Raw genomic sequence first — 57,671 nt, forward strand, 5'->3', positions numbered from 1 at the left:
CAATGCTATCAGTACTTTTCTGGATCTTTTTATGTATTCAAAATATAAAATATCCCTCAGTTTCAGTTTGATCGACAGATACCCTTTTCCATTGCTATCAGTCACTTTATAAAAATTCTTTTCTACTATGGCGTCCGGCAGTTGATTCAGAAGTTCCAATATCTGCAATTCCAATTTATCATATTCCAGTGGTTTACATAGAAATGAAAATGCATGAACTTCGTTAATGACCTGCATACAATATTCTTCATAACTCGTAATATACACTAATTTCACATCTGGAAATTTTTCTTTCAATTTTCTCCCCAGTTTAATACCATTCAGTTCTTCCATCGAAATATCTAAAATTCCGATATCAATACGACTGATATTTTCAAGCATTTGATTTGCAGACATAAATTTCTCTATATGATAAGCAATCTTTTGACTTGTAAAAATCTTATGCAGCATATTCACTGCACACTCAAGATCTGCTATATCGTCATCACAAACAGCAATTTCCAGCATATTATTCACCTTCTTCCTATCTTCCTACTATATCGGTAATTTTTATCTTTCCATTAAATAAATATAAAGCACTCCGCATATTATCTAAATAAATATCATATATATAGAAAATGTGCCATCATCTTGACGGCACATTTTTCATTGTTGATTTTGCTGTCAAAAAATCAATTATACAGACGATTACAAATACTATTGATAACTTTTTTACTACTTCACCATAACCATATCATTTTTCCTACTTTTTTCAATATATCTTGCACGAAGTACGATTTTTTCAACACAAAATACGACAAAACGTAAATTTCTCCCCATCTTAGCCAATCTTATGTAAAAGCAGTCACAAATTTAATATATCATTTTAAGAGGATTTTCTATTGCACATATCGTTTCACTGCAATCTTTCCCATAACCATAAATACTGCTACCAGGACTATACTTACATACCCAGCATAAAAATAATCTTGCAGATCCAGACAAAACAAAATGATAAGAACACATACCTGCAATGCCGTTATGCAATGTGTTACCCTTGCATAATACTTTCTTTCTTCCTCATCAAGAGGTTTATTGATACTTTCCACTGGGGCAAGGACAATAATAATTACCACTGCAAGAACTCCGATCAATAAAATCACGGCATTAGGAACATTTTTCATTACAGGCTCATATGTATAAACCGGAATAAATAAAATTGCCATTGATATCAAAAAACAGCCGATTCTACTCTTACAGTGGCTGCCCCCACTATAGCTTCTCAACGAGGCATAAAATAACAGGAAGACCAGAACAAGTCCCGGTCTCCCCGTCACAATGCCAAATATTCCAGAAGCCAAAAGGTTTCCTGCAACAACAATGCCATTTTCTATCCCATATTGGTACAGTTCTGCATCCTCTTTTTGCACAATCTCCTTTTGTATCAATATTTCATTTATCTTCTTTGCAAATTTAGCAATCATACCCTGTTACCACCTTAAAATTTTCTAAGTTTTTTCGCATTATCCGGTAACTTGTCCTGTCCGAAAATAAACCAGCAGCAACGGTTCATATTGGTTGCAGTTACCGTAAGGGCAAGTGCTGCCACGCTGGTTAATGCTCCATGACTGAGTCGGTTCATCAATCTTCTTAATTTTGACATATATGTATGTCCTCCTTTGCATTTGATGAATGCACTATATCATACTTTACAGGAAAATGCGGCAAAGTGTAACAGATTGACATTTAAGTGTAACGCTTTGCATTTATTCCTTCACTTCAATTCCATAGAGCATTGCTGAAACCTCAAATATATCCCCTTTATCTGTAAAACTTACCGTTCCATTGTATTTTTCTACCACTTTGCGGACACTCTGAACACCATGCCCATGTCGGATATTATCTTTCTTGGTTGTTTTCAGGCTTTTATTTTTCTTTCCTGTTTTGCTGTTTGTTATTACAAGAAGCAAAATCCCCGACTGGTACTTATTTTCAATCTTTACAAAACGCTGTTCCTCCGGCACCTTGCTACAGGCTTCTACCGCATTATCCACAAGATTTCCATACAATACACCTATATCCCCATGATCAAGCTGCATCTTCTTTGGAATACGAATAGATGTTTCTACTTTTATCCCCCTTGCCTTTGCCCTGCCAAATTTAATGCGGAGCACAGAATCTACGATTGGATTATCAGAATACTGCTTTTCATCTATCTGCTCAAATTCTATGCACATCGCACCGATTTTCTCTGAAAGTTCATGCCCATCACTATTTTCCAACAGATGATACAGTTCATGCAATTTATGTTTCATATCGTGCTTTAACTTCTGCACTTCCTTATTCTGTTTTTCTGCTTCTTCATAATAGATGTCTTTATAGTGCATTTCTTCCCTGTACATTGCATCCTCATACTGTTTTTGCACAAGATAATTAAAACGTTCCATCATATACAGCATAAAATAATCTGTCAGGACAATGGAAATTACAATACTGGCACACATAAGCAGGCTTTTTTCACTGCCAGCTTCCAATGACAAAAGAATAACAAAGCAGCAGTTCAACACCGTAAAGGCAAATACCATAACAAGCACACCCAAAATTTCTTTCGGAAAATCAGCAATCTGCATCCCTTTCTTTGAAATCAATTTTGACAGAATATACATCACATTTCCACGAACAAAGCTGCATATTACCATTACAAAATAATATTTATAACTTTCTCCCATATGAAAATTCATAGCATGGAGTAACAGCAAGGCTACAGGTTCAAACAGCATTCCAATACCCATGAATGTCACAATATTTATAATTCTCGTCCACATTCCTGATTCATAATAAAATGATAACAGTATAAGCACAATCAAAAGAGTCGCAAGATTCAGATACGGATTTTTTATGCTACTGACAAATGTCCATATAATTGCAGCAATGGTAAATCCAGCCCATATCCATACCTTTGATACTGGTTTCATTTTCTTATTGGAATGAAAATAATACATAAACACTGCCAGATCAAACAGGCTGATGGCAAAGCGTATCACATATTCCATCCTTAAACCATCCTCCTTACAAACTCCATATGTTTTTCTTTTAAATTCTGCTTATGGGAGCGGGCAATCAGAAGTCTTTCTTCATTGTCCATCACTACTTCATCTCCATCAATCGCCCTGATATGCCCAAGATTGATGATATATGATACATGAATATGGGCAAAGACCTTATCATCAAGCTGTTTCCATATTTCTTCAGTTGTCATATTTGCCTTGAAATTTTCTGAGATCGTATGTATCACTGCCTGACGACCTTTCTTCTCAAAATACACAATATCATCGCAGCTAATACGAAACTGATTTTTTCGGAACTGAAAGACAAAGTCACGCTTTATCATATGAAGATACTGCATGGCTTTTAAAAGGACGGACTCCAGCTTTTCCACTGTAATCGGTTTAGAAATATAGTCAAAGGTAATAACCTCAAAAACATCCATAACATACTGCGTATATCCAGTCAGGAATACAAACAATGCTTTGGCATCTATTTTCCGGATTTCTTTTGCAAGCTGCAAACCATTCATCTCCGGCATTTCAATGTCAAATATATACAGATGATAGACACTAGATAAAACATAAGGTATTATCTCTTAGGATAGGACAAAGAATGTTCACCTCCTTGGGAAGTCACTTCTGTGACTGATACCTGCAATAAAGTCAATTAGTCCATTCGACAGGGTTTTATGTTTTAGCTGGTTGGGAGCCTGAAGGCCATACCCGAATAACACGCTAGGTTGTGTACCTGCCAGATTGGAAATGGATTCCTATCAGAAAGGGGCTATCGCTCATGTCAAACAAAGTTATTTTTAATCTTGATGAACTATTCATCTCTGTTGGTATTGATGTCGGTGCTGATTTCTCATGGATGTCTATAGCACTTCCAAACCAACAATTCGTAGGAAAACCTTACAAAATCCTACATAACAGTATTGATTCCCTTACAACCGCTGTTTCTAAAATAAAAGAAGCAGAAGAGTTGTATTCTTTGGAAAGTCGCATTTTCCTCGAATCCACGGGAATTTATCATTACCCACTCTTCTGCTATCTTCGTGATAAGGGTTTTAACTGCTCGGTTATTAATCCTATCATCACTAAGAATAGCACAAATATCAACATACGAAAAGTACATAATGATCGTTTTGATTCTAAAAAAGCTGCTTTGGTTGGTTTGAAACCTGATTTAAAGGTTTCACTTATGCCTTCAGATCTTGCTCTAAACTGCCGTAACCTATGCCGTGAATACTACGATTTAATGGATAATCGCAGTGCCTATGTGAATAAGCTTCAGGGTGAATTACGCATGGCGTTTCCACAGTATCTTGGCATCTTTTCCAAGGTTACTATCAACACTTCTCTTACATTATTGGAGACTTATACCTCTCCATCAGCTTTTCTTAAAGCAGACAAACAAGAGATTATTGATATCATCAAATCCACAGCTCGATTTGGGCTTACATATGCTCAAAATAAGTATAATGCCATAATTCAGGCGGCAACTGATGCAAATCAGTTTGGTTACATCATAGACAGCAACATCAAGCGTATTCGCCTTTATATCAGCTTCATACGTAAATATGATGAAGAAATCAACAGCATTCTTGAATCACTCCACGAGCTTGTTGATGCTAATGAAGATTCTGACTTTGTCAAGCAGATTCATTTGATTGAAACTTTCAAAGGTGCTGGTTTCTTGTCTGCTGTATCCATTATGGGTGAGATCGGTGACTTTTCAGCATTTTCAAAGCCCAAACAACTTTTCGCTTATTTTGGTCTTGATCCATCAGTAAAGCAATCCGGTAAATTTGAAGGCACCAAGGTTCAAATGTCTAAGCGTGGTTCTGCCATAGCTAGACGTGTTATTCACACGTTAACATTACAAAGCATCAGTATCTCCCGTAATAGAGAAGCTAAAAATCCAGTTCTTCGTGAGTACTACCTCAAAAAATGTGACTCAAAACCAAAGCTCGTAGCAATGGGAGCTGTTTCACATAAGGTATGCAATATGATATTTGCAATACTCAGAGATAACAAACCATTCAAAATCATTGCTCCTCAGGAGCATATCAAACAATACAATTCTGCTAAATGCGACATAGCTGCATAAAATACTATGAACCCAATGAATCAATATCTTTCAAAAAACGATATTTTCACCAAGGGGAAAGTCCGCCCTTTTTTAGTCAGAAAATAAAATAGATTTTTTCTCATTTAACTATTGACATTTATTAGCTGGACTTTCAGCGCATAATATTATATATCGATTATTATAAGTTGATATAGTCAGTAAAGTCCTCAATTATCAATTGTACTTTTTATTATGTTTTCATTAAAAGTATTGGCAATATTTTCATAAGCAGCTATGGCAACCGCCCTATCTACTTCCGATAATACATTAACAGCCGATATATTATCATTAAAAGCCGCATCTTTTTTACTCTTTTGCATATTAATCTCTTCTATCTGTCTGCGCTTTTCTGCCGCCTCCTCACTGCGCTCTAAATATTGTCTACGCCGTTTAGCCTTCTCTTCATCTTCAGCTTTCATTTGCGCCTCTATCTTTGCTTTTTTTTCTGGTGAAACATCTCCACAAACATAATAGTGTGCAGTTCCATCCGGGTGAATAACCATACCATAAGATTGAATCTCAAACCCCCCGACTGCCATCTGCGCCTTCACAGTTGACTGCGAAGCAAAAAAATCCTGTATCATCTTTTCGTAATAAGCTGCTTTTTTGGGATCATTTGCCATTGTTTCCAAAACATTGGGTGCAATCACAATATTATTCATCCCATATGTCCCCGTCCCCAATGAATCCATACTCTTTTGATCACTTCCAACATTTTGGATCATTATATTCCCATACTTAGCCTTTAAATATTCAGTGTAGGTATCTACTTTTGAAACACTATTTTCATTTGGCTTCTGTACTTTCTCTGTATTATCACCCTCTTTAGCAGATAAAATCTTATTGAAATCTAAATGATTGGCTTGCCCTGTCGTCTTATTCTGTTGATACCTATAATTCTGATTATAAGCATTAACTGAATTTTCAATGCCTAATCCCATATTAACTCCTTTCCACGGTTCTTCTGTCAGTCAGAACCGTACCTGCTCTCTCCATCCGAAGCCCAAGCAGTAACCTTTAATTGATTTATTGGAATAACAGCTCTTTTACATTCTATGGCATTTTAGGCTGATAACCAATAAACAAACATGCTGAGTCTGCTTCCTTTTTGGCATTAACATATGCTGCTTTTGCAAGTAATCTCAGTGCTACATCATTAAGCTTTTTCATATTTGAAAACCTCCTTATTTTTCTTTTTTATCGACAAGTATCTTACAACATTTCACCTTTTCTGCACGAAGTAAGATTTTTTTGCACGAAGTAAGACTTTTTTATTCAAAAAAGCATAAAGTTATTCTTATTATAAAAAACTCATGACCTATATTTCAGCTCAAGAAAACTCAACATATACTTCATATTTCATCTATTAAACGACGCATTGTTTCTATATTTTTATTATAAATAACCATATAACCGAACTAAAAGTAAAAAACATTTTCTTGCCCAAAACAGAAAAGTGGACGATTATTCTTTAACTGTGTAAAAAACAACCATCCACTAAAAACTCTGTCTATTCTTATTGTCTTAATTTGAATACCGAAACCATACCGCTAAGTGTTGTAGCCTGAGCTGTAAGTTCTTCACTCGTCGCTGATGTTTCCTGTGCCGCAGCCGAATTATTCTGAACAACTTCAGCAATTCTTTCTGCGGTTACCTCTACCTGTTCCATACTGTCTGCCTGTTCAATGGAAATTTCTTTTATTTTTTTCGCACTGTCTGCAATCGCCTGTATACCATCCACAACTTCTCTCAATGAAGTTGAGGCTTTCTCTGCATACATATTTCCATCTCCAACCTCATGAATAGCTGCTTCAATAAGTGCTTTTGAATCCACCGCTGATTTTGCACTCTGTTCTGCAAGGTTTCTGATCTGATCCGCAACAACAGCAAAACCTTTACCACAATGTCAAGTGGTAAATTCAAAAAGGTCAAACACCATCAAAGAAAGCTATCTTTCGTAGTGCTTGCCCTATTTTCACCTTATTTTTATTCATGTTTTCTGTCTTGTATTGTTCGAGCGAGAGAATTGTAATATATTTTGTGAAGGTGCGAAATGGACTATATGACATTGAAAGTGGGTGCCGAGAAATAGGGCATGACATCTCACATGGTGTGTCGGCGGGCGTATTCCCGGCGCTGTGAAGATGGCTGGTGCTTGGCTGATTCCAAAAACTGCGGAGAATCCAACAGATCGGCGCTATAAGCCATTAGGAAAACCTTAATAATCTCATGTAAATCATAGAGAATGAAAACTTTATATCGGTTATACTTAATCAAATAGAGACTCAAAAAGTCCAGCTAATAAATGTCAATAGATAAATGAAAAATATTTTTCCTCTAAAAAAGGGTAGACTTTCCCCTTGGTGAAAATATTATTTTTCAAAAAGATATTGATTCGTTGGATTTGCAGTATTTTATGCGGCTATGTCGCATTTAGCAGCATTGTATTGTTTGATGTGCTCCTGTGGCGTAATGATTTCAAAAGACTTGCTATCTCTGAGTATTGCATAGATTATGTTGCGTACTTTATGGGAAACGGCACCCATTGCTACAAGCTTTGGTTTTGAACTGCATTTTTTGAGGTAATAATCGCGAAGCACCGGATTCTTGGCAGCTCCTGTACGGGATGTACTGATACTTTGTAAAGTCAGTGTATGAATTACCCGTGCCGTAGATTTAATCGTATCAATAATCTCTAGTGAAAATATATATGCCCTCTTACGAACAATAACAAATTCTCTAGTGAAACTCAACAGGTACAAGGTAATACTTTACAGAGTGGTTTTAAACTTCGGGACAATCTGCCCCGAAGTCCAAAGAAAAATGTGTATCGTGCATATTGAATCTCTACATAGGAAGTTGTAAAATACATATATCGACAGCTACTTACTATTTTTTTGTGTATTTTGGGTAATAAGGGGGAATTTTTATGTTTGATAGTTCTGATGTTCAATCTGTATTTTCAGGTAATATAGCCGAAGAATGGGAGAAAAAGTCACGCTATATTAACAGCCTTAACGGTAATGATAATATGATGATTCCTACAATCAAGAAATATATAACCTCAACATCAAAGATTTTGGAAGTTGGTTGTGGGACTGGAAAATTGTTAAGTCAGATTGACGCACTAACTTTTGGCATTGAATTAACTGGAGTTGAAATGAGTAGCGATATGCTCCAGCAAATAGATACATTAAGATTTAAAAATCCTGTTCGGTTAATAAATGATAGTGTAGAAAATTTTATTGATGACAATAAATATGACATTATCGTAATGAAACAGGTATTACATCATATTGTATCAAGAGAGCAAGTTTTGAAAAAATTAGCTGGTTACTTAAATCCAAATGGAGTCATTATTATAATGACACCAAATGACGGTTATCAGAAAAGCATTTTGCCGTTTAATCCTATGATGAGTTAGCAAAGACAATACTTTCATATTATGACAAGTCTATGGATAAAAAATCTATCTTAGAATTAGGTGTAGGAACAGGAGTATTAGGAGAACGTGTAAAAAGTCTTGTGCCAAGCACAGAAATTGACGGCTTAGATATATCTTCGGAAATGTTGAAAAGATCAAAAGAAAAGGCAGTATATAATCATTTGTATTTAGGGAGTGCAGATGAACATTTATATACCGAACAATATGCTTTTGTATATTCAGCATTTATGTTCCATAGCGTAAAAGGGCAGGACATTCTTCTCTCAAAAATTGCAGAGTGTTTAGTCAACGGTGGAATGTTTATACTTGTGGATTTGATTCCAAATATGAAGATATTAGCTAATAACGCAGATTTTAATGCACATAGTATAAAGTATGAACATGGCGCCCCTGCTATGTATAAGACTTGTGCGGAAATGGTTGACTTAATCGAAAGTTCTCCTTTTGAACTTGTCGAATTGAAAAAATTAGGAATTAGTAAAGACTATAATCATTATTTATTCGCATTGAGAAAGGGGAAGTAAAAATGGAGCAGCTTTTAGAAAAAGTAAGATTATTACACATACAAAATGATTTTAAGAATAACGGTGGGGAAGATAAGTATTTTAGAATGGCGTTGCTTATGGAAGAATTAGGCGAGATTTGTGACGCTCTCACAAAGCAAAAACCTAATTTTAAAGAAGAACACGCCGATTTACTGATTTTGTTATTAGGAAATTGTGTGGCATACGATATTGATATTATTAAATTAACATCAGAAAAGTTAGATAGGCTTTTGAAAATGAAAGCGAGAACAGACGGAAACGGTCATAGCCGTTTGATTACTGAGTTGGAGGAGAAAGAATGAAAATTATGATAGCCGGAGCATGGGACGAAACAAATGAAAACTTGTTGTCCTCAGCGTTTCAAATTGCTAAAGTTGCCGCCGAAAAAAAACATATAATAATTACTGGCGGAGGAACAGGAATCCCTAATTCTGCTACGCATGGAGCATTAGCTGTAAACGGAATAAGTATTGCATATAGTAATGAGGGGCATTGTGAAGGCGGACATGAACCAGCTACTTTTCGCGTGGCGACTGAAATGGGTTGGGACGGGCGAAGTGTATTGGCTGTAAAGTCCAGCGACCTTCTTATTGTTATAGGTGGGTGTAATGGCACATTAAACGAAATAACCCTTGCATACCTTAATAATATACCTATATGGGTTTTGGAAGATAGCAGCGAAATGATTTGTCGTTTAAAAAATTTTCTATATGAGGGAAAATATATTGATAAACGGAAAAATGTTGAAATCGAGTTTTTTAATTCAGCGCAAAGTATGATTGAAAAACTCAATTCCAAAAATATTTTACAAAACTAGAGGAGAAAGAAATGATATTATCCGTGTCAAGGAGAACGGATATTCCGGGCTGCTATCCAGAATGGTTTATGAATCGGTTGCGTGACAAATATGTTATGACTAGGAATCCGATGAATTTTCATCAGGTTAGCCAGATAAATCTTTCGCCAGATTTTATTGAGTGTATTGTTTTTTGGACTAAAAATGCAGTACCATTTATGGACTATTTAGAGGAATTAAATCGTATGGGATATATGTATATGTTCCAGTACACCATTACCCCATACGATAATACTCTTGAAAAGAATATATCTGATAAAAGCGACATTATAAAAAATGTATTGGAATTATCCGAAAAAATCGAAAAAAAACGAATCGTATGGAGATATGATCCTATTTTACTTAATGATACTTATACTGTAAATCGGCATATTGAACTATTTGAAGAAATGTGTAGTTTGTTATATACGGCAGTAAATCATGTTGTTATTAGCTTTATTGATTTATACCAGAAAAATAGAGGATATAGGTTATACGAATTAAGTACAGATGAAATAACACATCTTGCACAAGCGTTTGGAGAAATAGGCGCAAAGTATAAACTTCCGATAAAGACTTGTTGCGAAAATTATGATTTGACGAAATTTGGAATAACTAAAGGTGCTTGTATTGACAGTGTTCTATTAGAAGAAATCTGTAATCGCCCATTACTATTAAAAAAGGCGACTGGACAAAGAAAAAACTGTCTTTGTGCAGAAAGTGTTGATATAGGTGCTTATCATACCTGTTTGAATGGGTGCATATATTGCTATGCTACCGATTATAAACGACTGAAAACTAAACAAAAGTGTTATGATAAAAATAGTCAAATTCTATGCGACAAATTGGATTTTGGCAAAGATATTATAAAAGTACGCAAAATGAAAAAGTTATAAATTTAGAGGGAGAGGTGGAAAATGAAAGATAAAAGTTTAACGCGTGTTTCAGTCTTTCTTACCAGTCAAATAATCTCCTTATTTGGCTCTGCCATAGTGTCTTATTCTATTGTTTGGTATATAACACTAAAAACATCATCAACAATGGCTCTTGCAATATCTATAGTTTGTACTTATATGCCGCAGATTGTTATTTCTATGTTTTCAGGAACGTGGGGGGATAAATTCAACAAAAAAAATCTAATTATAATAGGCGATACGATTACTGGTATTTCTACATTGATACTAGCAATTTTATTTATAAATGGTTTTGATTCATTATACCTACTATACGGTGCTTGTGCGTTGAGATCGGTTGGTTCAGGAATACAAACACCATTAGAACACGCCTTTTTACCGCTGATTTGCCCTGAAGAAAAATTAACAAAAATAAATGGAATCTATGCTACTGCTTCATCAGCAATCAATATTTTATCTCCTGCTATGGCAGGTGTTTTATTAAATGTAATGGATTTTGGACATACCCTCTTTATTGACTGTATCACAGCACTATTGGCGATTATTGTACTATTAAAGCTAAAATATAAGAACACAATAAGTTCTAACAAGGATACAAGTACACTGTCTGATTTTTTGGAGGGAGTAAAATATTTCAAGCAGCACATTTTCTTAGGAAGATTGATTTTATTTTATTTGCTTTTTTATTTCTTTATGTCAGCACCAGCTTTTTTAACGCCAGTATTGGTAAATCTTAAATTTAGCAGTAGTGTTAATGCTTTGGCAATCAATGAATTTGTATGGTCATTAGGAACTATGTTAGGCGGGATTTTGATTTGTTCTTTTAAAGAGTTTAATAAACTAAAATTCATGGCAATATCAGCATTGCTTTTTGGAGGTTTTATTTGTCTTTTAGGGGCGTCAAATATTTTTAGTATATATATTCTTTTTATGCTATGCTCAGGAATATCTCTTCCTTTGTTCAATACATCAAATACTGTTTTAATACAAGAAAATGTAAAAAAAGAGATGTTAGGACGCGTTTTTGCTAACTTAAATATATTATCTACAATTTCTACGACAATAGGAATTACTGTTTTCGGAATAATAGGTAATACAATTTCCGTTGATATTCTTTTGATTTTAGTTGGAGCATTTATAGCAATATTGTCTATTTGGATATGGAAAATTTATCGTGAAAACAAAGTGTAGCACAAAAAACACTTCGAGCCATCCTGCCCCGAAGTGTTTTTTGTTACGAAATAAATTAGAAATTCAAGAAAAGAGATAGTCTACTATTTATCATGCAAAAAAGGTACTCGCTATAGAGCGTTTACGTTTTCCAAGCAAGTGTTCCGTAAATAAAAATCCCCATCCCTCGTTAATTGAGAGATGGGGATTCACTATTATACAATAATTTCCGGTATTTCTCCGACAAAGTTATAAATGATTCTGACTTCCTGTACTTTCTGTCCGTCAATTTTCTTGACTTCACTCACCAGAATCTTGCTGATGAGTCGGTTCAACACCGCTTCGTCCAGTTCCTCAATGGTTGCATAGCGCCGGATTTCTTTGATGAAGGTGCGGACCTCATTTTCCTGTTCGTCAGAGTGGCGCATCATCAACATCAGGTCTTGCAGGCGCTTCTGGTTGGCTTCCTGCTCCTGTTCCAGCGTTGCTGTCAGCTTCATAAAACGCTGCTCAGTCAGGATTCCTTTCGCCTTATCGGTATATAGGCTCAGGAACATCCCGTCAATTTCCTGATTCCTGCTTTCCAGCCGCTGACATTCCTTCTGTGTCTGGGAAGCATCTAGCAGATACCGCCGTTCCATCCGACTGCTCAGCCGCTGATAAAAAGCATCGGCATCTTTGAATGCAGTCTTTGCCAGTTCCTGAATATCTTTCAGCACAAGGTTATATAAATCTCTGGCTTCAATCTTGTGGCTGGTGCAGGCATTCTTGCCCAGCCGGTTGTAGGTCTAGCAAATATAATACGCCTTATCAATCGGCTCCCGAATCTCGCCGGTAAAACGGTTCTTTCCGGTTCTTCCAACCTTTTCATACCGCACCTGCATGGATTTTCCACAGGTCGCACAGTAAATGATGCCGTGGAACAGATTGTAAAAAGGACAGGAATTGCCTTTCATAATAGTTGGTCTACGGTCAATGATTTCCCGTACCTGCTCCCATTCTTCCGGGGATATGATTGCTTCATGGCAATCCTCGATAATTTCCCAATCCTCACGAGGGATAATGTCATAGGTGTTGGAGCGAATCCCTTTCTGATGTGTCCGGCAGACCAGATGTGCGCCCTTATAAAAAGGGTTTCGCAGGATATGGCTGATTCTTGCACTTCCCCATGAATAGTAATTCACGTCACATTCTGTGTTGCTCTTTACTCTGGTAATCGGGACTTTATCATCCATAAGCTGCTTTGCGATCCGCATACAGCCCCATCCATCCAGCGCCATATCATAGATTTTGCGAATCACCGGCGCAGTTTCCGGGTCAAGGATCAAATGCCCCTTATCCTCCGGGTCACGCATCAAGCCGAGAGGCGGTTGTCCGCCGCAAAATTTTCCCTGTCTGGAACGGGTCATACGCCCTGCCAGCACCTTTTTGGAAATATCCCGGCTGTACATATCGTTCAGGATATTCTTAAAAGGTGTAATGTCCATTTCCTGACGGGTCAGACTGTCCACTCCGTCTGTAATGGCAATATATCGTACATTGTGCTTTGGAAAAAAGATTTCAATATAGCTGCCAGCTTCAATATAATTTCTGCCCAGTCTGGACAGATCTTTGGTGATGACGCAGCCGATCTTTCCCGCCTCAATATCAGCAATCATGCGCTGAAAAGAAGGACGGTTGAAGTTACGGCCTGTATAACCGTCATCTACATAATACTCATACTGGAACATCCCGTTTTTTTCGGCAAAGTCCCGGAGCATAAGTTTCTGGTTGCTGATGCTCATGCTTTCATTATCGCCGCCATCCTCCAGAGAGATACGGCAGTAAAGAGCTGTGATTTTCTGATTAACTTGTTTTTTCCTGCTCATAGTGTTCTTCCATTCATTTCAAAAAATAAGTTCGATTGGAATATTATAACATATACATCCAAATTTTTCTACTTTAACAAGGCGTACCACCATTTCTGATGATACGCCTTTATTATTTATCTAACTTTATCTTCACTAACCTTTGGCAGAGCCTTTCCTGCCTTTTCCTGCTTTCCCTCTGATGTCTTTCTAGCCTCAAATGCATCTGCATTATACTGATACTCCTGTGGTTCAGCGACCATCGGTGCGTATACAATCTCTGCTTCCACTCTCTCAGCTTCTGCCATCTCCGGCTCTGTCTGTTCCTGTGCTTTCGCATTCTCCATATGCTTTTCCTTATCAAGTTGCACATTCATAGCGAGATTATCCAGCTTATCAATAGATGCATCCAAATGAAGTTTCATTGATACAAGCATCTTTTTCACTGCTTTCATCGGAGCAAGTACTGCCTTTGTAATTGGATGTTTCTGCTCTTTCTGAGAATAATCTACCTCCGGTTTGTCAGCAAAAGTACGGAATGCATTAGCTGCTGTCTGCCCGGCTTCACGAAATTCTTTTGCAAGAAGTGCTGTCTTTGCTATATCCTTATCCGTGGTCTTAATTGCGCCCCTTACATTTTCCCGGATATCAAGAAGCCTTTTCTTAATTCCTAAGAACTCCGACACCCTGTATAATGCAGTTCTTCCCTTTGCCTTTCCTTCATCAACTACGCTCTTTGCTGTAGATTTGACCTGTGCTTTCACTTCCAATACCTGCGACTTTATCTGCTCACGTCTGGTATTAAGTCGCTCCTGTGCTTCCGACAATGCCTTTTTAGCATTATTGACAAGTGTATCTTCCTGCATTTCTTTGATCTGGTTCTGCATATTGGTTAGTTCTTCCGTCATGGAATCAATCTTTTTCTCCAGTCCATCCACATAGCTGCATATCTCAAATACATCATTTGCCTGCTCTTTCATGGCATTTTTCTTTAATAATTCGAGAAGTTCCCTTATGACCTCCTCATTGGTAAGTGTTTTTCCTGCTTCCATATCCATTCTGTTTCCTCCATTCTGTAAATGGGGCAGCCTTGGCCGCCCCTGTTCTCCGATTGCTAATTATCGAAAGGGTGTTGCCTCTTTGTCCTTCTCTTTATCGGGATTGCCATGATGTTTCTCAGCACTCTCCCTAGCTTTTTCATTGCTCTTATCCTTTGCTTTCTCATATTCCGAGATAATCTCATTATAGAGTTTTTCCCTGAAATCCTTTGTGACCGGATAGCAAACATCCTGGTAAATAGGCTTACCCTGCTCATCCACCTGCTTTGTTTTATAAGAAGGCATTGATACAAAGATTTTCTCTTTGCCTTGCACGATATTGATGTTATTTACGATGAAACTGTTTTCAAAATAAATGCGTGCAAGTCCCTTGATGTTACTGCCTTCCCTCTCATAAGGTGTCACAGTTACGGAAAACTCAGGCATTTCCTGTATTCTGTCCCGCTTCTGTGTCTCCTCTTTCTCCGGTTCCCTGATTCTTGCATAGGCATCAAGGATATTGGTATAGAGTTCCTCACGAAACTCTGCTGTGATAGGATTGCACACATCCTTATAAATCACACCATTGCTTTCATCACGCTCATTGGAGCGGTATCTAGGCATTGATACAAAAAGCTCTCCCTTGTCCTTATTCTCAAGGATTGCAATATTGGTAATCTTAAATGAATCACCAAATACTACTGTTGCAAATCCCTTGATATTGCTGCCCTCTTTTGCCCTTACTTCGTTTACTTTAATTGAATACTTCATATGCTATTCCTCGCTCTCTTTTTGTTCTTTGTTTTGCTTTGGTATGATAAGCTCACACCAAAGCTGTTCTATCTGTTCACAAGACAATCTGCCATTTAACCAGTTGCCAAGTGTAACGACCATTCCGTCCTGCTCATAGTATAATGAGTCAGCAGGAAAGGATGCTTGCATACTTTCACCTGACTCATTAACGACAGAAGCATCGCTTCTGGAGTAGCCCGTTTCAATGTTCCCCTCATACACGATAGTCACATCAAAATCAGGCATAAATAATCCTTCCTCTGCATCCCATACACAGGCTATTCCCTGTCTGAGTGTCAGATTCAGGCTTTCGACATACACAGACCAGCCGCTTACGACTATCTGAAAGTCATCATCAATCTCTGCAATATCATCCTCGATGTCGATTAGCTCTTCCATTTCTGATACTGCCTCTTCTATATCACCAAGTCGGTATCTCTTATTCATCCATCACCGCCTCCTTATAAATGCACCTGACCACAAAACGCATGGTCCCTTTCTGGGAACAGGTAAAAAGAGTTAATTCTTTTTCTGTACCCTGTGTCTTGATGCTGTTATCATACGGATTTACTACCTCTGTCTCTGTTACCTCATAGATGTGCCTCAGTCCATTTTTGTCGGTTATCATCACTTCATCGCCTATGGATATCTGACTTAGTGGTGTAAAAAATGTGCCATATCTGCTGCCATTGTGACCGCATAACACACAGTTGCCACTCTCACCGATTCCTGCAGTCTCTTCTATATGACCAATCCCTGCATTAAGCACTTTACTTGTGGTTCCTTCCATTACCGGATACCTGATATCTAACCCCGGTATCTCAATGATGCCGATAACACCGCCTTCTTTAAGAATGGCTTCATCCTCTTCACTAATGGAGGTTTGCTCTTCCTCCACATCTGTTTCTTCATCGTAATCATCCTCCAATGTCTGCTCAAATTCACTTATGAGCTGTTCTGTCTGTTTTTCTCCGGTTGCCCGCCAGAAAAAAGGGACTGCCATAATGGCAATCCCTGCTGTAATCAGTAGTCCTGCGACCACTTTTCTTATGCTCATATTACTCACTCTCCTATCGTGTTCTGCCCTCTCTGTCGGATGGATAAGCACCTTTATCCTCTGCTACAATTGCTGCAGATTCCATCCTTTCATCTGCTTCTCTTTCTTCCTCCGGTCCGCTCAGGTCTGCATCCACAGCCTTTGCATTTTCAAGGTCAAGCTGGGCATTCAGTTCACACTGCCTTGCCAGTTTTTCATTCAGTTCCTCACTGTACGCAAATGGCTTATCATACTCTGCCTTTGATGCTTCAAGGTCATTCTGATACTGCTCAATCTTCTTTTCTAAGAAATCAATGTTCTCATGGAGTCCATTGAACAGATTTTCCAGCTTCACCATACTGCCGACCGGACTGGTGGAAAGCTCTGCTTTATACTCTGTCTTTCCACGAAGCACCATATAATTGATGCCAAGGAAGTTCTTTTCCACAAGCAGCTCAAATCCGTGGAATTTGCCGATTGCAGTTGTCTCTCCGGTCTTACATTTACTGATTGCTTCAAGCATCATGGTTCCACCATCCACACGCTCTGTGTAGGTTGCTTTGCCTATGGTAATGGCAAATTCCGGATTATCAATCAGCTCTTTATCCCTTGCCTTTACATCCTCTCTTACATTGGCAAGCTTTTCGGTTGCTGTCTTAATGAGCTTCGGGTACTTAATCATAAAGTTGTCCTGAAGTCCATATCTCTGATTGTCATAGGATGCCTTTAAGAGCTTTAATCTCTGGACATCATTGTCAATCTCCATCTTTTCCTTGATCAACGGATTACCGGTAGCAACCGCCTTAATCTCTGCATAGGAAAGTGTAGCCTCGTCGATATCCTCACAGCTTCGGCTTACAGCCTTGCTTGTCATGACCTGACTGATGAAACGCTGCTTATTTTCAACGAGCGACCAGTTGTATGCATCAAAGGTTCCTTTGGTGACATATCTGTAGATTGCCACCTCTTCATTTTCGTTGCCCTGCCTGATGCCTCGTCCTTCCCTCTGTTCAATAGAAGAAGGCTTCCAAGGACAGTCCACATGATGCATTGCAACAAGGTGTGTCTGCACATTGACACCTGTTCCACACTTGTCCGTTGAACCGATAAGAACTTTCTTTTTACCTGTCCTCATCTCCTTAAAAAGTGCGTCCCTCTGTGCATCTGTCTTGGCATCATGGATAAATGCTATCTCACCTGCCGGAATGCCATACTGTATCAGTGTTTCCTTCAGATAATCATAGATGGTGAAGTCCTTATCCGGTCCCGGTGTGCCGATATCCGAAAAAATAAGCTGGCAGCCTATATGACCATCAGCATTTCCTTTCTCATATTCTTTCCAGACATTTTCAGCTACCTTATTGAGCTTTCCGTCAGGATTGTTTGGTGCATCTTTATCAATCAGCCTTGCATCTGTTCCGAGTAATCTTGCCTCATGGGTAATCTTTAGGAAGTTATCCACGCTTGGATCAACTCCACCGCCTCTGATACGCTCTGCCCTCACAACAAAGTCTTCCATGACCTGCTTCACATACCAGTCAGGCTCCGACTCCACTATGATAGGCTTCCCGCCTCTGAGGGCTGGCACATCAAGGTCAAGCATGTCTGCGGTCTGCACATCAGCTACCTCACGGAAGATATTCATAAGCTCCGGCAGGTTTGTAAACTTATTGAAACGGCTCTTAAAACGGAATCCGCTTCCCTCTACAGTAAGCTCCAGTGCTGTTGTCACTTCACCGAAGTTCGCTGCCCATGAATCAAAGTGATAAATTCCCATCTCTTCAAGTGCCGCCTTCTGTAAGTAAAGTTGCATAACATACATCTCACACATGGTATTGGATATCGGTGTACCTGTCGCAAATACAATACCTCTGCCATCATTTATCTCTGATAGATACTGGCATTTAAGCTGCATATCCGTTGACTTTTTCGCTCCACTGCTGCTGATACCGGACACATTATTCATCTTGGAAAATATGGCAAGGTTTTTAAAATTATGTGCTTCGTCTACCATAATAGAATCTACACCCAGTTCCTCAAAGGTAATAAGGTCATCCTTCCTGCTCTCATCTGACAAGGATTTCAGCTGTTCCTCCAGCTTTTTCTTCTGGCTTTCCATCTGTTTTACAGTCCATCGCTCTCCGTTACGCTCCTTCATCTCATCAATCGCATAGCTGATTTCATCTATCTGCTCATTAAGCATTCTTTCTTTTCTCTCTGCGGAGATTGGGATTTTCTCAAACTGCGAGTGGGACATGATAATACAGTCATAGTCACCTGTTGCAATCCTTGATACAAACTGCTTTCTGCGGCTCTTTTCAAAATCACGCTCTGTGGCAACTAAAATATTTGCTGACGGATAAAGCCTTAAAAACTCTGATGCAGTCTGCCCGATAAGCGGCTTTGGAACAACCATGATTGTCTTATTGGCAAGTCCGAGTCTCTTCTGCTCCATACAGGCAGCCATCATCTCAAAGGACTTTCCGGCACCGACACAGTGTGCCAGCAGGGTGTTTCCTCCAAGAAGGATTCTTGCCACTGCATTTTTCTGGTGTGGCTTTAGCTCAATCGCCGGATTCATTCCCGGAAACTGTAAGTGACTTCCATCATACTCACGCAGGCGGATGTTATTGAATGTCTCGTTGTAATACTCCACATACTTCTGTCTTCGCTCCGGCTCTGCAAACAGCCACTCCTTGAACTTCTCCTTGATCATGTTCTGCTTTTCCCTTGCAAGCATTGTCTCATTCTTATTGACTTCGTAATGATACCTGCCATCACCGTCATCAATCCTGTCCCTGACTGTTACAGTTTTAAGATTCAGCGTATCCTCAAAAATAGAATAAGCATCCATGCGGCTTGTACCATAGGTCTTAGTAGCTGCCACTGAATGCTTATCCATGCTTTTATTCTCAATGAACCATTCCATGCTCATCTTATTTAAGTGTACCTGAATGCCGGTATTGTAAAACTGGCTTCTGACCGCCCTTGCCCGTCTTGGTGTATTGAGAAGCTCATAGATAAACTGCTCATAATCAAGCGGTTCAATCCATGTCGTGCCGATCTTTACATCAATATCCGAGGCTTCAATCCATTCCGGCTGCACCTTTTCAAGTGCTGCCACATTGCCTGCAAATCTTTCTGCCTGTGGATTGTCTGTATCAGCAGCCATAGCCTTTGCCACACGAAGCTTGTCTCTCACATTTCCGGAAAGATACTCGTCTGCCGTCTCCCAGCCGATATCAGGATTATTCTCGTTGTAGCGGTCGGGATTTAGGAAAATCAATCCATCCAGTTCTTCCACAAGGACTGCCCTTCTAAGCTCTGCCAAAGCATCATCACTAAATGTTACCTCATCAGATGTCTGCCCGGACTTTTCTGCAAGCTCTTCCTTTGCATTAGTAATATCCGGCTCATAGATAGAAAGCATATAGGCAGGGTTTACATATCCAAATTCATTGACGGATACATTTAATGCTTCCACAGCAGTCTCAACCCTGTCTATGACAGTCTTTGCCTTAATCGTCTGCTTATAAAACATATCCGCTTTTTTCACCTCCCCGTCTTCATTTACTTCCTCAAGACTGCAAAGAAGCGGGTAATCGCTGTCATCCCTGAAAGCTGTTCTGTTTGCTTTTGAAGTAATGGCTCCATACTGCTTTACAAAAGCATCATATTTTACATTAAGAAGTCTCTGTTTATCAGAAAGCTCCTCCTCGCTGCAGCCATCCATCTGGATATCAATCAGCTCTCTTGTTATCTGTCTGATTTCATCAAGGCTTCGGATTCGCTCCTCGGCAGTCTGTGATACTTCTTTTCTTACCATCTCGGAATTTTCCCTGTAATAGAGCTTTCCTTCAAAAAATGTGTAAGTGTAGTTTCTCACATCCGGATCAGCCGGGATAACTTCCTTAGTCTGCTCCGCCTCATCTGCCACTCTCTCAAAATCTGTCATCTGTGCTTTGATATTACCGATAGCTTTGTTTAATGCTTCATACATATTGAAGTTCTCATCATCATTCACACAGACTGTATATCTGCTGTCCTGTCCGTAAATCCTTGTGTCATACTCCATAGCCCCAAGCATCATTTCCGGATGCTCTGCAAAATAAGAGTTGACTGCAATGCCATTCCCAGTTACACCAAGGTGCACCCAGTCCGGCTCAATGTCAATCTTTCTCTCCCTCTTCTGCAAAAACAGGATATCTGCCGTCACTTCGGTTCCTGCATTGTCTTTAAATGCAGTATTCGGAAGTCTTACTGCTCCCACAAGCTCTGCCCTTTCAGCCAGATACTTTCGGATAGTAGGATTTGCCTTATCAAGTGTTCCCTTTGTGGTGATCACTGCAACCATGCCTCCCGGTCTTACCTGGTCAAGTGCTTTTGCAAGGAAATAATCGTGGATACGGAAGTTATACTTGTTGTACTTCGGATCAAATACCTTATAATCTCCAAATGGCACATTTCCGACAACCACATCAAAGAAGTTATCGGGATATGTGGTATTCTCAAATCCTGTGATACTGATATTGGCATTCTGATAAAGCTGCTTTGCGATTCTTCCCGAAATGCTGTCAAGCTCCACTCCATACAGCTTTGCTTCATGCACTGTTTCCGGCATACTTCCAAAAAAGTTACCGATACCCATGGATGGCTCTAATACATTGCCGCCTCTGAAACCAAACTGGACAAGTGCCGAATTTATGCACATGGCAATCTCCGGTGAAGTGTAAAAGGCATTGTTTACTGTTGCCCTAGCTGCAGCATACTCTTCATCCGATAACATCTCTTTGAGTTCTTTGTACTCTTTGCTCCAGCCTGCGTTTTCCTCGTCAAATGCCTGTGACAGTCCGCCCCATCCGACAAACTTCGACAGAACTTTCTGCTCCTCCGGTGTGGCAATCCTGTTTTCTGATTCAATCTGCTTTAAAGTACGGATTGCATCCATATTCCACTGGTATCTGGTCTTGGCTCCGCCTTTTTCCATTTCCCAGAGGTTATAGTGGAAGTTGTGCTTTTTCTGCGCCGCATCATCTGAAACTACATGTCCATTCTCATCAATCTTTGTATCCCAGCCATTCGCTATTGCTCTTTTCCTGGTTTCAAGACGATTGGCTTTTACACTATCCTCGATATCAAAGAATCTCTTATAGACCGGATTCATCTTATCCCTGTCAGCCTTCTGCTTTGTCTCCTGATAATACTTCTTCTGGTCTTCTCCACAGTAAAATGGCTGTTTTACCATATAGGATAAAATCTCGTATAACTCACGCCAGTCGAGTGCACCTTCCTTACGCACACCATTCCTGTTCTTATAGCTGATCTTCACATACCCGCTTCTGATTGAGTACTCCACAAGACCATACTTATTGTTGGAATATGCTTTTCTTTCTGCATTATCTGTCCCTAATGCAATATCCCTGATAAGGTCAAGTTTATTGGGCATAAATGCAAAATCAGACTGCACCACATCCATAAGGAATGCCCTAAACGGAGTGTAGCAGCTGCAATCTGTTACAAGAATCTCCGCCGCATCACGCAGGTCTTCATCAAGCTCTGCAATACGCCTTGCATAATCAATCGGTGTAATATACTGAAGCTCTGATGGATCTTTTTCAGTTGTTTCAGCTTCTATCTCAGCACCATATTCTGCCTGTGTTACCATTCGGTCTTCATCGGAAGCTTCCTGTGGTGTCATGCCATATGCAGATACATAATCTCTGTTAGAAGCATAGCTCTCCGGCTCATCCGGTATTGCATAATCATCAATCTCTGATTCTGCCTCTTCCAGTTCCACTTCCCGGTATTCGGCATCAATGACCTCATCATCCTCACGGAGTCCGTCCATCGCAAGCTCATCAATACGAGGTGTCTCAGGCTGGTATTCCCCTGTAAGAATAAGGACACCAAGCTCTTTTTCGATATCTTTCCACGAAACATATCCTTCAACCTCTCCATCCTCATCTCGCCACTGAAAACGCAGTCCGTTCCCATGAAATGTGTCATATCCGTGCAGTCCCAGTCCGTCAACCGGCCAGCCTGCACCTCCCTGACCATACTCTGCTTTGATACGCTTTGCCCTGGTTCCTGCATCAATCTCCGTTTCAAAAATCTTACATACCCTGCCCTTGCCACCGATAAAGCCTGTACCTCTCATAAGCACCTGTTTGATATACTCACCTGGTACTGTTGCAGACTTTTTGGGATTCAGGTAATTGTATTTACCTGCTAATGCAGCTTTTCTGTCCTGCTCGAACTGACGCATAAACTGATTATTGTTTTCGTCCTCAGTATGAATGGTGCCAATGCTTGCCTGCCCGTTCTGGTCGAAAAAAAAGGAAGCCTGTGTATATTCGGCTTCCTTACTGACGCCCAATGAATTGATTTCATCAAGTTCCCTATTCAGTTCTGTATCATCTGATTCTAGTGGAATCGCATCACTATCTGATTCAGTACCACTTCCTCTGCCTGCATCTTCGCCTGCTCTCTTATCTTCCACATCTCCATTGTCGATGACGGATTCTGTGGCTTGTGCTTCGCCAGATACTGCATCTCCAGCTGGTCGTACAGCTGATTCGCTTCCTCCTCTACCGCTGACATCTTCTCGTACATCTTCCCGAATCTCATCAGCGTCTTGTATCTTGCCGGCTCGTTCTCCTTGAGATAGTTCATCGCCATCCTTCCGTATTTGCCCAGCTTCGTGAGATCCTCCGTCTCGTCCGGCATCTCTATCTGCGGATAAAGCAGTCCGTCCACTTCCTTGTAAGTCATTTCTTCTAACATATCCAATTCTCCTTTCGCTCTCGATTGCCTTTAAGTTACGACTAAATTCTCTAAGAACACTACAGGAGACATCGCATACAATGGAACCAAGACGGTAAATGATCTCTTCGTCTTTGATATTTACGATCTGACTAAAATCCTGTTCTTGCACAGATAAGTCAAATCCGCATCTCGTCCCTACAGCATACATGACACTTGCATATACAAGCTGCTCCATGTCCATTTCCTGCTGTAAGCCATTGCGTTTCTTACTTTCTTCCTTTATCACACTACCTGATAGCTGCATAAGCTCGGTCATCCGGTCTCCGAACTCTTCTTTTATTATAAGCCAAACATCTGTTCTTGTAAACTGTTTTAATATATTTTTTAGAGACTCCCTGTCGCTGTTATCGTACTGCTCAATCTGACCTTCTGATACAAGAAAATCCACATAATCCTTAAGATTTTCTCCCTCAAGGTCCCATGTCAGCTTAACATTCTTCCCTCCGGTGTCACTGATATCAAAGATATACCTCATGCGTGGATTCAGTGCCCTTGACGGGAAGATGGCGCAGCCTTTCGCACCACGCTTTACATATCTTCCCACCTTTTTCCAGGTATCATAATCTGCCATGAGTGTGCTTTTTTCCGGAGGTCTCTGAGCTGTTACCATAACGATATTGTCAAATTCATAGCGGTATAACTGACCTGCAACCTTTAACACATCCTTCCAGCTCTTTTCTGATCTGGTGATGTTACCAATCTCAGAATCGTATATCGCTTTGACCTTCATATCAACGCCCATACCTTTGTCCTCCTCTACTTAAACATCTCTGCAAACAATCCCTTAAATAGCTTTAACTCATCCTTATCCAGCTCGATTGCAAATTCATTGTCGATTACCTGTTTTTCGCATTTATCCTTTTTCTTTGCAATCTTACGCACCACACGAAGAAGCACATAGCACTCTTTTGATTTTGCAATGCTCTGTTTAAAGGTCAGCTCGTCCTCATCGACTGACTTCTGTGTCTGATAGATAATCTCTTTTAACTTATCATTGATACCATCTACTTCCTCAAGGGAAATAATAACGGATGCCTTAGAAGCACCCGATCTGTCCCACTCCTTATGAAGTTCCTTTACTAAAAACTCCATGTTCTTAATTACTGTTGTTGAATCACTTTTCATCTTGCTCTTCCTCCGTTTTCTTTTAATGAAGAAGGGAGCTGACCTTCGCCTATAGGCGCAAAATCAACTCCCTTCATGTCCTCTGCTCCAAGGACTATCTGCTCTGCATAATACATATCCATTGCCTTATTGATGGCATCGTCAAGCGACTCTGCCTTTACTTTCTGTACTCGTGAAAGCACTTCCTTTATCTCAACATCAAATTCCTGTTCCATATGATATCGCCTCCCGTAAAAATCTCATCACCGGCTCTTTTCTTCCTTTACCTGTCTTTCCTTAAAGCCCTCATCGTACTTTCCATCTTCCAGCCTGTCGTAAAAACAGTCTTCTTCAATCGTTCCGAAATCCTCATACATCTGGTGAAGGAAATCATTCTGCAGCTTCTTTGGCACATCATCATCCTTTGACATATCCTGATAAAAATAGAACTTCTGCTTTAGCTTTGCCCTGTAATCATAGATATCCTCTATCTTTTCCGGTGTGCCATACTCCCTCTTGTATGCCTTGAAATTCGTAGTTGAGAGTGTGGAACCTAGATAAATGCCATGCTCCCACGATACCCCGATTGTGGTATTGTCCTTTGTAGGCTTCTCATCCTTCGGATAACGCTTATACTCTGTCGCACCAAGGGCAATTGTAAGGGAACCTGACTTCATATCCATCACCACAAGATTTCTTGGTGATAATGCTTCAAGCACCATATAATCATGGTCATTGAAGTTATGAAATGTCTGTCCCCTTTCAAATGAGCGGTTCTCCATTTCATAATGCAGGTTAAAATCATCCACCCAGCCCTTATCGGTCATTCCAATCTCCTTAAGTTTTGCAACACATTCAGAAGAACTGGCTTCTTTATCAAACCGAAATTCTTTGGAATCGTTATAAAACCCCTGAAGAAAATGTCCCAGCTGAATATCATCCAGACAGAATCTCGCAGATACAGTTACATTTGCTGCCCTGTAATACTCTGCGAAGTTACCTGCTTCACCAAGTGTCCTTCCAAGCTGCAACAAATTGTCTGCAAGCTCTGACATGTCATCAACTGTTATAAAACTCTTATAATCATCCAGAGTCATCAGCATATTTGTCTCTGTTCCCCTGTCGTTTTCTGTTACCAGTAGCATATCTTTTAAATCCATTCTTACCTCCAGTCTCAGAGAGGGACTATGCCCTCTCTGTAAATTTCCTGTTATGGTCTTCCTATCACAACAATCTTTCCTGTGCTTGCCACATCCCGGTAAACCACACCAAGATTTTCATTAAGTGCTTCTACCACTTTGCCATTACCGACATATACTGCCACATGGCTGATGTTCTTATATCTTCCGTTGCTTGTAAAACTGTAGAAAATAAGGTCTCCCGGCTGTAACTCATCAAAGGCGACTGTCTTTCCGGCTTCATCCAGTCCCTGTGCCTCCGCTGCCGCTGTGGTTGCACCGCCGTAACTAATATCCACGCCTGCATCTTTCCATGAATAATAGGCTAAGGAACTACAGTCATAATAGTTACCGCTGTCTCTTAAATCCTGACTATAAGGAAAGCCAACTCTGTGAAGTGCATAGGAGCAGACTGTTTTCTGCTTGCTGTCTGTAATTTCGTTTAGGATGGCATTGATTTCATCCTCAGTCATGGAGCTTACTCCCGGACTTCCGCCTCCGCCGCCACTTCCGCTTCCAGCATATCCAAGCTGTCCCATAAACTCCGGACTCATGATCTGCTCAAGCATTTCCACCTGATCAGAATTAAATCCATAGACCGAAATCATATCCCGATAAGATTTCAGCGTGACATTCACATACAAAACTGACTTCGTGGAAGTAGTTACATTGCCATCTGCATCTGTTTCTTCCACATCTTTCGTTCCTGTACTTGTAGTGTATGAACACATATCATTTACAACTGCCTGCAGCCAGCCTTTTGAAGTATCATTCATGACTGTTGCAGTATCTCCGACACCATGCTTGACCATATAGACTGCCATGATGTCATAGTAATTGCTTGGGTTTTCTTCCATACCTTCATAATCCACATATACAAGCTCTCCAAGGTCATATCCGGTATGCTCATTCACTTTCGTATTCACATCCCCGTTAAACTCCTGCACATAAGCACTCGTTACTGTCTGCACGGTATCTCCTGATTCAAGTGGTGGCAGGAATAAAGCAAATGGAGAATTGTAAAGGATTGCTATCACCGCTATAACCGGAACCGCAATCATGGCAACTACAAGAACAAGTAATAAAAGCACCAATCCGATAATCGGTGCAGCTGCCTTTACCCAGGTAATCGCTTTTCGCACAATCAGATCCTTTACCAGCTTTGCCACGCTGTCCGTCTGATTCTCCTGTGCTCTCATCTTATCCAGAAAGAACTTTATCTTCCTGCTCCGGTTGGTCATCTTTTCATCCTTGACCTCTATGGACACACCTGCAGCATATCCGGCTGCCATGCCGATTGCCGTGCCAACTCCCGGTGCAACCGCTGTTCCTGCCGCCGTAGCAGCTGCCTTTGTCGCAGTTTTTGTTGCAACCTTAGCAGTAGTCTTTGCTGTTTCTTTTGCCGTCTCTTTAGCTACAGTCTTGGCAGTATCTTTGGCAGCTTTCTTTGCTGTCCTTTTTGCCAGCTTCTTTCCTGCCTCTACCTTCTTGATACGCTTTCTTGCCTCGGCTGCCGCCTTTTTCCTGAAAAGTGCTGCACCCTTGGAAGCAGTTCCGGTAACAGGTCGGCTTGATTCATATGCAAGATATGCTGCCTGCGATATCTCCTGCCCGCCCTCCACCTGCTCCGTTACTGCCCCAGCTGCAAGTGCTCCTGTTCTTCCTGCAATGTGAAGATTGGTGTTCTTGGTCTTGATGGAAGTTCCTGACTCTCTGATGTTACGCTTAAACCTAGAAAGACCTTTATCCTTAGCCTCCGATTGATGAATGGTACTCTTTCTATAAGTACGCTTTCCACCAGCACTTTTCTGAAGCATTAATTTTGCAGATGCTTTTTTATCCATTTCATTGGCTTTAGCATCATGCACTTTCGGACCTCTCTCTACTGTATAGATGTTGCTGCCTTTAATCTTGGCACCCTTTGGCTCGTGGGCATGAATCTTGGCTTTCTCCTTGGTGTGAATGACCATTGGTTTGTCATCCACTTTCTTTATCTTCATTGTTCTCACCTTCTTTCTACATCCATTACCCAAAAATGGGTAAAAAAATAGCCATCTGGATGATTAGTCCAAATGGCTTATGTAAAAATCTATTTGATTCTATTGTAAAGAACTGTCTCTATTCTGGTTGATAAATCAATCTTTTTCTTATAAAGAAGTGTCCACGATGCTTGATTTTTTGAATAATCCATCTTTTCCTCTGGAAAAAATGAACGACAGAAATAATTATCTCCTTCATCATTAGATAAAAACAAAAATAGATTCCTGCTCTCCACGTTGTTTTCCATAAGATAATCAGCCTCAATCATTGAATACATATTTGCTTTCTTATTATACTTAAACACAGTATCATTACTATCAATCATTTGTTCAAGCAATGGCAGGAAATGAACTCTTTGCTCTATCTTATTATAAAAATCTGATGACTCTATTTTTTCAATTGTAATTGTTCCATCTGCTATCTCATCAAATACTCTGCCTCTGTCTCGGCTCAATTCAGGTCTGTCTACCAGATATTGTAATCCCATAAGATGAAAACAATCTTTTTTATCAAATGAAATTCTTAATGTAACTGAAACACCTTTTCTCCCTAGTACAAGCTCATATTCGGTTGATAATAGCGGAATAAATGCATTTATGCAATCTAAAACATTCCTCATTACAGTTCTCCACTACATCCTTAGATTAAGAAAGGCTCTGCATAAGCAGAGCCCTTCTAACATTTTCTTTCGAGGATTAACCTCTAGCCAGATTGTGGTAAATGTCAAACCCTTATAAAGCTCATAAGGCACTGCTCTCTGGCACAACACCTTACTTTGCCGCTTGGCAGACACTCAAGTTGCCTGTCTTTAATATTATATTACCTGTCATATGAAAATATGTCAATCCAAAATTCATGACTTCATAAAGAATTAACATTTTTCATTTGCATGCTTTTTCATCTCAATTATCTCGTGAATGTTGGTATTGTACAGCTTATACAAATCCGTATCCTTACTTATCTGATTATCAAACGGAATCACCACAGAACCACACTTGATAAGTCCCATTCCAGATGCAGTATTGGTTACAAATCTAAGCTGTGCCTCTGATACTCCGATAACCTCCGCCATCTTGGAACTGTCTGTATTCGCCTGCTTTAAAAGTGCCACAAACTCAGAGTTTGCAAGCATTGTGGTTGCTGTGTAATTCTGCAACAGATCGACTACATTTTGCGTGATACCGGTACAAAGACCTCCCTGTTTTCTCACTTTCTTCCAGAGCTGCTGCAGATATTTTGCAGAATACTCGGAATTAAGTAAGACATGGAACTCATCAATATAGAGCCATGTTGCCTTGCCTCTCTTACCATTCTCAACAATCCTGTTCTGAATGGACTCCATCATGACAAGCATTGTGATAGGACTAAGCTCTGTACCTAAGTCCCTGATGCCATATACTGTGAATCTGTTATCCACATCCACATTTGTCTGATGGTTGAAGATGTTAAGTGAACCATTTACAAAAAGCTCCAATGACAATGCAATGTCCTTTGCCTCGTCCTCCGGCTGTGCCATAAGGATATCGTAAAAGTCACTCATTACAGGGATATACTTCTCTTTGCTCCTTGCAATGTCGATATACAGCTTTCTCACACAGCGGTCAATGATTGACTTCTGTCTTGAATTTAAACTGTCTCCGATACACTGCTCACAAAGTCCAAGCATAAACTCGCCTTTTTCTCTTACCATTCCCTTTGAATCATTCGGGTCAAGGCTCCACACATCCATCTCCAGCGGATTCACATAGTTATCCGTGTAAGTAGACATATTTACTACAGTTCCGCCATAAGTCTCAGCAATATCAAAGTATTCGTTCATTGGATCTATGACGATTATCTCATCATCACCCGACAAGAATACGCTGCCCATCTCCATCTTGCAGAAAAAAGATTTACCGGAACCCGGCACTCCGAAAACGAATCCATTTCCGTTAATAAGCTTCTTTCTGTTGCCGATATTCACATTCTTGCTGATCTGGTTGATGCCATAATAGTTGCCGGTGCTGTCATTAAGCTCCTGCACATTGAATGGCATAAGCACCGCAAGTGACTGGGTAAGAAGTGTACGCATTGTCTCCACCTGTCTTACTCCAATCGGAAGTGCTGTATTGAGTGCTTCCCTCTGCTTTAAGTAGTGTATATCAATCGTGCAACTGTTACGCTTTCCGATAGTCTCTACTGTCTCACATACACTCTCAAGCTCCTTCTTGCTTTCTGCCATAAGAATAATAGTTACTCCCACAAAGAAAAGGCACTGGTCATTCTCACGGACATCATCCATGATTTCCTCAATCTCCTTTTTCTCCGTTCTCTTGGCATATGAAATTTCCGTAGAAAAATCGTTATTCTTATTACGGACTCTCTGCTGCTTAATGATATCCGACTCAATACCAAGGTATTTCTTCTGAAGCACCTTTGTTGTCAGATCCTTTGGCACAGGCACCACATCAATGCTCGTGATGGAATGAACCGGAAGTGAAGTAATCTCATTGATGAATCTGTCTGATAAACTGCTCGGATACTTTTTGATGAAAAGTGCCTTGCAGAATTTACTCTCATCCTCAAAATGGTCCGGGAAATATTTCACCATGCCATTGCACAGATCATTTCTAAAATCTGCCCCGACCTTCTTTGCCTTTTTGATATCAAAATCAAAACTGCCCTCATCTCCAAGATGATAATAGTCATAGAGCACTTTCAGTCTCTCATTGCCATTAAGTGGCACGATCTCTGCCCCAAGCTCAATGAAAGCCTTGTGTATCGTTGCCTCAAGGGTTGCAAACTGTGCCTTCGCCTCCTCAAAGTTCTTTCTCTCTATCGTGATCGTCAGGTATCTCTCCTGCTCAATCCCCTGTCTGCCCTCAATAATCTTCTCCTCAATGATGTCATTGTAGATTCTGCGGTAATTATTGAAGCCATCGTTTTTCTCAGCAATCAGAACCTTATCTCGCAAATCATCCATGTTTTTGTTCTTATTGTTGATCGTAATCTTATAATTACAGTCCAGCGAATTTAAGAACTTGCAGTATCTCTCGAAAATGCCGATCTGCTCATCCTCGGTTGCTGTCGTGTAATTGATGTCCTGAAAGCGGTAGCATTTGGAATACTTATTTTTGCTTACTTCAAAAATGCCGTTTTCAGCCACCGCCATAATCTCTATGGTTTCCTGAATGGATTTAGGTGTCTTATACAAAGGCTCACTCGCCTTCTTTAATAACTTAAATCCGTCTGTAAATAAACCCATGTCTCTAACCTCGCTTTCTTATAATGAAAGCCCGCCGGGAACTTCACCCTGCGGGCTGTGTTCCCGACCTTGTGGTCAGATACTATTCGTTTCTAATGCATTGCCTTATATGCTGCAATGCCTGCTGCTGCTACAACAATTACTGCAACAAGACCAAGCAGCATGTTTCTCGTCTTTTTCTTCATCGCTTCAAACTCCTCCTGCTTCTTTACAGCCGAATCAGCTGTTACAGTCTCCGGTTCAGCCTTTCTGCCTTTCTTCTTTATCTGTTCATTCTGTTCTGCTTCTAACTGCTTTATTGCATGCTCTCCCTCTGTTGATACATAGGTAAGTGCCTTGTTGCCAAACATAAAATGCAGCTTCTTTCCCATATACTCGTAGAAATTCATCCCATTAAAGGAATAGAAACCACCAAGAGCAATCGGTGCCACACACGGGATTGCCACATAAGCAGAACCCGTAAGACCAATATACTTGTAAAGAAGAAGGACGATACCGCCACCGACCACTACGCTTGCAATGGAAAATATAAGCTGCCTTGCAGTAAGTCCCATCGCAACCGATTCCTGATAGCGGTCTATATCCTTGTTTACTTCGATTACCATTGTCCATGTCTCCTATCTTGATAAATCCTTTGTTTCCGGCTTTCTTGTCATTCCAGTATTCGCCTCATACTTATCCATTCCATCCGGACACAGTTCCCTAAGCTTATCTACATTGAACAGATAAAGCGGATATTCGCAGAAACCGCTCCTTTGCGTGAATCCTGTAAACTCTCCAATGTCATTGTCTGTAATAAACTTTTCAATATCCGGCATGTCATTCACATTCAGATATCCGCAGTAATTTGGTGCTGCAACCGGCAAATTCACAGTCACATCCCCAAAAGGCTCCTCATATCCATCTTCATTACACATAAGACCGATAAACATTGCCCTGCTATTCATATACTGCTGGATATCAAATGTCACCTGCGTTTCTCCGGTTATACTTGAATTATAAGTAACCTGTTTCTTTTCATTATCCATTTCTGCCTCCTTCTATAATCCAAATGCCTTGCTTGTAAGTGTCTGTGCACCCTTCACGCTTCCAACAGTCATTGCTATCGTAAATGTCATTTCACACAGATATATAAGTGTCTGTGCCCAGTCAGCATAACTTCCTGTAAATGCCGGAAGTCCTGCATTGATAAATGCATTACATACCACAATCGCAAGTGCCATCGTTACTGCCTCAAACACACATGACAAGAAATATTTACAGTAGGTAGCCATTGTATGACTGACCATTCTGTTTCCTGCCATCGTGGAGCAGGCAATCGCACCAAGCGGCACAATAATCAGAATCTTTAAGAACCTGAAATACACGGTGTAGATGATAAAGAATCCACAGATAATAATGATGATTGCAAGCAAAGCTGTAAGTATCAGCATTACCAGACTTTCACCAAATCCGAGTCCTTTAATGATATCTGCCTGTGTACTGTCAATGGCAAGCTGCGTCGTTGTCCCTGCAGATATAAGTCCTACCAGATTTCCTATGGAAGTAAAAAATGCTTTCATAATCGTGACATTATTTGCAACAAACCATTCTGCAAGTCCCAGTCGGATAAGCATACGCAGGATTGATTCAAACCTCATCTCATCTTTTACATCTATGCTTTCCGAGCAGAAACCGATAACAAAGAACAGCACAACGAGGGATGAACCGACCGCTACAAAGACCGGCTCAATACCCTCAATAACTGCCCAAGGACCTCCGCCCTTGAAACTGACCGGTGACTGTCCAAGCATTGCAAAGACCAGGGATATCTGATTGTTCCAAAACCCAAACACCGCCTCAAGAAGTGCAAGGATCTTGTCTCCAAGCTTAAAAATATCCATACTTGTTATTCACCTCTTTCCTTTTACTAAAAGGGGAACTTTTTCCCCCATCTTAGAATCCTAAGAATGTCAGTACTGTTGAAATACCAGCCATCATGACACCTGCTACAATTCCTTTCAGTGCAGAGTTCATGGTAGATGAATCCTGCTGCTGGTAGGCTTGTGCGAACTCCATAACATTCTTTGCAAGAATAATGACACCAACCGCACCAATGACTGCAATGATAAGTGTCTTTAAATTCTCAAGCGGCTGTGTTACTGCGGAAGTACCTGTACCTGCTGCAAAACAAGTAGTGCTCATAAGCATTACTCCCATAAGTGCTCCGGATAATGCCGGAACGAATCTCTTCTTAAAGTGAATGAATCTACTCTTCATACCTTTCTCCTCCATCTGATTGTTGTTGGTTGTAATAATCTGTTCTTTTCTCATGTTGTTTGTCTCCTTTTCGATAAAAAAATAAGCCAGCAGGGATAATCCCTAACTGGCTGTTAAAAGTAACTCTATATGATCAGGCAATTCCTGTTGTAATGATTAAATCGGGCTTTCCCCGATGTGGTGTGCTTCAACCACCTCCTTTCAAGGCGCAAAAAAAGCACCTTAACCTTTATTGGCTAAAGTGCTTGTATTAGTTTAATATTAAATTGTTGTGAGTCAGACAAACTGGGAGTTGAAAGTTCCTATAATTTACAAATCATAATATATTCTTCATCATTTTCATCAATGATTTCAAATCCTACCTTCCAATACATACGGACAGCATAATTCATCTTTTGAACAGCTAATGATGCTTGTTTATATCCTTCTAGTTTTAATTTCACTAGCATCTGTTTCATTAATTCTGTTCCGATACCATAGTTTCTATACTCTTTAAGAAGTGAAATTGCAAAAGACGGTGTTTCATTATCTATATGACCGTAATCATTCATAATCCGAACCCATACAGCACCAACAATTTCATCCGCAACTTGAGCAACCAAACATAAGTCTCCCTTGTTCTCACCAAAGTCCTTTACATATACCTGCAAATCTGGTTTGTTAATGATGTCTTTGGACGGTGCTGGAACACCTTCAGGAATAAAAATTGCCTCGTATAAAAAAGTATCTAATATCTTATTTTCATCTCGTTTTAATTCTCTTATTGAATAATTCATATAAACCTCCGATTTATTTTTATTTATAAATCAGTTGTCATTCCACACATAATGATTCCTCCGTTAAATATCGAATTGTGCAAAAGCCCAAGGGACTTTAATGCCCCTTATGCTTTTCTCTTTTCTTTTGCTGTTTCAACTCAAACATTCGCTGTTCTTCCGCCTCTTTTTTCTTGCGGCTTCTCTCTTTACGCACCTGTTTGTTCTGTTCCTGCTGTAATTTCAATGCCTGCTGTGATTTTGTGCCGATGCCTGTTTCCATCGTCTGCTTTTTCGCTTCTCGCTGCATCCGTTTCGGATTTCTTTTTATATCCTTTACAACAGTTTCAACAGCCGGACTGAATTTCAAACTGAAATAGTATTTTTGAATATATTCCTGCACTTCGTAATCCTTTGGTTCTGCACCAAATGTTACCTTCGCCACAGATAGTTTACCATCTTCAATACGTTCAAATACACCTACCCAAAATGGTTCTTCAAAATATACCGTCAGTTTTCCACTTGCTTTGTCCATAAGAATCCCTCCTAAAATGAATTGAACAAAGAATGGACAACCCGGAGGGGCAGGTTACTTACCCTATTTGCATAGGACGGCTGGGCTACCTACCAGCTCTAGTACATTTTTAATGTACATTGCGTTTTTATCTTTGTATTTATAATCAAGCCATATGGCACGATTAACTTATTCGGTCAATTCCGATTTGTAAAACACATTCTTTTTACATAGGCACAGTATACCACATTTCCTGTGCCTATGCGATATCATTTAATGCTTCTTCCGATATGAACTCATCTTCTCCACAGTAACCTCAGGATAGAAGTAAGTAAGAATCGTTGCTTTCGGAACTCCTGCGGCAAGTGCTTTCTTCACTTCTTCCTTTTGCTCCGGTGTATACGACCAGTGCAGCATTCGATTTGTGATGGTATCCTCCCATTTAGGCTTTTCCCTCTCAGGATTCCTTACAGGTTTAGCACCAGCACTTCCACTAGAAGCATTGGCACTTTCTGTTGCTTCCGACTTCTGCGATTCATCGACATACTCAAGCTCATTTGCCTGTTCCCTGTCAATCTTTGCTTTCTGCTCTGCTTCATCCTGCATGGAGAATCTTCTGCTTAATTCCGCATCGCCAAGCATCATAAACTGCTCATAGGTAAGAGAATCTATATACACATTCTCTCCCTTATCCTTCAGCTTTTCATAATACTTAACTGCCTTGTCTGAAAGAATCTCAAATGGCGGACCGATAAGATTATCTGCTCCCCTTATCTGATGAACATAAGGCTCTCCCTTGCCATCTGCTGTCTGGTTAAACATCGGATGATTGAATGGTATGAACTTATTGTCCATGATAGGATCAAAACCACGGATAAAGATAATACACTTTTTGTTATCCAGCTTTCTGACTTCATCGGGTGTGAACAGTTCTCTTCCTAATACATCATAGTTTCTTGAAAAGCTTCCCTGTCTGCCCTTTGTCTCTCCACTTGACTTCTTATCAATCGTACCTTTTCCAAGCAGCTCTGACACGTATTTGTGTGTACTCTGCTCATTTCCACCAAGATAGATGAAAGTATCGCAGTTGCCGGGAATTGTCTCCCAGGTATCTTTAAAAAGTGCCTTTAGCTGGGCAAAGTTCTGAATGATGATAATACTTGAAATCTCACGGCTTCGCATTGTCGATAACAGCGAACAGAAGTCATCGGGCAATGCGACATTCGCAAATTCATCTAACATAAATGTCACATGGATTGGCAGTCTGCCTCCGCAGTTAAAGTCCGCCTGATAGTACAATTCCTGAAATATCTGCGTGTAGAGCATACCGATAATAAAGTTATAAGATTTGTCACTATCAGGGATTACACAAAACAGTGCTGTCTTTGTCTCACCATCTCCATTGACTCCAATGCCGATATCAGAAAGATTCAGTTCATCCTTGGAGAGTAATCGTAAAACCTGCTTATTCTCAAGAAATGCAAGTCTTGAGTTGGCACTGATGATAATGGAACGGACGGTATCTCCTGCACCTCTCATACATTTGTTGTACTGCTTTACTGCCGGATGATTAGCTCCAAGCGGAGAACTTTCCTCTAAAAACTTCATACGCACATCCAGCTTTGATGCTTTTCCCTGTTCTGTAACCTCTGCTTCTCCAAGAAGTTTAAGTACTGTCTCAAAGTTTCTCTTTGCCGGCTGTACCTCCAGCCACACATAATAAAAGATAGCCTGTAAGAACAATCCTTCCGCCTTTTCCCAGAACGGATCACTTGGTGTCGCTCCCTTTGGTGTCGTATTGCTGATAAGGTTTGTAATCAGCTTGACCACATCTGTTTCCTCTCTGATATAGGAAAATGGATTGTAACAGTCTGATTTATCCATCTCTAACAGATTTATGACTTTCACATTATATCCGTTATTCTTTAGCATCTGACCGCAGCTTCTAAGGATTTCTCCCTTTGGATCGGTACAGATAAAGGAACAGTTATGCGGCATCTGCATAAGATTCGGCTTTACTTCATAAAATGTTTTTCCTGCTCCGGAACCACCACAGATAAGTATATTTCCATTGAGCTTGAGTCTCCTAAAATCCAGCGACATCTTCACATTTTGGCTGAGTATCCGGTTGAAATTCTCATCCTTATCTGCAAGTATCTTGTTGACCTGCTTCGGATTTTCAAATCTTGCCGTACCAAATTCCTTACCGGGCATATAGTTTCTCTGACTGGTATAATACATGACAATAGCCATCGCATAGATACCTAATGCAATGGCTACTGCTTTTACTGTATTGGAATTGTAATAGTTGGCAAAGGGAACAGCACATACCTCATTGAATCTGTCCATAAATTCATTAAAGGCAATCCCTTCCGTCCACGCACCATTTATCAGATAACCAAGATACCCGGCTAACACTGCACCCACAAGAATGAATATCAGTGAAGGCTTTTTCTTTGTTGTCTGCATGGGCTGCTACCTCGCTTTCTTCGTGGTAACAGTTTTCTTCTGTGCTGTCTTTTTCTGCTGCTTCTGTACTTTCTCGTAACGCTCCCTGACAGATGACTCCACCTTGTCATAGTGAGTATAAAGCTCGGTTCCTTTCTGAGTTGTCACCACACGATTCTGCTCATCGTAGAGCTTATAATCCTTGGTTGAATCAAGGAAGGTAAGCATTGTCTTTCCACCATGAATCTCCATGATGTTTTCCTTACGGAGCCATACATATTTTGCCTCTTCTCCCCATGTGCCGGGAACTCTGGTCTTAACAGCATGGTCATTCTCTTCTATAATCAGCTTCTTGCTGATAGTCACATCTGACAGGTTCGCATTCTTTGATGCCGCAACCGCCCTCATTCTCTCAGCAAGGTCCTGATAGCCTCTGACACGGTTGATAAATGCATCCTTGTCCATCATGACTGTATGGGTGCCATCCTCATTCTTACTGCCAAGCACACCGATTGTCTCAAGCTGTCTGATAACACTTTCAGCCTGCTCACCATTGATACTGAAATTCTCCTTGACCTGATCCACACTGATAGCTTTCTTTTCCATTGCAAACATTCCGACCTTTTCGATCAGTCCGTCAATGGCAGAATTTACCTTATCCCCTTCTATCGTGTGGCTTTTCTCGTTTCCCTGCTGTTTCTTCAAAAAATCCATCAGCTTGCCAAGGGATTTTTCATCTCCATTCTTCAGATAATCGTCAAATGTGGCAATCTTGCCAAACTTGAGTTTCTGTATCATCATATTCACACGTGGAACTGCCTCTGTATGAAAGATTACCTCACTCAGTCCGTCTTTCCTGTTGCAGTCCGGAAGTACTGAATAGAGTATTCCATACTTCTTTGCCATCTTTTCAACCTTTTTCATATCTTCGGTATTAAACTGTAACACCTGTAAATCGCCACCTTTTAAGATCAGCTTTCTCATGGATGTCTTGCCAAGTGACTTTTCATAATCAAGCATCCCTTTTAAGAAATCTATTGCCTTCTGCATGGCAGCAATGCCGCCGCTTCCTACCTTCATGGCAATCTCAATGCCATCATAAGCTACACGGATGATCTGCACCGCTTCCTGAATCTCTTCTGCCATTATCGCACCTCCACTTTCTCTCTGACTGTTGTTTTAAGCGTTTCTGTCTCTGTAGTACGGATTTCCTCGGCTGATACATCAATACCATAAGCAGTCAAAATATCTGCCAGATGATTGATTGCTTTCTCCTCCTCGACACGATACATTTCAAGTGCCACAAGCAGGTTTTCCACCTGTTCCACCCATGCAGGCTTCATATCATATTTAGCCCTGTATGTGACCATAATCTCGTCCGACTCAGCCTTATCCGCTGAATGTGCCAAAGCTTCAATAAGAGAAATCGTGTCTTCCTTGCTGCCGCTTCTGAATGCGAACTGGACAACAAAGTTTTTCTCTTCCTCTGTAAATTGATGCTCCACACCATTCATCTCTGTTACTGCTTCATTTACTACTGCTAAATTCATAAGTTCCTCCTAATCTGCCATGCTGTTTTCAAGCACAGCAATCTCAATGATCTCCTTCATCTTTTCCGCTGAAATGTTGTTGTTTATAAGCTCTACAAGCTGTGACTCAGTAAGTCCCTTTTCTATTGCACTCTTAATCTGCACAAGCTGCGCCGGAACAAGGTCTCCCGATGCAACCAGCTTTACAATGTCTGCCCTTGACTTTTTCTTAAATGACAGTCTTGCAAAAAGGCTCACCACTCCGCTGTTGCTGCTCTTTCTCACACTTCTCTCAATCGGAAGTCTCTGCACCACATTTCCAGTACCATCAACTACCGGAATCTGATAATAGACCGGAATCCCGTTTGCCACAGCCTGCATATTCTGAGGAACTGCAACTGTATCAACCATCTTTTTATCTGCCTGTGATACGGACTGGCTTTCCTGCGGCTCTGCCTTACTTTCTGCTTCTTTTTTATTCTCTGTGGCAACACTTATGATCTTATCTTCCAATGACTCTATTCTGTCTCCCATACGCTTCATCTCCTTATCCTTTTTCTCAATATCATCCCTGAGTCTTGCAATCGTACTGCTTGCCTTATTCAGTTCATTCTGCTGACTGTTGATAAGAGCATCCTTATCCTGGTTCTCCTTGACTAGACGCTCCCTGACTTCCTCGTCATCTTTGGAAGTTTCTATTTCAGAAAGCTTCTTATTCAGGGCATCATACCTTTCATTCTGATGATTGATCTTTGCAACCACTTCATCCATCTGAGCTACAAGACTTTTCACATACTCTAAATCCTGTGGCATCTGCTCTTTGGCTTTATTAAGCTTATCTAATACCACATCAAACATCCTGCGCATGTTTACTGCTGTATCATCTTTTTGGACTACCTCTCTGATTGCATCAATCGGCACACCTTTTTCATAGTAATCCAATGCTGTCTGCATCTTAGGTGCTGCCATCCTGCTATCTTTCAGCAGCGTTAACAACGCTTCTGATACACCCTTATGCAGACATTTTGATAACACCTTCATCTGCTCAATGTCATAACTTTTGTTAAGATACAGACCGATTTCATCATCAGTCAGTCCATATTCATAATCGCTTTTGACAAGAGCAATAACCTCACTGTCCATATGCTTATTACGAAGAATCTGTATCTTTCTCTCAATCGCCATTTCACTTAATGGCTCTCTTTTTTCTTCCATATATGCCTCCTAACCACTAAAAAAACAGCCTAACGTATCGGCTGTTCTTTTCTGTCTCTTATTGTTTCTTTGTCATACTGCTTCTCTTCTGCCGAAGCTGATACAGTAAGTTCCTTCCATATTGATCTTCCAAGGCTAAGTTCCTTTGATACCGCCCGTTCTGCCTTACAGTCCTGTGCATACTTGCTCTCATATTTCTTTCTAAGACTCTCGACCTCTTCCACACTGTATCCCTGTGCTAAAAGTTCAGTGTTAAGCCTTTCCCATGCATTGTGCTCATCTTCAAAGAAGGTATCCCCACTCTGATAACACGATTCCGCATCATTAAGCTCCCGGATCTGTTCAGCCTTGTCAAAAATATCTTTGAATCTTTCCTTAGCCTTATAGGTCTTACTCTTTTCCTTTGATGCTTCTTTCTTCTTATCCGTCAGATTATCAAGTACCGAAACAAGTTCTTCCGCACTCTCAATCTTATGCCTTACCAGAAATAGATACTGCTCCTGCAGCTTATGCATCTTTCGGATATCATCCCTATACTTCCATACCTGACTGTATGGCTTCTTTTTCAGCTTTCCAATCCGGTAAAGCTTTGCATAATATCTTTTCTGCAAGCCTGACATCTTCGCCCTGCGGTATCTTTTGACATAGCACTTTACTATCGCTGCCTGTTTTTCCTCATTCTGTGACTGGTAAAAAGATAAATCTTCCTTAGCAATACGCTCCACAATAGCTTCCTGTGAATAATTCTCGCCAAGAGTCTTACATCTTCTGAATCTTGTCATCCCCTGTGGTCTGACTGCCAGATACTTTCCCTGCTTGACCTCATATCCTTTTTCCGACAGCAGTTCCAGAAATCCTCTGAAATCATTTGCCTGTAAAATGCAGGCATCCAAATCTCTTTTTATCATATCTGCCCACACAAAGCTGCCTTCACGATATTCGCTCCAATCCTTATAATTCTCGTGCTGTTTCTCTTTGCTGCCATCCTCCACATCTATAATGGAAAGACCATACTCCTGACACAGCTTATTGGTAATCGGCTGGATATACTTTGCCCAGTCACCTTTCTCGTAGCGATACTTTTTCCCATCCACAAAGCTTACACTGTTAAATACAATGTGTGAATGAACATGGTCTGTATTATCATGAACCACAAATACCGCTTCATAGGCATCGCCAAGATATTCTGCTACAAACTTCTGTGTTATCTCAAAAGCCCTGTCCGGTTCCACCTCATCCTCTTTGAAGGAAAGAATGATGTGATACCCCTGTCGCTTGTCTGTTTTTCCAAACTGCTTCTTTGTATCCATCATCTGTTCAAAAGCCATATCTGCCTGACAGTTAACAGCTCCCACAAGTCTTCCTCTCTGAGTTTTCTCAGGATTCATCACATAATCCAGTGCCCGTTTCAAATGCCTTGCATGAAAAGAATTCCCGCTGTCCTTCATGTGAAGTATCTTACTGATTGCCAATCTTTACCACCGCCTCGCTGACAGACTGATTCAGCTTTTTCATATATGTCACAAGCCGTTCCTTATCTTTCTTGGAATACAGCTGTGCATTGCTGTTAAATACAATCTGATTGATGTTAATGCCGATTCGGTTTATCTCATTGATAAGCTCTTTAAGAAGTTTCCTTACTTCCGGATAATCATTTGGTTTCTGACTGATTAGAAGCCTGATATATTCGGCTTCATTCATTCCATTTGCCTTTGCCTTATCAGAAAGTACCTTCGCTTCCTGTGGCATAAGTCTTAGTGTTTTCCTTATACAATGAACTTTATCCGCCATAGAATCACCTTCCTCTCTTACCCGTACTGTATTCTCTTACTCCTTCTGCTACTGTTACAGCAACTTTTTCCAGTTCTTTATTACCCAGCTGGGCAATAACCCTGTCTGCAAGCTCTGTGGCAACTTCTATAAGTTCCTTACCATAACTGGTTTTATCAAACAATCTGTCCAGTCTCTTTTCATCTGCTTTCAGACTTTCATACTTGCTCTGATACTCGTTATAGTCGTTAAAATCCTTTGGATCACTCCTGTGTGCTTCCGCATCAAGTATCAGTTCATAGTTCCATTCACAGACAATATCTATAACATCATCTATCGGGTATGGTTCAATTTCACCATTCTCCTCAGCTACATCCTGCCTGTACATCTTCCCATCTGAATCTATGCCAATGGCATAATCATGTCCTTCCATATAGTTAAGCAGAATTGCAGCATCTTCTATCGAAGGGTTTAGTAAGATATCAAATGTGTCTGCCCAGGCAATAAGTTCCTCTGGTTCTGCGATTATTGTAAGTTCTTTATCCATTGCTTTCCTGCACCTCCCTTATCCGTGTTTTGTATATCTCTTCCACCCACACGCCTGTCTGAATCTCTTAGGTTTACGGCTAGATACGCATTAGAGACATCTCTGTCCTAATGCCATCTAGTTAGGGAGAAAATCTCCCTAAAACCCTCTGTTTATGAAAGTGGGGGCGCTTTTTGCCCCCACTTTGCTACTTTGGGGGCGCTTTCTGCCCCCATTTTGTTATTTTGGGGGCGCTTTCTGCCCCCACTTTTATTTTTGCTTTCGTCCGGATTTTGTCGTGTCCAAATTGTGGGGGCACTTTTTGCCCCCACTTTGACATTTTGGGGGCGCTTTCTGCCCCCACTTTGCTGTTTTGGGGGCGCTTTCTGCCCCCACACATCAAAATCCGTTTTCTCATGCCCTGACTGGTTCATCTGCTCGCTTATTCATCCTGTTCAGATTAAGCTTTGCCGCTACAAGCCACTCGTTGTAATCCTTATATCCGGCAGGTGGCGGACAGTCTTCTACCTCATATCCAAGCTCATAATACTTTCTCATAAGTTCAGCTGCTGCTTTTCTCCCCGGCTCATCTCCATCAAGGCAGAACCGGATGGAAGTAATCTGCGGATGTTCCCGAAGAAAAGTCTCAAGTGGTGCATCTGCAAGCATCCCAAGTGCCAGCTTATTCGATTCATAATCTGCGAAGATATCGACATAACTCATAAGGTCGATTGCAGCCTCAAATACTACAAGCTCTGTACTGTTAACATTTACCACATTAAATCCATAGTTTTTATCATTTCCTGTGACATCACACTTGAATGGCTTGCCCTGCTTATCAAACACTCCCCGCATACTTGCAAATCTTGTCACTCCATTTTTATCATTTCCTTTGAAAACAACATTGTGGTAATGCCTGCTCTCATAAATCAGTCCATCTTTTAAAAACAGATCTATGACAGTCCTGCTGATTCCTCTCTCCTGATTCAGATATGAAATAAGATAGGAATTATCTCCTGCCAGTTCCGGTAGGACAAATGGCTTTCTCTCCTCTGCCTGCTTCTGCGATACCTGATGAACAAGAGGCTGCTTTACAGGCTTCTCAATTCTTCTGTATCCTGCGAAATCTAAAAGCCAGAACACAGCCTCTTTTACACTCATTCCACAAAATACCCGTAAGAAATCTATCTGTGAGCCGCCATTGTTGCCTTTGTCAAACTGCCTTGACCATCTGTACCAATGGCTTCTGTTATAGATACGGATGGAATCCATCTCCTTTAAAGTGTGGTATTTGCCAATCCTCTTTACTGTATACCCAAGGCTTTCTGCTACTGCACACAGGTCAACACTCTTTGCTATGGCAAGCTCTTCATCCGTAAATCTTCCATCCATGCTTTCACCTTGCCTTTCCCTGCTCTGCTACAAGCGGTGACTTGATATCAAGTGTCCGGTAATCTGTGCTTAGTGTAATCTTAGGATTATCAATCATGCCTTTTTCCCTGAAACTGAAAAATTCACGATTGTCTCCACCGACTATGATATGGTCAATGAGCGGTATTCCCATCAGTTCACACAGCTTGTTCATGCGGTCTGTCATCATCGTGTCTGCCTTGCTTGGGAATACATTCCCGGATGGATGACAATGGATTAACATCATGCTTGCCGCATTGCTTAGGATACTTGATTTAAACAGCTCTCTCGGATGTGCCATTGCCTCATTTAAAGAACCCACACTTGCAAAATGCACATTGATAGGTTTTAAATCTGACCTTAGATTGACCACACACACTACTTCCCTGTCAAACTGGCACATACAGTCTCCCATGACAGCAGCTATATCCGCCGGATTGTTAAAGGTGTGCTCCGAATAAATCGGAGCATCCTTTACAAGTCTTACCGAAACCACATCAAGCTTGAAGTCATTCTTCTTTGGCATCAGACACCGCCTCCTCTCCAAACTCGACACGGATAACAAAGTCACCTTTCTGGCTGTTTATGAGAGCAATGAGTTCTTCCATTGTAAGTTCCTGCATAACTGCCTCCTATCTGGACTTTTCCTTCTCATCATATACAAGGGGAGGTTCTGCAACGATACCATCAAGTCTCTTGTTTGGTGTATCAGTTGCAAGGGTGAGTTTTCTTAAATCCTTATCATAGTGATATACCTGATTGGAAAGTCTCTCGTCCAAAGACACCTCCTGCATGTTTACCTCGACTACCATCTGTGCAAGCATCTCAGGGCTTCCCATATCTGAAGATACTGCAATAACCTCATGCACACTCGAAGGGAGAATATAAAGGTCACTCTCTAAACTCTCTGCCAGCTCATGAAGCTCATTCTCATAAAGCATGGATGCTGCACCATTGATACCCTTTTCATTGGAAATCACCCACATCGTCTGCTCCGGTGGAATCTCGGCTATCATCATATCTGCAATCTCCTGTGGCATCCCATCCCTTGCGAACATTTCTCTCATAATGTCATTCATGCTTCGTACTACAGGTGGGAAGAGTCTTCTTGTGTTTTCCGCTGCACACTTAAAGAGCTGTTCCTCACTCATTCCAAGTCTTTTTGCAAATTCATTTGTAATTTTTGAACTCTGCACCGCATCCTTATCTGCACTGATTATTACCTTATACACAATAGAAAGATCCTGGAACTCTCTGTGCGGCACCTGCTCCAAAAATGTCTTATTCTGCTCTGTATTGATGAGCTGGAATACAATCTTCTCGTTAGCATCCCTCATAATGCTGTCCACATCAACATCCGGAGCCTGCTCATATGCCCTTTCCATGAAGTCACATGCAGCCATAAGTGTTTCCTCAAGATCACCACAGTCCTGATACTTCTTATACATGTCATTGATATAAATCGTAGGCGAAATGTTCCTGCCTTCTTCTCTTAAGATGATGCCATCAAGAGTCACATTCACCTTTTCCACTGGCTCTGCCACAAGTTCCACTCCTTTGAACTTCTCAGGCATATAATCCATAAACTTTTCTTTTACTACTTCCTTAAAAATCTCGTAATTCATCATATTACGGTTCCTCCTTAATCTAAAAAAGCAGGGAACATAAGTCACTGGCTTACATTCCCCGCAAGGTTAATTGTTACTGTTTATTCTTTTTCTTTCTTCCACGAAGTCCTACTCCGACACCAGTAATAAGTGCAAGTGCACCGATTCCAAGATAAAGAAGCGGATTTGCATTGTCGCCTGTCTGTGGAAGCTTAGGCTCTGTCGGTACATTGACAAGCTTAAGTGTTGTTACAACAACTTCCGGTGCATTGTCATCATATCGAAGAGTTACATCGTGAGCTGTTTCATCAAGGATATATCCGTCAGCTGCTTTTGTCTCAACTACTGTATAATGGATATCTTCCTTAAATGAACCATCCTCATTGTAAGTACAGATAGGAAGCTCCTTGCTCTCTGCATGACCATTCTTGTCAGTAGTGAGTGTATCAAGCACCTTTCCGTCCTTATCCCTTACTTCAAATACAACACCCTCGATCGGCTTTCCGGTTACTTTGTCAGTTTTCTCAATGACAATCTTACCGACTGCCTGTTCATCTTTCATGGATACCTTCTGGATTTCTGCTGTCTCCTTTACTTCAAAGGTTACATCACTTGCCACCTTATATCCATATGGTGCAGATTCCTCTCTGAGTGTGTACTTTCCGACAGGAAGTCTCTCAATCATATGAGTCTTTCCTGCCTCTGATGTCCAGCTCTCAACAAGCTTTCCATCAGCATCAATAACCGAAAGCTTTGCTCCAGGTAATTCTTTCTTGCCTGTGATATCAGTCTTTGAAATTTCTACCTTGATCGGTGCATTTTCAAATGCTGCCTTAAACTCGATAACCTTTACCTTATCTCCCTGATATGAAGCATCCACATCAAAAATCTTATCAGACTTCACATAGCCCTTTGGTGCCTCAATCTCTTTGACATAATACTGTCCAAGTGGAAGGTCAGAGGTAAATGTTACTTTGCCATCCTTTCCAGTAACACCTCTCTCAATCTGTGTATCTGCTTTGACAATGACTTTTCCATCTTTATTTACGATATCCTCTTTCGCAAATAAGCCGAATACTGCACCTTCAAGAGCATTCTTCGTCTCTGAATCAGTCTTTGTGACAGTAATCTGCACCTTCTGTCTCTCATTGGTTACATCCATTCCCGCAAATACAACCTTTGTATTCTGGTCGATATAAGAAAGATCTGCATCAATCGGTGTATCATCCAGCACAAATCCATCTAATGTCTTTGTCTCTACAAGATAATACTTGCCAAGTGGAAGGTCATCAATTCTTGCAATGCCCTTATCGTTCGTAACAATGGTTGCTACCTTGTCACCAGCTTTGTGGTATACAGTTCCAAGTCCGTCTGCACTCACAATATCCTCTTTTGCATATACATCAAAGGTTACTCCTGCGAGACTATCCTTGAAGTAATTGAAAATGAAATCATACCAGTGTCCCTTCATAAGAGTGGTATCTGTTACAAACTCACCATCCTTGTTGATTACGATAGAACCTGTCGGAACCTCGTCCTTCATCTCGACATGCTGCACATCGCCTGTATCCTCTACTGTAAACTGAATATCGGTTGCTTTCAGGTATCCGTATGGAGCAAACTCCTCACGAAGTGTGTAAGTCTCGCCAACTACAAGCTTCTTAATTACATGTGCTTCCTTAGCGTCAGATGTCCATGTGTCTACCACATTTCCATCCTTATCAAGTACAGTAAGTGTTGCACCTGTAAGCTCTGCACCGCTTGTGATATCTGTCTTTGTAAACTCAAAGGTTGTAGGAGTGTTTTTATACTCGCTGTTATATACGGCAGTCTTCACATCCTGTCCCTGATATTTTGTATCAAAGTTTACTGCTTCCTCATTTGTCACATATCCGGCAGGCTTTACAAGCTCCCTTGCAACATATTTTGCAAATGGATAATCCTTAACAAAAGCTATCTTTCCATTCTCATCAGATGTTGCTTTCTCAAGAAGTGTACCCTTTTCGATGATGACCTTTCCGTCAACATTCTTGATATCCTCGTCTGCATAAAGACCAAATACTGCACCTGCAATCGGTGTATTATCTTCTGCATCAAGCTTAGTCACTGACATATCAAGCTTCTGTCTGTCATCTGAGAAAGTAAGGCTTTCCTTGATAACAGGTGTCTTATCATCCACATATGTGAATGTCACTTTCTGCTCATTCGGATTTAATACATATCCGTATGGAGCTTCCACTTCCACAACTCTGTACTGTCCAAGAGGAAGATTCTTAGCTGTTGCCTTTCCATCCTTGCCAGTTGTAAGAGTTGTCACAAGGTCTCCCTTGCTGTAATACTTAATGCGGTTTCCGGCTGCATCCTTCTGGTTGTCTGCTGTGTAAATATCCTCGGCAGCATATACTTTGAATTTTGCTCCGGCAAGTGAGCCTTCCTTATAAACAAACTCTTTCTCATATGAGCTTGCAAGAAGTCCACCCCTGAATCCGTCAAGTACCTCGCCCTTCTTTTCTACAGTCAGCTCTCCGACTGCAGGGGCATCGGAATATTCCACGGTAATGATTGCATCATTTGTATCACCATCTGTCTCAAATGCTGTGTCAGTATCAACAGAAATGTTGACATACTTATCATTTACAACATATCCAAATGGTGCAGACACTTCCTCAATGCGGTAGTTACCGATTTTAAGTGCTTCCGGTAAGATTAAATCTCCGTCCTCATCAGTAAAGAATGAAGTATGCTCTACCTTTGACGGATAAGTTGTGTACTGGGTTACATATTCGTTCTTATCAATATTAAAGATCTTAAACTCTGCGTTTGGTACAAGTACTGTCTGCTTTGTATCGGAATCCTTCTTGATTACACGAAGCTTTGCTGTAAACTCTCTGTCCAAGAAAACTCTCCATGTCTGAGGCTCTGTTGGATGATTCTCCTTTATCTTTACCTCAAATGGCTTGATTGTCTTCATGTTATGCGGAGTCTTTGATTCAACTACCACATAAGTTCCATAAGGAATTGCAATGGAAACTGCATGTCCCTTATCATCGGATGTGATTGTTGTTGCTCCGTTTTCCCCGATTACCACAGGAGTAGCCTTATCAAAGTCATAACTTCCATCTGCCTTTACGGATAAAGAAGATTTTAAGTATGCTGTGAACTCTGCACCTGCAAGCAGTCCTGCTTCAGTATCATCGCCATTGTCAGATACCTTGATAAGCTGGAATGGCTGCTTGATAACCTGCTCTGCTGAGGTTGTGCTTCTTGATACCTCTGCTACAAGGTCTCCCTCATAGTCACATACTACATCGTGCTCCTCTTCGTCTAAGAGATACCCCTCTGATGGAATGATTTCTTTCACATAATAGTTTCCAAGGTAAAGGTTATTGACCTCTGCCTCGCCATTCTTATCTGTTGTAAGAGTTGCAACTAAGTCCCCTGCTTTAAATACAACACCTGTTGCTCCGTCCGGATGCACGATATCGTTTCTTGCATAAAGACCATAAACTGCACCTTCAAGGCTTGCATCTCCCTGGGCAACTGCCTTGCCTGATTCCTTGTCTACCTTGTAGATATGAATCTTTGCTGTAGTTCTGTCATTTACAAATGTGTGGCTGAATGATGCCTTTGCCTGTGTTTCAGGTAATACATTGAAATTGAAGCTGTAAACATCTTTACTGTTTCTAATATACGCATATGGTGCCTGTGTCTCTGAGATATAATATCCGTTTGAAATAGGCAGATCCACGCTGTAGCTTGCACTTCCATCCTCACCTGTGGTTACTGTCTCAAGGGCTGTACCCTTTGTCACAATCACCTGTCCGGCATAGTTCTTGATGTCGTTTCCGGCATAAAGTGTGTACTTACCGCCATCAAGAGGATTTTCTGTATCAGAATCTTTCTTTACTACAGATACATCCGCTTTCTGTCTGGTATTCTCGACAGTAGTAGACTCATACTGTACTGTTACAGTCTGGTCCTTGTACTCAATCATTACAGTCTGTGGAGTTGTATTGATGGTATATCCGTCAATGCTCTTAATCTCTGTTACCACATAAGTTCCAAGATGAAGGTCAGATAATACCACCTGTCCGTCATTTCCTGTGGTAAGGCTTTCTGCCACAACATCGCCAGCACTATACACCTTTGTACCATCTGCCTTGTAGATATCTGCTCCTGCAGTTACCTTAAAGGTTGCTCCGGAAAGCTTCTTTTTCTCATAAGTGAAATTGCTTCCATTCCATGAGCTAAGCACCTCACCCTCTTTGTAGATTGTGATTGCTCCAAGCTGCTCTTTATCTGTTGCAGAGATTCCCGTTGTCTGTCCCGCTTTTACAGTAAGTGTATGAACCTTACCTGAAAGGACATATCCCTTTGGGGCTGTAATCTCTTTCACATAATAAGTGCCTGCAACAAGTGCAGCTGACTTTGCATATCCATTTCCATCTGTTGTCATGGTCTGTACTCTGTTAGTGCATCCGCTGTCAGAATAGATTCCATAGACTGCACCGGAAAGCTTCACTCCGCTTGACTCATCTGTCTTTGTAAGCTCACCATATCCGATGTTCTCTGTCTTGACCTTGATATAGGCTTTGACAGGATCTGCTGTCGGTCTTTCAGAAATAAACTCCTGATATCCGCTCTTTCCGGTAAGCCAGAATACACAGCTTGATGTTGTCTCTACCTTGCCAGCATTGGATGCGAATGTTCCTGTTGTAGCTGTAGTATTCACGCTCGTTGAAGAGATTGTAATACTGTTGCCATTCTTATCAACAGAATATCCACTGATGCCAAAATCAAAGTCTGATAAGACACCATTGCTGTCAGATAATGTTGTTTCAAATCTCTGACTTCCCTCATTCCACTTTAATTCATAAGTTGGTGCCTCACTGGTTCTGCGTGATGCAAAACTTGGAAGTGTTGCATTGTAGGAGCTGCTGATATTGTCCCTGAGTCTCTCATAATAGCTGTATGAAGAATCAGGACTTGGTGCTGTGTTGCAGAGCTTTCTCGCTGCCGAATCACCACTTCCAGTTCCAAAGATATCTGCTACAATTACCCATACCATTGCCTGAGTTGCGATATACTCATCGCACTGGCTGTTGCTTGGAGCCGCCTTTTGTGTACTGTTAAACCCATAATAAAGGCAGTAACTTAAAAGCTTTCTCTGCTGTTCTGACATTGATGTGCTCGCATCATCGTAGCTGTTCATAAGCTGACCGCCATCTGCTCTTAATCCGAAATTCATACAATATGCAGAATTTCCGTCAAGAATTGAATACAGAATCTTGCCATGATTATATCCGGGCTTCAGCTCACTTACTTCTCCGGAATTTTTGACTGACGCATTCCAGAACGCAATATTTGCCTGCGGACTGGCTGCAAATGCTGTTGTACCATTCGTAAAGAGTGTTCCAACCAGTGTGAGCATAGCCATAAATCCTGCCATAAAACGCTTTAGTTTCTGTTTCATGTGCTCTTTCCTCCTTAAATCTCAATTAGTTCAGAGCCTATTCGCAAAATTGCCTACTGCAATTTTTGCTCATGTGGCGTATCCGCCAAATAAAATTTCAAAATCAGTCTTAGAAATGCAAGCATTTCACAACCGATTTATGAAATTTTGCTTGGCTCTGAACGGGTACAAAAAAAGAAAGACATAAGTTTATGGCTTACATCTTTCTTCCTTCTGCTTCTATTCGTTTTTATTTATCTGTGACATCGAAACTCGTAATAGTCTGTGCCGCCTGTCGTGTAAACTCCATCATAACTGATGTAGAATACCGGATCTGTTTCCAAAAGTAACATACTTGCAATATATTCTGCGATTGCATCCTCAGATGATAACCGCTGTCCATCAATTGTACTTGCTTTGTTGAGGTCTGTCTCTACAAACACACTATAATAAGAGCCTTCCATACCATCGTAAGGATAATACTCATTGTACTCTTCCTGCGTGATACTGCCGTCATTCAAATGATTCTGTAAATTCTGCTGTGTGGTAATCATCCCTCCTGCCTGACACTTTGCTGTTGCAAGTGACACAACATTCTGTGGACTGTACGCCACAGATGCAGGCTGTGGATTGCTCACATTGTCTTTCGGACTGTCTGTAGTCTGACCACCATTACCTGCATTACTCTGATTTCCACCAGCTTCCTCATTATCATTTACAGGAGCTTTCTGTTCCGGCTCGTCATTCTGCTCTGACTTTTCTTCCTGCTTTGAATCAGTTTCATTATCAGCGGACCGGTTATCTTCTTTATCAATCTTCTCTTCTGAATCTTTAACCTCGGCAATATCTTTCTCTGTCTCTTCACTTCCAACTTCGGTTGTGACCTCTGTGACAGCTTTCGTTGCCATTTCTACTTCTTCAGTTGGCTTTACGCTTTCCGTCTGTTTCTCTGTCTGATTATCAGCCTTTTCCTTACCACCATTACAGGCAGCCATTGAAAAGACCAGTACTGCGGATAATAAGATAATACTTATCTTCTTCATAGTAATCACCCATCCCTTCTCCGCAAGAGGGACGGGCTTTGTGTTCCGTGCCATCCACCCTTGCGGTGAACTATTTATCTGTAATGCACGGGACACATAGGACTGTCCCGTATTCTGTGCATCTTAAACTCCTTTCATTATACCAGCTCTCTTATTTTAAAGAAATACTGCATAAGTCGTCTGTTTTTCTTATAATTCAAGAATAAACCCTTTGCCTGCATATATGCTCACCTCCTCTCAAAATGTGCCCATTCTTACGAATGAAAGAAATACCCTTGCCACCATAGCGAATAGAAGAAGAATTATTCTGGCAAGTCCTAAGACCAGCTTCAAAGCTCCAAGAATTATCCTTAATATCCACTTGAGTATCTCTAAAATTACTGTTCCTACGGCTCCCATAACTCTTCTCATAATAATCAGTCTCCTTTCGACATCCATCCCATTGCAAGTCCTGCAACATCTGCATCGTCCATAACATCTTCTGTAGGTTCTAGTGCTTCACTATTGGCTGCCTGCATTATTACCGGCTGACCAACATTCATCCCGGATATCACTCCGCCTAACAGCCTTATGACCTCTTTCCTAGCCTCATTGGTTGCTGCTTCAATGACTTCTTCCTTAATGTCATCAATATCTTCTGACCGGATATATTCAGCCCTCTCTTTTTCTTTCTTCTTGATAACAAAAGTTTCTTTTCCATAATTATCAATGTAGAACTGAATCGCATCTATGATGAACTGATTCTTAGATTTGAAAATCTTCGGATCAAGGTTCTGAATCACATCATTGATTTTCACATGCTGAGGATTGCTCATGTTAAGGCGGACAGAAGTTTTTACTTCATATTCAAGTCTTCTTCCCATCATCTGCCTCCTTATGATAATCGCTTAGTGCTTTTAAGTCCCATTGTGGCAAGCTGCTCATATCCTCTTGCATTTGCCTTTACATCAAGGTTATAGGAAATGTTCTTAGCATCATGACTACCAAAATTCTTCATCACAACTGCCCCGCCACCGACAAATACAATCGGTGTAGTCTTTAAGTTATACCCAAACTCACGGATTGAGTTATATACCTTATCAACAAAATCCTCTATCTCTGCCTTGATAATGGCAAAGTATTCATCATCAATATCTGACCTGCCATATCGCATGATGTTCTGTATCTCTGACTCGTCTACCTCTCCGTTAAGCTGTCTTACACACTGTTCATTGATAGAACGCATACAGGTAATAAGACCTTTTGGTATCGTCACACACTTTGATTCATCCGGTGACTTGTTGATTACGGGCATAATGTCGATTGTCCAGCTACCGATATCTACTATCAGCGTTTTCTTTGCCATTGTAGGAATCTTGTCCACTACTGCTGCATAACACTGAGGGAATACTGCCACATCATCCATTTCAATATAATACGGCTCATTCTCATATTTGAAGCTTACACGCTTATTCTTTGTCAGGTACTTGATAAAATCATTCTTCTCTGCTCCAAACCTTGTAAGTGGTAGTCCTACGGCAAGGAATACCTTTGCCTCTGCAAGACCTCTTCTTTTAAGTTCCTTAGCAACTGCTGCAAGAGTGAGAAGATAAAAGCTGTCATCTTCGACCTTTGTATCCTTTACTTCCTGCCTCACAGTTCCAACCTTATAGAACTTTCCTTCATACTCAAGTACATCGCCGAAAAGCGCCGGAGTTGTTGTAATCTCCTTAACACCTGTGACAAATACCTGAGAGATTGTTTTCATCATTGACCAGCCATGATCAATGCCGATTACTTCTAACTTGTTATTCATGTTCCTTTCACTCCTTTTCTGTATTGTCTGCATTATTGTTTTGCAAAATTTCATATAATTACCCACACCCTTTCAAGTGCTCGGTTTTGTCAGATGCAGGAATATCATCTGACCTGCCATAAAAATGCTTTCTCATTAATTCCTCATACAGTTCATCACTCTCTGCCTTAACTTTCATAAGACAGTAGAGAACCACTGTACTAATAATGATTACGAACCAAATTAACACCTTGCCCATTCGACCACTCCTCTCAAATAAAAAGAGGACCAAACCAGCTGATGGAGTATTCCATCTCAAGTGCTAATTTAGTCCTCACTAAATGTTTTTGATATAAAATTGTACCTAATCTAAGCACACAGATTCACTCTCAGACTGATTGCGGACATCTGTGATACTGACTTGGATTTTCGGTTTAATATTGCAGCGCTGCCCTATCTTTACCGCTAAAATGGTATAAAAATAAGGACTAAATTAGGCATAACCCCTTGATTTTACTGGGTTTCATCTAACTTGGTCCTATTATAACTCAAACACCTATTTCCCAATGATTTCATCGGTATTGATAAACTCATACGGTGTCTGCTGGTAAACGTAATAATTCAGCCAGTTTGCATAAAGGATATTTCCATGTGACCGCCACTGCAGCATCGGCCGCTGCGTTGGATCATCATCCGGATAATAATTACACGGAAGCGTGATCGCAAGTCCCTTCTCCCTGTCACGCTTATATTCACTGTCTAATGTCATCCGGTCATATTCCGGGTGTCCCATCACAAAAATCTGGCTGCCATCCTGATTGATTACCAGAAAAACCCCCGCCTCTTTTGATTTTGCCAGAATGGTCAGTTCTTCATGCTTTAAAATATCTTCCTCCCGGATCTCGGTATGCCGGGAATGTGGAGCATAAAAATAATCATCAAATCCGCGTACCATCGGAATCTTGCGATTCATTACATGGTGCCGGAATACCCCGAACATTTTCTGCTTTAGATCATATTTTTGGATTCCGTAATGATAATAAAGTGCAGCCTGCGCCCCCCAGCACAAATGCAGGGTGGATGTCACATGCTTTTTGGACCACTCCATAATCTCACACACTTCATCCCAGTAATCGACTTCTTCATATTTCATCTGTTCCACCGGTGCACCGGTAATGATCAGCCCGTCAAAATACTGGTTCTTAATTTCCTGAAACGTCTGATAAAACTTGTTCAGGTGGCTCTTTGAAGTATGGGTGGATGCATGGGATGCCGGTGCAAGCAGCGATACGTCTACCTGTAACGGGGTGTTTGACAATGACCGGAAAATCTGCAATTCCGTCTCTTCTTTCAGTGGCATCAGGTTCAGAATCACGATATTGATCGGACGAATATCCTGATGCATCGCACGGGACTCATCCATTACGAAAATATTTTCCTGTTCGAGGATCTCCTTTGCAGGCAGATCACTTTGTGTTCTGATTGGCATAACTTTTTCTACCTCCCACCAAATTGTTCTATAAATGTATCTTCGGAAATAATCGGAATTCCCAGTTCTTTTGCCTTACGATTCTTAGATGATGCGGATTCCACGTCATTGTTGACAAGATATGCCGTCTTTTTTGAGACACTTCCTGTCACTTTTCCGCCCTGGCTTTCTACATAGGCCTTAAATTCATCCCTGTTTTTATAGTGATGCACATCTCCGGTGATCACAAAACTCAGTCCCGCACAGCTTCCGGAAGAAGTATCCTGCACTTCTACATGTTCTATCGAAAGTTCATGAAGCAGATCCTCAAACCCACTGTGGTTTTTTTCATTCTGATACCAGGTTACAATTGATCGGGAACGTTCCGCTCCGATCCCCTCAATATCCTCAAACCCGTCCCCCTGATGCAGACGTTGCAAAAAGCCTTCAAAACCAATGGCGGCAACAATTTTTTTCCCGGCATCCACACCGATCAGCGGTATGCACAGGGCAAATATAAAGTTCACCGGATGTACCTGCCGGCTTTTTTCAATGGACTGTTCCATATTTGCCACAGATTTTTCACCAAAGCCCTCCATCTGGCTGATCTCCCCGAAATGCTCTTTCAAACGGAAAATATCCGCAAATTCATGGATAAATCCCGCATTCATAAAACGGAGCATCGTCTGAATGGAAAGACCGTCAATATCCATCCCCCACTTGCTGACAAAACGGGTAAATTTCTTGACATTTTTGGCTGTACAGTCCGGATTGGTACAATGCAGGGTCTTTGTGCCACTGTTTTCACTCACATGAACTTTTGTCGGTGCATGGCACACCGGACACTGGGATGGAATCTCCGGAGCACCTACAGCATCTTTTACCGCAATACATTTCGGAATGATCTTATTAGCTTTGATCACAGAAAGTGTGCACTCTTTTCCAATCCCCAGACGCTCGATCTCACTGATATTACATAGCGATGCCCTGGATACTGTCGTTCCCTCAATCTGTACCGGTTCAAACACGGCAACTGGGGAAATTGTTGATACCGCACACGACCATTCGATATACTTTAGTTTTGTATCTACAGCCTCATCCTGCCATTTGAACGCAAAACCGGCACGTGTCGCATGATGCCCGGTCACGCTTCCCGATGCCGCATAATCCGTATCATCATAACAGATCACCAGACCATCTACCGGAATATCCATTTTTCCGCTCTCTACAAGTTTCGTCCATCGGTCAATGGCTTCCGGAAGTTTTTGGGCGGTTGTCGCTTCCCTGTCTACCACATCAAATCCCAGTTTTTCCAGAAAGTGCATCCGCTCTCCCCACGATACCATCGGCTCATCCAGATGCACCAGTGTAAATGCATGAAACCTGACATGGCGTGCCTTCACTTCTGCCGGATCTTCCAGATTCAGCGTTCCGGATGCCAGATTTCGCGGATTTGCATATTTTTCATCGTCATCCTCAATCATGTCGTTGATCTGTGCAAAATCTGTATAGGATATGGCAGCTTCTCCTCGCACAACCAGATGCCCCTGATACGAAATCTTTTGCGGGAATCCTCCGATCGCACCCTTTAAAAATGTAATGTTGGTACCCAGGTTTCCATTTCCTCTGGTAAGAATTTTTACAAGATTTCCGTTATCATACGTCAGAACCAGCGTAAGTCCGTCCAGTTTCCATGACAGCCAGATCGGATAAGCTCCCGCCCATTGCTGCAGTTCTTCCACCTGTTTGGTCTTCGCCAGAGAAAGTGCCGGATACTCATGCGGTTCTTTTTGTCCGCTTCCGGATTCTTCATATCCGGCATTCTGCGTCGGGCTGTCCTTTATAATATATCCGGTTTTTTCTTCCAGCGTGGTAAGCTCATCAAACAAAGCATCCCACTCATAATTTGGCATGATTTCATCCTGTCCGTTATAATACGCAGCTGATGCTGCATTCAACTGTTTTACCAGTTCTTCAATCCGTTGCTTTTCTGTTTCCATTTTTGTTCTCTCTATCTATATGATGATTTACCACCGTATACGTGCCATGTATGGCAGAATTGCGTGGTTTTCGTTTTGATTTTTGTGGTTTTTCCATTGGTCGCACGGGCTGATTGCTCGAATGTGCGATCAACTGTTTTAACTTTTTAAATTCCTCCGGTGTAACATCCCGGTACTTTCCTGATTCGAGATCTCCCAGTTCAATATTCATGATCCGTACACGTACCAGTTTCTGTACACGGTACCCAAAATATTCACACATGCGTCGGATCTGTCGGTTTAATCCCTGTGTCAGAATGATCCGGAACTGTTTTTTTCCTGTCCGTTCTACCCTGCATTTGCGCGTTGTCGTGCCAAGTTCCACAAGCGGAACACCGTTTGCCATACCATGCAGAAATGCATCCGTCACCGGACGGTTCACGGTAACAAGATATTCTTTTTCATGCATATTTCCCGACCGCATAATTTTGTTGACAATCTCACCGTTATTCGTCAACAGCAACAGTCCTTCCGACTCTTTATCCAGACGCCCGACCGGATAGATCCGTTTCGGATAATGCAGGAAATCAATCACATTATTTTTTTCCCTTTTTTCCGCCGTGCAGACAATACCCGCCGGCTTGTTAAGCGCGATCAGTATCATTTCTTTTTCTTTTTGTACCGGTCTTCCACAGAAACAGACCTCCTGTCCATCCGATACATGATCCCCCATCCGCGCGGTTTTTCCGCCGA

Annotated in this window: 50 protein-coding genes and 3 pseudogenes (1 of these 53 running past the window's edge); 7 read left to right on the plus strand and 46 right to left on the minus strand. The window is 41.0% G+C overall.

Annotation, left to right across the window (positions count from 1 at the left end; translation table 11 throughout):
- The 5 genes from M72_RS15595 to M72_RS15610 form a co-directional block, all read right to left on the minus strand.
- Positions 1 to 507, minus strand: a 507-nt coding sequence (locus M72_RS15595) for a LytR/AlgR family response regulator transcription factor (protein ID WP_055068860.1), incomplete at its 3' end; no start/stop codon positions are given.
- A gap of 371 nt (positions 508 to 878) precedes the next feature.
- On the minus strand, positions 879 to 1,463 hold the full coding sequence (locus tag M72_RS15600; RefSeq protein WP_055068861.1) for an accessory gene regulator B family protein: 585 nt from the start codon (positions 1,461 to 1,463) through the stop codon (positions 879 to 881).
- 14 nt (positions 1,464 to 1,477) lie between these two features.
- Entirely contained in the window at positions 1,478 to 1,642 is a 165-nt protein-coding gene (locus tag M72_RS16620) for a cyclic lactone autoinducer peptide (protein WP_005602854.1), read from the minus strand.
- 103 nt (positions 1,643 to 1,745) lie between these two features.
- On the minus strand, positions 1,746 to 3,032 hold the full coding sequence (locus tag M72_RS15605; RefSeq protein WP_005602855.1) for a GHKL domain-containing protein: 1,287 nt from the start codon (positions 3,030 to 3,032) through the stop codon (positions 1,746 to 1,748).
- 2 nt (positions 3,033 to 3,034) lie between these two features.
- The gene (locus M72_RS15610; RefSeq protein WP_314733833.1) at positions 3,035 to 3,619 is read right to left on the minus strand and encodes a LytR/AlgR family response regulator transcription factor; all 585 of its coding nucleotides are present in this window, start codon (positions 3,617 to 3,619) and stop codon (positions 3,035 to 3,037) included.
- Positions 3,620 to 3,819: 200 nt separating this feature from the next.
- Between M72_RS15610 and M72_RS15615 the strand changes: the two genes are divergently transcribed.
- A complete protein-coding gene (locus M72_RS15615; RefSeq protein WP_055068863.1) occupies positions 3,820 to 5,136 on the plus strand; it encodes an IS110 family RNA-guided transposase in 1,317 nt (438 codons plus the stop codon).
- Positions 5,137 to 5,324: 188 nt separating this feature from the next.
- Here the strand turns inward: M72_RS15615 and M72_RS15620 are convergent, their stop codons facing one another.
- The 4 genes and pseudogenes from M72_RS15620 to M72_RS17420 all read right to left on the minus strand — a co-directional run.
- Positions 5,325 to 6,098 carry a DUF6033 family protein gene (locus M72_RS15620; protein ID WP_006859485.1) on the minus strand — a complete coding sequence of 258 codons (774 nt, stop codon included), beginning with the start codon at positions 6,096 to 6,098 and terminating at the stop codon, positions 5,325 to 5,327.
- A 112-nt stretch (positions 6,099 to 6,210) separates the two neighbouring features.
- Positions 6,211 to 6,327, minus strand: a complete 117-nt coding sequence (locus tag M72_RS15625) for a cyclic lactone autoinducer peptide (RefSeq protein WP_015560929.1) — start codon at positions 6,325 to 6,327, stop codon at positions 6,211 to 6,213.
- Between the two features lie 346 nt (positions 6,328 to 6,673).
- Positions 6,674 to 7,045 (minus strand): annotated as a pseudogene (locus M72_RS15630) (methyl-accepting chemotaxis protein); the annotation flags it as partial.
- A 526-nt stretch (positions 7,046 to 7,571) separates the two neighbouring features.
- Positions 7,572 to 7,823: pseudogene (locus M72_RS17420) on the minus strand (IS110 family RNA-guided transposase); the annotation flags it as partial.
- 263 nt (positions 7,824 to 8,086) lie between these two features.
- Between M72_RS17420 and M72_RS15635 the strand changes: the two are divergent.
- The 6 genes from M72_RS15635 to M72_RS15660 are packed head-to-tail and all read left to right on the plus strand — an operon-like array spanning position 8,087 to position 12,087.
- Positions 8,087 to 8,581 (plus strand): class I SAM-dependent methyltransferase, encoded by a 495-nt coding sequence (locus M72_RS15635; RefSeq protein WP_055068864.1) that lies wholly within the window; start codon positions 8,087 to 8,089, stop codon positions 8,579 to 8,581.
- 8 nt (positions 8,582 to 8,589) lie between these two features.
- Complete coding sequence (locus tag M72_RS15640) at positions 8,590 to 9,126, plus strand: class I SAM-dependent DNA methyltransferase (protein ID WP_261291855.1); 537 nt, start codon at positions 8,590 to 8,592, stop codon at positions 9,124 to 9,126.
- A 2-nt stretch (positions 9,127 to 9,128) separates the two neighbouring features.
- Complete coding sequence (locus M72_RS15645; RefSeq protein WP_006859479.1) at positions 9,129 to 9,449, plus strand: pyrophosphohydrolase domain-containing protein; 321 nt, start codon at positions 9,129 to 9,131, stop codon at positions 9,447 to 9,449.
- Complete coding sequence (locus M72_RS15650; protein WP_006859478.1) at positions 9,446 to 9,964, plus strand: SLOG cluster 4 domain-containing protein; 519 nt, start codon at positions 9,446 to 9,448, stop codon at positions 9,962 to 9,964. Before M72_RS15645 ends, M72_RS15650 begins: the two co-directional genes overlap by 4 nt.
- 11 nt (positions 9,965 to 9,975) lie before the next feature.
- Entirely contained in the window at positions 9,976 to 10,878 is a 903-nt protein-coding gene (locus tag M72_RS15655; RefSeq protein ID WP_015560924.1) for a DUF1848 domain-containing protein, read from the plus strand.
- Between the two features lie 21 nt (positions 10,879 to 10,899).
- Entirely contained in the window at positions 10,900 to 12,087 is a 1,188-nt protein-coding gene (locus M72_RS15660) for an MFS transporter (RefSeq protein WP_015560923.1), read from the plus strand.
- A gap of 194 nt (positions 12,088 to 12,281) precedes the next feature.
- Here M72_RS15660 and M72_RS15665 read toward each other — a convergent pair.
- From M72_RS15665 to rluF, 37 genes and pseudogenes are all read right to left on the minus strand, one after another.
- Positions 12,282 to 13,934 (minus strand): annotated as a pseudogene (locus tag M72_RS15665) (recombinase family protein).
- A 116-nt stretch (positions 13,935 to 14,050) separates the two neighbouring features.
- Positions 14,051 to 14,971: a DUF6674 family protein gene (locus tag M72_RS15670; protein ID WP_082413944.1), complete on the minus strand. Its 921-nt coding sequence runs from the start codon at positions 14,969 to 14,971 to the stop codon at positions 14,051 to 14,053.
- A 60-nt stretch (positions 14,972 to 15,031) separates the two neighbouring features.
- The gene (locus M72_RS15675; RefSeq protein ID WP_055068865.1) at positions 15,032 to 15,721 is read right to left on the minus strand and encodes a SpoVG family protein; all 690 of its coding nucleotides are present in this window, start codon (positions 15,719 to 15,721) and stop codon (positions 15,032 to 15,034) included.
- A gap of 3 nt (positions 15,722 to 15,724) precedes the next feature.
- Positions 15,725 to 16,189, minus strand: a complete 465-nt coding sequence (locus M72_RS15680) for a hypothetical protein (protein WP_015521653.1) — start codon at positions 16,187 to 16,189, stop codon at positions 15,725 to 15,727.
- Positions 16,182 to 16,799 (minus strand): class D sortase, encoded by a 618-nt coding sequence (locus M72_RS15685; RefSeq protein ID WP_015521654.1) that lies wholly within the window; start codon positions 16,797 to 16,799, stop codon positions 16,182 to 16,184. The genes M72_RS15680 and M72_RS15685 overlap by 8 nt, the downstream gene beginning before the upstream one ends.
- A gap of 13 nt (positions 16,800 to 16,812) precedes the next feature.
- Entirely contained in the window at positions 16,813 to 24,345 is a 7,533-nt protein-coding gene (locus M72_RS17870) for a helicase-related protein (protein ID WP_055068866.1), read from the minus strand.
- A 14-nt stretch (positions 24,346 to 24,359) separates the two neighbouring features.
- Entirely contained in the window at positions 24,360 to 24,728 is a 369-nt protein-coding gene (locus M72_RS15695; RefSeq protein ID WP_015521656.1) for a hypothetical protein, read from the minus strand.
- On the minus strand, positions 24,725 to 24,943 hold the full coding sequence (locus M72_RS15700) for a DpnD/PcfM family protein (RefSeq protein ID WP_015521657.1): 219 nt from the start codon (positions 24,941 to 24,943) through the stop codon (positions 24,725 to 24,727). The genes M72_RS15695 and M72_RS15700 overlap by 4 nt, the downstream gene beginning before the upstream one ends.
- A gap of 27 nt (positions 24,944 to 24,970) precedes the next feature.
- Positions 24,971 to 25,867 carry a hypothetical protein gene (locus tag M72_RS15705; protein ID WP_015521658.1) on the minus strand — a complete coding sequence of 299 codons (897 nt, stop codon included), beginning with the start codon at positions 25,865 to 25,867 and terminating at the stop codon, positions 24,971 to 24,973.
- Positions 25,868 to 25,917: 50 nt separating this feature from the next.
- Positions 25,918 to 27,855, minus strand: a complete 1,938-nt coding sequence (locus M72_RS15710; protein WP_055068918.1) for a C40 family peptidase — start codon at positions 27,853 to 27,855, stop codon at positions 25,918 to 25,920.
- A 119-nt stretch (positions 27,856 to 27,974) separates the two neighbouring features.
- Complete coding sequence (locus M72_RS15715; protein ID WP_006859616.1) at positions 27,975 to 28,544, minus strand: PBECR4 domain-containing protein; 570 nt, start codon at positions 28,542 to 28,544, stop codon at positions 27,975 to 27,977.
- A 252-nt stretch (positions 28,545 to 28,796) separates the two neighbouring features.
- Positions 28,797 to 31,169 carry a VirB4-like conjugal transfer ATPase, CD1110 family gene (locus tag M72_RS15720; RefSeq protein ID WP_055068867.1) on the minus strand — a complete coding sequence of 791 codons (2,373 nt, stop codon included), beginning with the start codon at positions 31,167 to 31,169 and terminating at the stop codon, positions 28,797 to 28,799.
- A gap of 92 nt (positions 31,170 to 31,261) precedes the next feature.
- Positions 31,262 to 31,774 carry a PrgI family protein gene (locus M72_RS15725; protein WP_055068868.1) on the minus strand — a complete coding sequence of 171 codons (513 nt, stop codon included), beginning with the start codon at positions 31,772 to 31,774 and terminating at the stop codon, positions 31,262 to 31,264.
- 12 nt (positions 31,775 to 31,786) lie between these two features.
- Positions 31,787 to 32,197 carry a DUF4313 domain-containing protein gene (locus tag M72_RS15730; protein ID WP_055068869.1) on the minus strand — a complete coding sequence of 137 codons (411 nt, stop codon included), beginning with the start codon at positions 32,195 to 32,197 and terminating at the stop codon, positions 31,787 to 31,789.
- 12 nt (positions 32,198 to 32,209) lie between these two features.
- Positions 32,210 to 33,052 (minus strand): VirB6/TrbL-like conjugal transfer protein, CD1112 family, encoded by an 843-nt coding sequence (locus tag M72_RS15735; protein WP_008120647.1) that lies wholly within the window; start codon positions 33,050 to 33,052, stop codon positions 32,210 to 32,212.
- 52 nt (positions 33,053 to 33,104) lie between these two features.
- Entirely contained in the window at positions 33,105 to 33,482 is a 378-nt protein-coding gene (locus M72_RS15740; protein WP_005340540.1) for a hypothetical protein, read from the minus strand.
- Positions 33,483 to 33,730: 248 nt separating this feature from the next.
- The gene (locus M72_RS15745; protein WP_055068870.1) at positions 33,731 to 34,204 is read right to left on the minus strand and encodes a GNAT family N-acetyltransferase; all 474 of its coding nucleotides are present in this window, start codon (positions 34,202 to 34,204) and stop codon (positions 33,731 to 33,733) included.
- A gap of 97 nt (positions 34,205 to 34,301) precedes the next feature.
- Positions 34,302 to 34,718, minus strand: a complete 417-nt coding sequence (locus tag M72_RS15750; RefSeq protein ID WP_055068871.1) for a YjdF family protein — start codon at positions 34,716 to 34,718, stop codon at positions 34,302 to 34,304.
- A 252-nt stretch (positions 34,719 to 34,970) separates the two neighbouring features.
- Positions 34,971 to 37,166 (minus strand): VirD4-like conjugal transfer protein, CD1115 family, encoded by a 2,196-nt coding sequence (locus M72_RS15755; RefSeq protein ID WP_055068872.1) that lies wholly within the window; start codon positions 37,164 to 37,166, stop codon positions 34,971 to 34,973.
- 6 nt (positions 37,167 to 37,172) lie between these two features.
- Positions 37,173 to 38,291 carry a PcfB family protein gene (locus tag M72_RS15760; RefSeq protein WP_055068873.1) on the minus strand — a complete coding sequence of 373 codons (1,119 nt, stop codon included), beginning with the start codon at positions 38,289 to 38,291 and terminating at the stop codon, positions 37,173 to 37,175.
- Entirely contained in the window at positions 38,291 to 38,695 is a 405-nt protein-coding gene (locus M72_RS15765; RefSeq protein ID WP_055068874.1) for a hypothetical protein, read from the minus strand. Before M72_RS15765 ends, M72_RS15760 begins: the two co-directional genes overlap by 1 nt.
- Positions 38,696 to 38,704: 9 nt before the next feature.
- Complete coding sequence (locus M72_RS15770) at positions 38,705 to 39,889, minus strand: hypothetical protein (protein WP_055068875.1); 1,185 nt, start codon at positions 39,887 to 39,889, stop codon at positions 38,705 to 38,707.
- 29 nt (positions 39,890 to 39,918) lie between these two features.
- The gene (locus tag M72_RS15775) at positions 39,919 to 41,361 is read right to left on the minus strand and encodes a relaxase/mobilization nuclease domain-containing protein (protein ID WP_330378296.1); all 1,443 of its coding nucleotides are present in this window, start codon (positions 41,359 to 41,361) and stop codon (positions 39,919 to 39,921) included.
- Complete coding sequence (locus M72_RS15780) at positions 41,348 to 41,680, minus strand: plasmid mobilization protein (protein WP_055068876.1); 333 nt, start codon at positions 41,678 to 41,680, stop codon at positions 41,348 to 41,350. The genes M72_RS15775 and M72_RS15780 overlap by 14 nt, the downstream gene beginning before the upstream one ends.
- A gap of 4 nt (positions 41,681 to 41,684) precedes the next feature.
- Positions 41,685 to 42,206 carry a hypothetical protein gene (locus M72_RS15785; protein ID WP_008120631.1) on the minus strand — a complete coding sequence of 174 codons (522 nt, stop codon included), beginning with the start codon at positions 42,204 to 42,206 and terminating at the stop codon, positions 41,685 to 41,687.
- A gap of 393 nt (positions 42,207 to 42,599) precedes the next feature.
- Positions 42,600 to 43,577 carry a DUF3991 and TOPRIM domain-containing protein gene (locus M72_RS15795; protein ID WP_008117417.1) on the minus strand — a complete coding sequence of 326 codons (978 nt, stop codon included), beginning with the start codon at positions 43,575 to 43,577 and terminating at the stop codon, positions 42,600 to 42,602.
- A gap of 4 nt (positions 43,578 to 43,581) precedes the next feature.
- A complete protein-coding gene (locus tag M72_RS15800; RefSeq protein ID WP_004611525.1) occupies positions 43,582 to 44,121 on the minus strand; it encodes a JAB domain-containing protein in 540 nt (179 codons plus the stop codon).
- 106 nt (positions 44,122 to 44,227) lie between these two features.
- Positions 44,228 to 45,223 carry a DUF5688 family protein gene (locus tag M72_RS15805; protein ID WP_055068877.1) on the minus strand — a complete coding sequence of 332 codons (996 nt, stop codon included), beginning with the start codon at positions 45,221 to 45,223 and terminating at the stop codon, positions 44,228 to 44,230.
- A 73-nt stretch (positions 45,224 to 45,296) separates the two neighbouring features.
- Positions 45,297 to 50,675, minus strand: a complete 5,379-nt coding sequence (locus M72_RS15810; protein ID WP_055068878.1) for a SpaA isopeptide-forming pilin-related protein — start codon at positions 50,673 to 50,675, stop codon at positions 45,297 to 45,299.
- Positions 50,676 to 50,908: 233 nt separating this feature from the next.
- Entirely contained in the window at positions 50,909 to 51,751 is an 843-nt protein-coding gene (locus M72_RS15815; RefSeq protein WP_055068879.1) for a hypothetical protein, read from the minus strand.
- Positions 51,752 to 51,934: 183 nt separating this feature from the next.
- Positions 51,935 to 52,108, minus strand: coding sequence for a hypothetical protein (locus M72_RS15820; RefSeq protein ID WP_172622380.1), 174 nt, complete (start codon positions 52,106 to 52,108; stop codon positions 51,935 to 51,937).
- Between the two features lie 5 nt (positions 52,109 to 52,113).
- Complete coding sequence (locus M72_RS15825; protein WP_055068880.1) at positions 52,114 to 52,563, minus strand: hypothetical protein; 450 nt, start codon at positions 52,561 to 52,563, stop codon at positions 52,114 to 52,116.
- A gap of 8 nt (positions 52,564 to 52,571) precedes the next feature.
- Positions 52,572 to 53,492, minus strand: a complete 921-nt coding sequence (locus M72_RS15830; protein WP_050755693.1) for a ParM/StbA family protein — start codon at positions 53,490 to 53,492, stop codon at positions 52,572 to 52,574.
- Between the two features lie 58 nt (positions 53,493 to 53,550).
- Positions 53,551 to 53,730 carry a hypothetical protein gene (locus M72_RS15835; protein WP_005360223.1) on the minus strand — a complete coding sequence of 60 codons (180 nt, stop codon included), beginning with the start codon at positions 53,728 to 53,730 and terminating at the stop codon, positions 53,551 to 53,553.
- Positions 53,731 to 54,027: 297 nt separating this feature from the next.
- Entirely contained in the window at positions 54,028 to 54,960 is a 933-nt protein-coding gene (gene metA / locus M72_RS15840) for a homoserine O-acetyltransferase MetA (RefSeq protein ID WP_022046149.1), read from the minus strand.
- A gap of 8 nt (positions 54,961 to 54,968) precedes the next feature.
- Positions 54,969 to 56,939, minus strand: a complete 1,971-nt coding sequence (ligA, locus tag M72_RS15845; protein ID WP_141652771.1) for an NAD-dependent DNA ligase LigA — start codon at positions 56,937 to 56,939, stop codon at positions 54,969 to 54,971.
- A protein-coding gene (gene rluF, locus M72_RS15850; RefSeq protein WP_082413945.1) for a 23S rRNA pseudouridine(2604) synthase RluF crosses the window boundary here: on the minus strand, positions 56,914 to 57,671 show its 3' portion. 91 nt of this gene lie beyond the right edge of the window; the window shows 758 of its 849 coding nt (coding positions 92–849); its start codon lies off the right edge, out of view; the stop codon is at positions 56,914 to 56,916. Before rluF ends, ligA begins: the two co-directional genes overlap by 26 nt.

Origin of the sequence: Roseburia faecis (assembly GCF_001406815.1) — a bacterium.
In the GTDB taxonomy this organism is placed as follows: domain Bacteria; phylum Bacillota; class Clostridia; order Lachnospirales; family Lachnospiraceae; genus Roseburia; species Roseburia faecis.

Coding starts and splice junctions, on each gene's coding strand:
- M72_RS15805 (WP_055068877.1), bottom strand. CDS start 45,223: ATGATGAATTACGAGATTTTTAAGGAAGTAGTAAAAGAAAAGTTTATG.
- M72_RS15750 (WP_055068871.1), bottom strand. CDS start 34,718: ATGGACAAAGCAAGTGGAAAACTGACGGTATATTTTGAAGAACCATTT.
- M72_RS15685 (WP_015521654.1), bottom strand. CDS start 16,799: ATGAGCATAAGAAAAGTGGTCGCAGGACTACTGATTACAGCAGGGATT.
- M72_RS17870 (WP_055068866.1), bottom strand. CDS start 24,345: ATGGGCGTTGATATGAAGGTCAAAGCGATATACGATTCTGAGATTGGT.
- M72_RS15600 (WP_055068861.1), bottom strand. CDS start 1,463: ATGATTGCTAAATTTGCAAAGAAGATAAATGAAATATTGATACAAAAG.
- M72_RS15615 (WP_055068863.1), top strand. CDS start 3,820: ATGTCAAACAAAGTTATTTTTAATCTTGATGAACTATTCATCTCTGTT.
- M72_RS15700 (WP_015521657.1), bottom strand. CDS start 24,943: ATGGAACAGGAATTTGATGTTGAGATAAAGGAAGTGCTTTCACGAGTA.
- M72_RS15735 (WP_008120647.1), bottom strand. CDS start 33,052: ATGGATATTTTTAAGCTTGGAGACAAGATCCTTGCACTTCTTGAGGCG.
- ligA (WP_141652771.1), bottom strand. CDS start 56,939: ATGGAAACAGAAAAGCAACGGATTGAAGAACTGGTAAAACAGTTGAAT.
- metA (WP_022046149.1), bottom strand. CDS start 54,960: ATGCCAATCAGAACACAAAGTGATCTGCCTGCAAAGGAGATCCTCGAA.
- M72_RS15835 (WP_005360223.1), bottom strand. CDS start 53,730: ATGGGCAAGGTGTTAATTTGGTTCGTAATCATTATTAGTACAGTGGTT.
- M72_RS15740 (WP_005340540.1), bottom strand. CDS start 33,482: ATGAGAAAAGAACAGATTATTACAACCAACAACAATCAGATGGAGGAG.
- M72_RS15755 (WP_055068872.1), bottom strand. CDS start 37,166: ATGCAGACAACAAAGAAAAAGCCTTCACTGATATTCATTCTTGTGGGT.
- M72_RS15830 (WP_050755693.1), bottom strand. CDS start 53,492: ATGAATAACAAGTTAGAAGTAATCGGCATTGATCATGGCTGGTCAATG.
- M72_RS15625 (WP_015560929.1), bottom strand. CDS start 6,327: ATGAAAAAGCTTAATGATGTAGCACTGAGATTACTTGCAAAAGCAGCA.
- M72_RS15795 (WP_008117417.1), bottom strand. CDS start 43,577: ATGGATGGAAGATTTACGGATGAAGAGCTTGCCATAGCAAAGAGTGTT.
- M72_RS15655 (WP_015560924.1), top strand. CDS start 9,976: ATGATATTATCCGTGTCAAGGAGAACGGATATTCCGGGCTGCTATCCA.
- M72_RS15680 (WP_015521653.1), bottom strand. CDS start 16,189: ATGAATAAGAGATACCGACTTGGTGATATAGAAGAGGCAGTATCAGAA.
- M72_RS15705 (WP_015521658.1), bottom strand. CDS start 25,867: ATGGATTTAAAAGATATGCTACTGGTAACAGAAAACGACAGGGGAACA.
- M72_RS15820 (WP_172622380.1), bottom strand. CDS start 52,108: ATGAGAAGAGTTATGGGAGCCGTAGGAACAGTAATTTTAGAGATACTC.
- M72_RS15730 (WP_055068869.1), bottom strand. CDS start 32,197: ATGGATAATGAAAAGAAACAGGTTACTTATAATTCAAGTATAACCGGA.
- M72_RS15710 (WP_055068918.1), bottom strand. CDS start 27,855: ATGGTCATTCACACCAAGGAGAAAGCCAAGATTCATGCCCACGAGCCA.
- M72_RS15670 (WP_082413944.1), bottom strand. CDS start 14,971: ATGGATATGGAAGCAGGAAAAACACTTACCAATGAGGAGGTCATAAGG.
- M72_RS15660 (WP_015560923.1), top strand. CDS start 10,900: ATGAAAGATAAAAGTTTAACGCGTGTTTCAGTCTTTCTTACCAGTCAA.
- M72_RS15765 (WP_055068874.1), bottom strand. CDS start 38,695: ATGAATTTAGCAGTAGTAAATGAAGCAGTAACAGAGATGAATGGTGTG.
- M72_RS15825 (WP_055068880.1), bottom strand. CDS start 52,563: ATGATGGGAAGAAGACTTGAATATGAAGTAAAAACTTCTGTCCGCCTT.
- M72_RS15620 (WP_006859485.1), bottom strand. CDS start 6,098: ATGGGATTAGGCATTGAAAATTCAGTTAATGCTTATAATCAGAATTAT.
- M72_RS15760 (WP_055068873.1), bottom strand. CDS start 38,291: ATGGCAGAAGAGATTCAGGAAGCGGTGCAGATCATCCGTGTAGCTTAT.
- M72_RS15695 (WP_015521656.1), bottom strand. CDS start 24,728: ATGAAAAGTGATTCAACAACAGTAATTAAGAACATGGAGTTTTTAGTA.
- M72_RS15675 (WP_055068865.1), bottom strand. CDS start 15,721: ATGAAGTATTCAATTAAAGTAAACGAAGTAAGGGCAAAAGAGGGCAGC.
- M72_RS15785 (WP_008120631.1), bottom strand. CDS start 42,206: ATGGATAAAGAACTTACAATAATCGCAGAACCAGAGGAACTTATTGCC.
- M72_RS15645 (WP_006859479.1), top strand. CDS start 9,129: ATGGAGCAGCTTTTAGAAAAAGTAAGATTATTACACATACAAAATGAT.
- M72_RS15650 (WP_006859478.1), top strand. CDS start 9,446: ATGAAAATTATGATAGCCGGAGCATGGGACGAAACAAATGAAAACTTG.
- M72_RS15815 (WP_055068879.1), bottom strand. CDS start 51,751: ATGGCACGGAACACAAAGCCCGTCCCTCTTGCGGAGAAGGGATGGGTG.
- M72_RS15715 (WP_006859616.1), bottom strand. CDS start 28,544: ATGAGGAATGTTTTAGATTGCATAAATGCATTTATTCCGCTATTATCA.
- M72_RS15725 (WP_055068868.1), bottom strand. CDS start 31,774: ATGGTAATCGAAGTAAACAAGGATATAGACCGCTATCAGGAATCGGTT.
- M72_RS15605 (WP_005602855.1), bottom strand. CDS start 3,032: ATGGAATATGTGATACGCTTTGCCATCAGCCTGTTTGATCTGGCAGTG.
- M72_RS15770 (WP_055068875.1), bottom strand. CDS start 39,889: ATGGAAGAAAAAAGAGAGCCATTAAGTGAAATGGCGATTGAGAGAAAG.
- M72_RS15810 (WP_055068878.1), bottom strand. CDS start 50,675: ATGAAACAGAAACTAAAGCGTTTTATGGCAGGATTTATGGCTATGCTC.
- M72_RS15800 (WP_004611525.1), bottom strand. CDS start 44,121: ATGCCAAAGAAGAATGACTTCAAGCTTGATGTGGTTTCGGTAAGACTT.
- M72_RS16620 (WP_005602854.1), bottom strand. CDS start 1,642: ATGTCAAAATTAAGAAGATTGATGAACCGACTCAGTCATGGAGCATTA.
- M72_RS15780 (WP_055068876.1), bottom strand. CDS start 41,680: ATGGCGGATAAAGTTCATTGTATAAGGAAAACACTAAGACTTATGCCA.
- M72_RS15720 (WP_055068867.1), bottom strand. CDS start 31,169: ATGGGTTTATTTACAGACGGATTTAAGTTATTAAAGAAGGCGAGTGAG.
- M72_RS15635 (WP_055068864.1), top strand. CDS start 8,087: ATGTTTGATAGTTCTGATGTTCAATCTGTATTTTCAGGTAATATAGCC.
- M72_RS15745 (WP_055068870.1), bottom strand. CDS start 34,204: ATGAATTATTCAATAAGAGAATTAAAACGAGATGAAAATAAGATATTA.